Raw genomic sequence first — 57,671 nt, 5'->3', positions numbered from 1 at the left:
AAGTCCAAAAGTAGTTAAGGCAGTAGCTAGAGCTAGAAGAGATTTGATGAAATGAGCATAATACAGTAATAAAAGCACAACTTCCAGATCATGATAATCAATTAAGTGCAGAAATATACATAGGATTGTCTAAATTTTGTTATATTAGTTGTGATTTAATTATAAATAAAGAAAAATATAGATTTGCATTTTACTGATAAGAGTAAACAAAAACACTTAATACCGCTTAATATTACTACTAGCGGAGGAAATGGAGTAGGATATGAATGGGCTTTAATAGATGCTATAAGAAAAAATCCTGACTGGTTAGAAGATTTTCTAGGTAAAACAGCATATGAAAAATATAACGCTTTATCAGAACAGGAGAAGAAAATAGCAATTAACGGTATAGTAAGATATATAGGAAAAGAGGGGAATTCAAGATTAAGGACGCCCCGCTTAAAATAAACCCGGAGAAAGAACATAGCAAAGATAAAGAAAATGAACCTTTGAAAAAACAAAAAGAAATTGACTGCTGACACTTCTTCTAGTGAAGCTGAAGCACAAAATGAACCTAGAAAAAGAGAATAACAGCGACGAAGAACTCAGTATAATCCGTAAACCTATAAATTTTTATGATAACATTACGGCAGTCCCTTCAAAAAGCCTAAATCCTACTTCTTCCCGTTTTCAACCACTTGGCAGCTCACCTCAAGATACTCCAAGCTCTGTTGCTACTGATGATGTAGAAAGTGATGAAATGAGCTCTACACCTCACAGTATTGAGGAGTTGCACAGTAAAAGCTCTAGCGCTTCTCAAGACTTATTATCTAGCAGCAGTAGTGAGGAAGAACTAATATTTAATAGGAACATATTACCTACCGATAATGAGTCGCCACGTAAAAGTTCTAGCATAAATACAAATAAACGCAAACATAGTGCCAGTGAGAATGAAGAGTTAACGCTAAGTGTAGCGAAGATGAGGCACTTAATAGCAGTGTTAAGAAGCAGTTAAGTAAAAAACTTAAAGTAAGCAACTTTGATGAGGTGATGCCCATACTTTTTGATCTAGTCAAAAACTTGAAGTTTAGTAATCTTACTCGCGTCGAAAAAGAAAACCTTACTAATTTATTATTACAAGAAGAGCTAAATGTAAATGGAAAATATAATTGAACCGAGCGTTTAGCGGCTGTAAATGATAATAAAGAGTTACTGAATAAGTTTGATAGGGAAGCGGTAATTACGGCAAATATAGATTTTAAAGCAATTGATACAAAAGCAGCTGCAAAAACAGGCTCAGTAGAAAGTAGAGCAGAACATAATCATTTAACTGATCATACTAATAACACTAAAGCACTAATCGCTGAAATTCAAGCAGGTACTATTAATAAAAATACGGTAATAGCTATTGAACGTAAGCAATATGGTGAAAATCTCGGTATGCAAGACGTAATTAAAATAACAACTATATTAGAGTATAATGAAAAAAATCCTGATACTCCTATAACACTACCTGCAGAACTAGAAAATACACCTATATTACAAGATGCTCTTTTATATAAGATAGCTAAAGAAAATACAATTAAAATTATCAGTTTAGAAGGTAAAAATCTAAAACACTTAAAAGATACACCGCTTTATAATGAGAATCGTGAACAATATATGACGAGCGTAATTAATGAGATGCGTGGTAAAGGATATAATGTAATTGCAAGTGTCGGCTCTAGTCATCTGGTTAATTTAGAGAAAAACTTAGAAAACAGTAAAAACATGATATAGGATTTAGTCACATACCTAGAAAAATACTACAGACAGCTTTAAATATTGAAAGTGCCATTTCAACAGGAATGGTTAACATAAGAGCAAGCACTAAAGGTAATAGTATGGTACAACGGAAAGCTTTAAACGATCAGTCAAAAAGAAATATCTCAACTGGGAGATAACTCTATATAGAAGAAAAATCTTTATTTCCCGGGAATAAATGTGTTTCTTTCTTGCTTAAATCTCACTTGGTAAAGCTAAATCCACCTCGCTCAAAATATAGCCCGTTCCAGCTTACGGCATTTCACTAAGCCTTTAAGTTCTTTATCCTTTACATAGGTAATTGTGTTTAATTAAGAAGTCAAGATAAGAGCTAACTTTTTGGCTTTTCCTTTTTCTACAAGTCTTTTATAAAAAGGTTTAACTGCAGAATTTATATCTTACAGACGTAACAGCTGCCATATATAATGCTGCCCGCATCGTTTTTCTACCACCTTTATTAGTTTTTGCTAACCTAACACTTAAACCTGAAAAGCTTGATTTTATGCTACGTCCGCCGTTTGATTTATTCATAAAAGTGAAAGAAATTGAAGAATGGCGCACCCGAGAGGAGTCGAACCCCTAACCTTATGATCCGTAGTCATATACTCTATCCAATTGAGCTACGGGTGCTAAGTTTGAAGTACTTATTTCTAAGCCTTATTTCTTGTTGCTAACATACGAAGAAGCATATATGAAAGCATAGCATTTGTCAAGAAACATAGAGTGTTCTTTTATGTTTCTCTGAATAATAAAATATCAATTAATAATTGAATTATCATGTTACATATTGTATATAGAGGTTCATAAATTGATATGAGAAAAAAATGAATAAAATAAAATTAATCATAATTTACTTACTTTGGATTAATATGACTGTACAAGCAGACAATATATCGGAAAGAAAAAATTTAGCGGTAATTAACTCTTTAAATGTTGAGGAAAAGTGGCAGAAAGGTAATGTAATAAATTGTAAGTTGGGAGAAACTTTATTAGAAGAAACAGCAAAATATAACTCTCCTAAGTTAAAAAGCGTTTGACTCATTGTAGTTGTTTTGCGTATGCTGCTAGTGCAGCCTTGGGGCTTCCAAATCAGTCTGGACTTCCTCATCCTGAAAGCGATAAAGAATTTATACCTACTTTATCAAATAAGCAAGCTGAGTGGCTTGAAACAGACGGAATAAAGAACGGATGGAATTTTGTTAAAGCAGGAAATCGTGATGATAGTTTTATTCCAGCACAAAAATTTGCTAATCAAGGATATTGTGTTGTATCCGTATATAAAAATGCTAATCCAAAATAATGGTATGGACCTATCCTATATACAGAATGAGAAGCAGAAGCTAATCTTCTAGGATAGGAAATGAATCCTAAACAACAATAAGGAGGTCCATATGGAAGTTACCACAATTGGTATAGATATTGCAAAAAGAATTTTTCAAATTCACGGTGTAGATAAAAATGGTAAGACAATATTAAAGAAAAAATTAATGAGAGAGCAGGTTATAACTTTTATGGCTAATTTACCAAGAAGATGTCTAGTAGGCATGGAAGCTTGCGGTGGTTCTAGCTATTGGGCAAGAGAATTAACAAAATTAGGTCATAATGTAAAACTAATGGCTCCACAATTTGTTAAGCCTTATGTTAAAACTAATAAAAATGATCAAGCTTGATGCAGAAGCAATATGTGAGGCAGTAGCAAGACCTAATATGAGGTTTGTGCCTATCAAAACTGTAGAGCAACAAGATATTTTATTTATTCATAGGGTAAGACAGAGATTGGTAAAAAATCGTACAGCTCTTGCTAATGAGATCAGGGGATTATTACATGAATTTGGTTTTGTTATTCCGCAAGGAATCAATAAGATTATGACAAAATTAACCGAAATTTTAGATGAAGGGGATTTAAGTCAGCTAAGCTATCGAACGTTTAGTGAGTTAAAAGCAGAATTTCTAGAGAATGATAAAAAAATAAAAGAATTAAAACAAAGATTAAAAATTATAGCTAGCCAGTATAGTAATCACCAACAACTAATGACGATACCAGGTATAGATTTAATAACTGCTACAGCCTTAATAGCATCAATAGGTAATGCTAGTTGTTTTAAAAATGGCAGGCAATTATCAGCATGGCTAGGATTAGTGCCAAGGCAACATTCTAGTGGTGGCAAAGATAAGTTGCTTGGTATTAGTAAAAGAGGTGATATCTATTTACGCACTTTGTTGATTCAAGGAGCAAGAGCAGTACTGAATAGTAAGATAAGATTTACCACGGAAGAGCAAAAATCTAAAAAAGATTATAGCAAGTTTACCAAGTGGATGTTTAATTTATCTGAACGAAATGGGCATAATAAAACAACTGTTGCAGTAGCTAATAAACTAGCAAGAGTGGTGTTTACAGTACACAGTTCAGGTAATGATTATACTGAGAGTAAAGTTTGTAGCTAAAGAATTGGTACAAATAGTTGACGAGATAATATTATAGGTAAGTAGAAATTTAATAGATTCTAATCCGGAATATGCGAAAGAATGATAATATTGATGGTAAATAAGACGAACCTTAGCTTACAAAAAAACTGAACTGGACAATGACTCTTTAGAAGTCGACAAAATGATAAGTAATATAGTTTGTAAGCCAGCGAATTCCATCAGGGCTATAGGGTAAATTTAAAGTGATTTATTAACTATAAGCCGGATACATGACTGCATTCGATTTTTTTGCTGTTATATATTATTTTTTTCTTGCATTATCGGGTAGGTCCATACAAGAGCAGGGCATATTGCCGTTGTAGTACCAAGTAGTAAGGATATAGAGAAAATAAAAAATGCAGGACCGGACACGGCTCAAGTCGGTAATATTACTGTAGCTCTTTGAAAAAGGGTTTTAGGAATAAAAAAGACGCATTTAAAAACAACGAAATAAAATTTTATTATTATAAAATATAACAGATATCAGTAAGGTAACCGGACAGTTTTTATTCTATGTCATTCCCGTGGAGCATTGCCTGTGTGGATCGATTTCCTGTTGTCATACCGCGTGGCTTGACCACGGGATCCATAAGTATGATAAAACAATACTAGTATTTTTAACTGGACCCAGTAGGTACGGGGTGACAATGGTGGAATCGATCCTCCACACAGGCAATGTTTTCCTGCAGTAGCGAGAACCCCCAGTGTTTTAAGTTATGTTTTTTGGATACCGTGGTCAAACCACGGTATGACACAGTGGATTTTACTGATTCACGCAACAATGTCTTGCGGGAATGACGCCGATTTATGTAACAACGTCCCTGGTTTGCAGGAATGACATAATCAGCTTTTTTAGTTATTGGCTATTTTAGAGATTTATGCAACAGCATCTACCCATGAAATTTCTATGCTACCGGTTAGATCCACTTGAGGAGTTTCGCTGTATCTTGGTAAGTGATCATATACAAGATGAGCTAAGCCAGCTATTCCGTTTACACTATCCCTGCTGTATTTGCATAAGCAAATTTTGCTGCTTCTATTCCTGTATAAGTCGTATTTTTTAATAACTCAAATGTGTTCTCCGGCGAATATGCAAGAGCTGCTCCAACACAAATCCCCATGGCAACTGTAGGATGAGCATAAAATCTCCATGCAGCCGTTGATATTGCTGCTTTTACAAATGTAGACATAGCCCATCCAAAAGCGTGTCCTGTCATTACTTTACCGGCTACTACTTTATAAGCACAAGCACCCATAAAAGCACTACCAAGTACTTTATAACCGTAACCGGCTACTGTAGCAGCAGACGTTGCACAACCTACAGCAGCTTCTGTAGCATTTGCAAAATACTCAAATGTTGCTTCAGACACTTTTACTCCTGCATATGTAGTCGAATTATTTACTACTTTTTCAGGTGATATGTTATTAGAAACTGTATTTAAATAGATAGCTAAACATAATTTTTCCCCTTTAAAAATTTTGATTAAATTTAATTTTGACCTAAAAAAGTAACAATCAGTTAATATATTCTAACTGAATATTATAATGCGTTATTGATAAGTTCCTTTTTTGTCTTAAGTGCATTACGCGCTAATAGACTGTCGCATGTCAAGAGAGAATATTAATTATTTCTTAAAAAATAAATTTTTTATTACAATACCTAACAACCATATTCTATCATTGACCGTCTATCTCATATGTGGTTATGTCTATACTATTCTAAAAAATATTATATGTAATGATTATATGTAATGATGTTATTTAAAATAAATCCTGAATGGATATTGAATTTTAGAAGTGAAATGTTAAAACTAGCTGGTTTAAAATATTTCCCTTTTTCGCTAGTGATTATTTTTACATTACAATTATTGCGATTGCTTACTGGTTAAATCCAAGAAAGAGATTATTTTTGGATTTAGGCTGGCTTATATCATTTGCAACATTATTGAATGTTATTATTAAAAAGGCTTTTTCTATTCCTCGTCCGCCTAGCCTAGTATATTACATATGTTACCTATTAATGATGGAGTATTTGGTTTCTCTAGTGGAGATGTACAAGTGGCTACTATTTTCTTTATGATAATATTTTTATCATTTAATTTAAAAACGTTAAAAATAATATCTATCACAATGATTATTAATATTATGCTTTCACGCCTATATCTTGGAGTACATAGTATATATGATGTTATAAGGCGGTATGATTTTTGGAGTGTTAATTGTTTTAGTTTATAGAAGTAATTTTATGCAATCACAAATAAGTAGATGGGAAAATAGTGCTAAATCTTATTATTGTATATTGGCTTTTGTGATAGGTATATGTTTCTTTTTATGGAAAGACAGTCCTTTTCCTTTACTGCTTTTATTACCAATAGGAACTTTATTGGGTTATATGGTATCGTATATATTTGTTTTAAATACTGATTTGATCTTAAATAATGCTCAAAAAACTATAGGTATAATTATTAGTTTCATTCTGTTATTCTTTTTTATAAAACTTTTCCTATAATAAAAAATTCAACAATATTATTTAATTTTACACTTTTGCTTAAATTTGCTTTATTACCTGTTTTGATTTATATTTTACTTCCATGATGCAAAGAGAACTACAAATAGATTAAATTTCTTTCACCAAATCCAATGTACAGATTTACAACTATTCGCATGATAATCTAATATATCAAGTATTGACAAAGTACATACATTTTTTATTATAAATATAACATTGAAAATGGTTGTATTATGAGTATCAAACTAGATTCTTACGAACAAGATATTGAAGATAATTTTGAAAAGCAGCAAAAAATTGATGATAGAAGTGAAATAGCTTTGCTTCAAAAATTTGCAAAAGCACATCTTAGTAAAAAAAGATCTGTTACTATTAGGATTGCAGAACATGACATAGAAGCAATAAAAATTAAAGCTTCTAAGCATGGTTTGCCTTATCAGACCTATCTTAATATGCTAATTCATTCAGACGCTACTAAACTCTAAATATTATGACCAAGTATAGATATAATCATGAAAAGAACGTTAAGTTATTGCATGAGCGTGGTATAGGCTTTGAAGAAATAATACAGTCGATTGCTGATGGTAATTTATTAGATATTAAATTACATCATAATCAAGAGAAATATAAAGGTCAAAAAATTTTATATGTTCGAATGATTGCGCAAGTATATGCAGTACTTTATATAAAAGGTGATAAAGATGCTATTTTCCTTAACACTTTATTTCCTAGCAGAAAAGCCAAAAAGGAATTTTTAAAAAATAAGAAATAATATATGCGTTTTATAGAAGAATTTATAAATAAAGGATATTTTCATCAATGTACCGATTTGGATCGGTTAACTGCTATAACGAAAGAGACAAAAATAGCTGCGTATATAGGCTTTGATTGTACTGCTACATCACTCCACATCGGTAGTTTAATGCAGATAATGATTCTGCGATTGCTTCAGCAGCACGGGCATAAGCCTATTGTAATTATCGGCGGCGGTACGAGTAAAATCGGTGATCCTACTTGGAAAGACGAAGTGCGCAAAATTTTAAGCAAAGAAGATATAGCTAAAAATGCCGAAGGTATTAAAAAATCTTTGTCGAAGTTTATCAAATTCGGTGACGGTAAAAGTGATGCTATTATGCTGGATAACGCAGAGTGGTTAGATTCGTTCAATTATCTAGATTTTCTACGGGATTTCGGTAGCTATTTCTCGGTAAACCGTATGCTGACTATGGATTCGGTAAAACTAAGGCTTGAGCGTGAGCAGCATTTAAGCTTCTTAGAATTTAACTATATGTTATTGCAAGCCTATGATTTTTACTATTTAAGCAAGCATTACAATTGTAGCTTGCAGCTTGGCGGTAGTGATCAGTGGGGCAATATCGTAATGGGAGCGGATTTAATTCGTAAAATAAGCGGCAAAGAAGTATTCGGTATGACGACACCGCTACTTACGACTAGCTCCGGTGCTAAGATGGGCAAGACTGCTGCGGGAGCGGTATGGCTTAATGAAGATTTGCTAAGCCCGTATGATTATTACCAATATTGGCGTAACTGCGAAGATGCCGACATAGTTAGATTTGCCAAATTATATAGCGAGTTCACTCAAGAAGAGCTTAATAGGTTTGAGATTTTAGCGGCAGAAGATATTAATGCAGCTAAAAAACAGCTTGCTTATGAGCTAACTAAGCTTTGTCACTCGGAGCAGGCAGCAAAATCAGCTCTAGAAACTGCAGTAAAGATATTTGAAGAAGGACAAATCGATGAGAATTTACCTACCGTTGTTTTAGAGCAGGAAGTATTACAAGCAGGTATTAGTGCATATGAATTATTTCATGAAGCAGGGCTTGCTACTTCTAAATCGGAAGCACGCAAGCTTATAAGAGGGAATGGTGCTAAGATAAATGATAGATTAGTCGAAGATGAAAATATGATAATTAATACTAATTTCTTACTCGATAAAAATGTGATAAAGCTCTCTGCCGGTAAGAAAAGACATATATTGGTTAGGGTTTGAATATTTGTCTAGATTACCATGCTCCCTTCAGTTGCAGCATTATTGTATGGCTCAAATATATTATGTCTAATTGAAACTGCAACTTTCAATTAGACAAATTGTATATTTTCTATCTCATGAGCCCTTATAACATAAGTTAAATTCAAATTGAAACAGTAATGACTAAAATAAGGCTTGATGAATATTTGCTGCAAAAAGGTTTTGTAACAGATATTACCATAGCACGCAGCTTGATTATCCAAGGTAAAGTACATAATAGGCATGAGCAGTTAATTAAGCCTGGGATACAGGTTAATATAAATGACACTGACATTAAGGTAAAGCGACCGAAGCATAATTATGTTTCAAGAGGGGCATTAAAATTAATTGCCGCTTTGGATTATTTTAAAATTGATCCCGAAAATTTAGTTTGTATTGATATCGGTAGTAGCACCGGCGGTTTTACGGAAGTGTTACTTGAGCGTAAAGCAACATTAATTTTTGCCGTAGATGTTGGTTATGGCGAACTTCATCCTAAATTACGCGACAATCCACACATTAAGGTGCTTGAGAAGACTAATGCACGATATTTAACCGATAAACAAATAATAACGAAGCCTGATTTAATTGTTTGCGATGCCAGCTTTATTAGTTTAACTACTATATTACCGACTGCACTAAATTTAGTTAAAGAAGATTGCATGCTTATTGCTTTAATAAAACCGCAGTTTGAGGTCGAAAAGCATGAAGTAGAGCAGGGAGGAATTATTAAAAATCCTCTCTTACATCAAAAAGTATGCGATAAAATCAAAGATTGGCTTGAGAAAGAGCATAATTTTAAAATATTCGGTATAATAGCAAGTCCAATACTAGGAGCTAAGGGGAATCAAGAGTTTTTAATATGCGGAAAAAGAAAAACGGTTATTTTTCTATAGTTTATCCTTAATTTGAATTGTTTTAGTAATCCTTGCATCTTCTAATGTATAATTATTCAATGTTTTTATAAATGCTTCACTTGCTTCTTTAATAAAATGTTTAAATTGGCATGAATTTGTAATTCTGCAGCTATTAGTATTTTTATTGAAACATTCTACTATATCCATATTAGGTTCTAATTTTTCTATTATATCTCCCAACTTCATGGCAGAAGGGCTAAATGCTAGCTTAATTCCTCCTCCTTTTCCTTTACTACTATATATATCCTACTATTAATATATCCTAATTGTGCTAATCTATGAATCACTTTTATCAAATGATTAAGGGAAATATTATAGTACTCTGATATCTCTTTTACGCTACAAATTCTTTCCGGTTTTGAAGCAAGATATATAAGGCTACGTAACCCGTAGTCGGTAAAACTTGTTAACTGCATAAAAATTTTATTTATTTTTACTTTGAATATATAAAAACACGTCTATATAAGTCTAGTTACTATAATATGTATTTTAAATGCATATTTTAGTAAAAGTTATATTATTAAAAAAGGAGTAATCATGTCTAGAATAACTATAGTGAGAGAAATAAGAAAAGCTGCTGAGCTATTTAAGAATTTTGATATTACTAAATCTTTAAATTTTTATGGAAATTTAGCAACTAAATATGAAGCAATGGTAAATGAATTTTTTAATAGTAATAGTTTTATACTGAAAAACCTGAGAAAGGAATACAGCCAAATCAAATGCAATGAAAAATTTTTTAAATCTTACCGGCAGTAGTATTCTAAAGGTTTTAAGTTCATATAGCGCAACAGATGAAGTAGATCTTTTAGAAGTGATCCAATCAGCATTAGAGAATGATCATAAGTTTAAAAGGGCGGTATCAAAAATTGTTGGTATACATGTAGGGCGTAATATTCCTTCAGCGTTATATCAACCTGTTGCTGAAGAGCTTATATCAAATGTAGATGAGGGTAACAAGCTGGTAACGGAAATATTAAATATAGTAGGAAAGCATTTTGTAAGTGCTGAAAAGAAGCAATATGATGAATTAAAAGCAAAGTATAATATAGAGAGTTTTGAAAGTCATAAAATAAAAATCGAAATAGAAAGTGCTGATAAAAATACGGCAAAAATAAAATTTTATAGACAAAATGAACAAAAAGTAATACCACACAAACATGGGCAAATTATTACTGTTAAAGTAGGAGAAAAATACAGTAAATTTACAGTTATAAAAACCGGTCATGATGAAGAAGGTCATTATTATGAATGCTTAATAAAGAAAAATCCTAATGGAACTGTAACAAATTATCTATTTGATTCTGAAAATCAGCTGGTAAAAGTACACCCTTCATATATTGAATCGGATATAGAAAACAATAAAGATCTCGTTCTTATCAGCAGCGGGTCGGGAGAAAGCCATTCTATTTCTAGAATTAATAGTATAACAAATGAAGAAAATGTTAAGCTTCCTGCCGTTATGCACATTATTCACTCTACTAGAAATAAAAACAGTGATACATTATCATACCGGTAGAATAGCTGAAGAATTTTTATTAGGCCTTTTAAAAGGTGAAACTGATGAAATTTGTGGTCCTCATTCTTTTAACGATCATGTGTAGCATATATTAGAAGCGAAAGTGGGGATTATGTGTATACTCAGATTCATGTAGAAGCATTTTGTTTATCAGGAGGAGACTATGATCCATCTCTAAGCGGACAAGAGGGATTATCGAGTATTTACCCATTTATGAATATGTAGTTTTACAAAAATATAAAGTTAAATATTGCTTATATATTCTAATTAGTGTATTTTTGCTACGGATAAGCATTATAAAAATTATAGATTAGGTGGGTTTATCCCACCTTTTTTGTTATAAATATCAAATATGCAAACTATTGAACAACAAATAACAAACGTAATAGAAGAATCCTTGACGGATATGGGGTTTGAGTTAGTGCTTGTTAAGGTTAAAGGTGTTAACCCTAAAGTAGTCGAGATATTGATTGATAGCTTAAACGGCGAAAGAATATCTGTGGAAGATTGTACTAAAGCAAGTAGGACTATCTCCGCTATTCTAGATGTTGAAGATTTAATAGAAGCTGCATATTCTTTAGAGGTAGCATCAAGCGGTCTTGAACGTCCGTTAGTAAAGTTTGAAAATTATAATAGATTTTTAGAAAGAGAAGTTAAAATCAAACTTAAAGAATTATTGAACGGCAAAACTCGTTATCAGGGTAAAATAATTAAAGCCGAAAATAATAAAATATATTTAAAATGTGAAGAACAAGAAGTACTAATTGATTATGATTTAATTAAAAATGCTAATCTAGTTTTAACTGAAGAAGTATTTAAAAAATTGCTAAAGCAATAAGAGATAATGTATGTCTAATATAGGTAATGTAGAAATTTTACAAATTATAGATTCTGTAGCCCGTGAGAAAGGAATATCAAAAGAAATTTTGATTTCAACGGTTGAACAAGCGGTACAAGCAGCAGGACGAAAAAAATACGGTAATGAATATAATATTAAAGCTCAGATAAATAGGAAAACCGGTGAGATAAATCTTTTAAGGATCTTAAAAATAGTAGAAGATGTAGAAGATTACTTAACGCAAATTTCACTTGAAGAAGCTTTAATAAAGAATCCGGAAGCTAAAATCGGTGATGAGATATATGAATATTTACCGCCGATTGATCATGCTAGAGTATCGGCTCAAGCTGCAAAACAAGTTATAACTCAACGTGTTATAGAAGCTGAACGTGAAAAACAATATCATGACTTTAAAGATAGAAAAGGCGAAATTATAAACGGGATAGTTAAGAGAATAGAATACGGTGATATAATAGTTGACTTGAGTCGTGCTGAAGCAATAATAAAAAAGGATCAATTAATTAAGGGTGAGAATTTTAAACCTAATGATCGTATAAAAGCATATGTGCAGGATGTAAGGCAAGAAACCAAAGGACCGCAGATTTTCTTGTCTAGAGTAGATAACCAGATGCTAGTTAAACTATTTAAGCTAGAAGTACCTGAAATTCTTGAAGCTATTATTCAAATAAAATCAGTAGCACGTGATCCCGGTTCAAAAGCAAAAATAGCGGTATTTGCTTCGGATAGTAGTATAGATCCCGTAGGCTCATGCGTAGGTATTAGAGGTAATAGAGTAAAAGCCGTAACAAATGAATTAAACGGAGAGAAAATTGATATAGTATTATGGAGTAATGATCTTGCACAGTTTATAGTGAATGCGCTTGCACCGCTTGCACCTGGGGAAATCACAAAAATTTTGATTGATGAGGATAGGCATAAGGTAGAAGTAGTAGTTTCGCAAGAAAATCAAAGTATTGCAATAGGTAGAAGAGGGCAGAATGTTCGTTTAGCTTCTCAGCTTACAGGTTGGAATATCGATATAATGACCGAAGAGCAAGAATCAAAAAGAAGAAATGAAGAGTTCTTAACTTCTACGGAATTATTTATGGAAGCTTTAGATGTTGAAGAAGTTATAGGTCAGCTTTTATCGGTAACGGGATTTAATTCAGTAGAACAAATTGCTAGTAGTGAGATTAGTACTTTAACAAGAATCGAAGGCTTTGAGGAAGAACTTGCCGTAGAGATTAAAAATCGAGCTATTAATTACGTCGACCTTAAGAATGAAAAGATTATCAAAAAGCTAGAGGATCTAGGAGTTGAGCAAGAATTAATAGATATATTAGAATTATCGCTTGAATTAATATTAAAATTTGCCGAATATGGTATAAAGACCATAGAAGATTTAGGAGAGATGAGCGTAAATGAATTTAAAAATTTAGCTCCAAATTCTAATATAACGGACGAAAATATTAAATTGCTGATTAAAACTGCTAAACAGCATGGTGCATTGAAGGATAGTTAGTGGGTTGAATGTAGGGTGTATGTCATTCCTGCGAAAGCAGGCATCCAGAATAAATAGCTTAGTAATTAGGGCGTCCTTGATAAAATAAACCTATAAAAACAAGTTTTTTTATAGATTTTAGTGGATTCCCGCTTTCACGGGAATGACATAAACGCGCCATGCGAGCAGCACCGCTTTTAGCTAGGAATGACATAATCAAGTAGTAGACGGAAAAAACAGAAACACAAAGGTTTTAAATATGACGGATAACCAGGAAATCAAACCCAAAAAGTTGACACTTGGCAATTCAAAATTATCGCTTAATAAGTCTTTTGACTCTCTTACAGGAGCTCAAAGCTTTGTTAATGCTAACTCTAAAACGCTAGTAGAAGTTAGAAAAAGCTCTACCGGTAGTGCTACTACCCTTTCATTAAATAAAGAAAGGAATAGCTTAGATCAAACTGTTATTGATGCTAATAAGGAAGAATTTAACAGACGTTTATCTATTCTTAAAAAAGCTGCTGAGCAATCTAAATTAAATGACCCTTCAAAAATAAGCACTTTAAGTAAACTTGCAAGTATTAACCAGTCTGCTAACTCAAGAATAGAACCGCTAGAAACTGATAAAGAAGTTGAACCAAAACAGCAAAATACCGAAGAAAATAAAGTAGAAGTTAGTGCTAAAATCGTTCAAGATGATGAAGATATACCGTCACAAATACCTAAAAAGAAAGAAGACATTTTTGTAAAGTCTCCTTTAGTAGGAATGCGAACACGTTACGGTATAGAATCAGAGAAAGAATTAGATAAAACAGCAGATAGGAAAATAGTCGCACCAAAAATTAAGCTAGAAGAGCCAAAAAAATTCAAAAAAGCCGATCTTTTCAATATGCTTAGCGACGACGAAAGCGGCAGCGGTAGAACTAGAAGTCTTGCTTCTATAAAAAGAGCTAGAGAAAAAGAAAAGCGTAAATTAGTATCACAAGCACCTGAGAAAGTATATAGAGAAGTGACGATCCCGGAAGTTATCGGAGTCGGCGATCTTGCAAATGCTATGTCTGAAAGAGTGGCTGATGTAATTAAAGAATTAATGAAACTCGGTATTCTTGCAAATGCTAGCCAAACAATAGATGCCGATACGGCAGAACTAGTTGCAACAAATTTAGGGCATACGGTAAAAAGAGTACAAGAGTCAGATGTGGAAAATGTTTTAATTAGTGATGATAAGGTTGAGGATTTAAGAACGCGTGCTCCGGTTGTGACGGTAATGGGTCATGTCGATCATGGTAAAACCTCATTGCTTGACGCTCTTAAGTCTACAGATATTGCTGCAGGTGAGCTAGGCGGAATTACACAACATATTGGAGCTTATAGAGTAACTCTTGCAGACGGTAGAGCAATTACTTTTATTGATACTCCGGGGCATGAAGCTTTTTCGGAAATGCGGTCAAGAGGTGCTAAAGTAACGGATATAGTTATTATAGTGGTCGCAGCAGATGATGGAATCAAAACGCAAACTGTTGAGGCAATTAATCATGCGAAAGCAGCGGGCGTTCCTATAATTGTAGCTATTAATAAGATTGATAAGCCTGATATTGATATTGAGCGTGTAAAGAACGAATTATATGTCCACGAAATTATCGGCGAAGAGGCAGGTGGTGACGTTATGGTGATTCCTATCTCGGCACTAAAGAAAATTAACTTAGATAAACTTGAAGAAGCAATTTTATTAATTGCAGAAATGCAGGATTTAAAGGCAAATCCTTTCGGTGCAGCTGCCGGTGTTGTAATCGAGTCAAAAATTGAACAAGGAAGAGGAACGCTAACCACTATATTAGTTCAGCGAGGTACTTTAAGAAACAGTGATATTATAATAGCTGGTACTTCTTACGGTAAAGTTAAAAAGATGATTAATGATAAGGGACTAGAAATATTAGAAGCAACTCCGTCTGTTCCTGTAGAAATTCAGGGTTTAAATGAAGTTCCTTTTGCCGGCGATAAATTTAACGTAGTACAAAATGAGAAACAAGCAAAAGATATAGCCGAATATAGAATGCGTCTTGCTAAAGAAAAAAAAATATCTATTGCACCGCGATCAAGTTTAGAAGATTTGTTTTTAAAAGCTTCCGGTAATAGTAAAATTAAGGAATTACCTTTAATTATTAAAGGTGATGTTCAAGGGTCGGTTGAAGCTATTTCAGGTAGCTTATTAAAATTACCGAGTGATGAGATAAAGCTTCGTATACTTCATAGCGGCGTAGGTCCGATAACGGAATCCGATTTATCTCTTGCACATGCTTCTTCGGCTATTATTGTCGGCTTTAACGTTAGAGCAGGGGCAAATGCCTTAACTGCTGCAGAAAAAGAAAAAGTCGATATTCGATATTATAGTATAATATATCATTTAATTGATGATATAAAAGCCATTATGAGCGGTATGCTTGATCCGATTGTTAGAGAGCAGTATATCGGAAGCGCAGAAATTAGACAAATATTTAATATTATCAAAGTCGGCAAAATCGCCGGTAGCTATGTAACTAAAGGAATTATTAAGAAAAGAGCGGGCGTACGCTTATTACGTGATAATGTAGTCATTCATGAAGGAAAATTCAAAACTTTAAAACGCTTTAAAGATGAAGTTAAAGAAGTTAGAGAAGGATATGAATGTGGTATAGCATTTGAAAATTACGAAGATATTAGAGAAGGAGACACAGTTGAAGTTTTTGAGCTAATTCAAGAACAAAGACAATTATAATATACTCGTTGAACTTCAAAAATTGGCTACATTATAATACAAGTACTGCGGCGTTGTTGCATGGATACTACTAAATCGTCATTGCGAGTAGTCGTAGACTGCATGGCAATCTCATGAAATAATAACAAAATCCTGAGATTGCTTCGTCAATTACTTCGTAATTTCCTCGCAATGACGAAAAGTTAGAACCACGCAACAACGCCCTGCTTTCGCGGGCATGACATTTAGTAGAATATCCCTTTTTGATAAATTAATCAATTTTAAGTAAAATATAATAAAAAGTTAATAATTATTAGCTTTTATCTTGACCTCCTCATAATTTCTATTACGATTCTAATTCAACGCTGATTATTATAATCAGAAATGAGGAAGAATTATGGCAATAACATCAATTTTTAATAAGTTACAAAATTTAATCCCACATAATACTGCTCCAAAGTCAGCCTCCTATCTTGCTAACGATGAATTTGAGTTTATCACTTCTCCAAAGCAAACTACTAATCAAGAAGAAAATAATGATTTTTTAGCAGCGTTAGATAATTCAATTAAGCAGTATGACGAAAAAAGTGCAAGATGTAATAAAAAAATAGTAGAAGCTCAAGCTAAATATCCTTTTTTAAATTCTAAAATAATCTTTCAAGAAGCAGTAAAAGGTCAGCCAGATACTCTAGGTATCTCTCAAATCAGATTTACAGATATTTTAAATGAGCTTGATGGTAGTGAAAAAGTAACTAACACACCTAAAAGTAAAGGTTTTTTCAGTACATTTAGTTCATCATTAAAAATAGTTTATGATTTTGGATTAAAGAGTTTTAATATTATAAAAAATACATCTAGTATTCTTTCTTCTAAAGTTGCTGAAACTTTTAATTTTGTGAGTAATAAAGTTTTTTCTTGTTTAAATAATAACGCTGAAGAAACATTTAATCTCTTATTAGATCGACTTGAAACTCTTTCTGATAATGAGTTAGTAGAAGAAATTTTAAACACGTCTGAAAATGAATTAGATGAAGTTTTTGAAAAGATGACATATAAAAAATTGGTAGAATTAATTAATAATATTTCCGATGAACAAGCACAAAAATTAGTTAATTATATTTTACCGGAGCATTTTGAAAATGTATTTAATTTATCTAAATTAATGAAATTTATTCCATTAGATAAATTAAATACATATATAGATACTACCCTCTCTTTAGAAGAGCTTACCGAGCAGGAACTAAAAAAATTATCAGATGAGGATATTTCTGATGAACAGCTTGAAAATATAATTATTTTAGTAGGAGAAGAAACACTTGTAGAAAATTTTGATATTATTCCAAATAAAAATTTAGTAAGAATCATGAGTAATATTTCAAATGATAAGCTAGCAACAATAATTTCTCATGCCTCAGATGAAAGTCTAGTAAGAATCATTGATATTATTGAATCGGATAATCATGATTTATCGAAATCATTAGTTGGGCAAATAATAGCCTTAATACACGACAAGAAGTGTGTAAAGCAAGAATCAGGTGCAGTATCTGATAGTGATTCCGGATTCTCTGATTGTGAAGATGAAATAGAAGTATCAGACAATCAAGTAGAACACTCTAATAGTGATTTTACTATAAGTGATCAGGTGGAATTATCTTACAATTATTTTGGAGTCTTTAATTATGAAGATGATGTAGTATACGTATAATAAAGCTCTTATGTCATTTCGTTGATTACAGAAATCCAGTAAGTGGATTCCTACTTTTTTTAACTAGGAATGGCATAATTGATTGCGATTTTAGCATCAGGAGGGCGGATGTATAGTGGTTCGATAGAGCTATTTAATTTTATATCGCTCGACAATCTACTAGCAATATATCTACAGGTAACCCAAGCTTTAACTCGTGCAAAACGTGGCAAGGTTATTATATTCGGCAAATGCATAATTTGGTGATATATAAATTCAAGTCCGCTACCGCAACAAACTATATTCCCTTTCTCATTTGTAAGCAGTTTTATAGCATATTTGAAATCTATCAATAACGGCTCTTCTATTTTTCCTAATTTATGAAAAACTTGCATATAAAGCTGTGAGCGATAAGCGTTTAAAAAGACATATATTTTATCATAATCTTTAACTTGAGTTATAGCTCTAAAATAAGCATATTCAAAATTGCTAACCGCTACTGCGTTAATATGCTCCTTGGAAAATAATATACCTTTAGCACTAGCAAGTCCTATTCTAATGCCGGTAAAGCTACCGGGTCCGTTAGTTACCGCTAAATAATCTAAATCATCATATGAACATTTAGCTGATTTCATCACGTCTTCTATCATCGGCATTAGATTTTCTGCTTGCATAGAAGGACGTAATTCTTCTATACATGCAAGGATATTCTCATTTTCGGATATTGCTACCGATGCAGTATTATTGGCTGTGTCAAATGCTAGTATTTTCATAGATTATTATTTGAATAAGTCACTATGTGTACCGGTATGTATATAGTGTACCGGGAAATTTTGAAAAGCCCTTATGTCATTTCCCGCGAAAGCGGGAATGACATGGAATAAAATAGTAGAGGTTTGCAGAATCATATTAAATTAAGCTTTTTATACATTTCTTTATACGAAGAATATTTATTAATATTTAAACCTTTTGCTGATTCTTCTAATATTTTTATTGATTCTGCATTTAATTCTTTTTCCTGTTCTATTTTATGATATATCGCTTCTCTTACAAAATGCATAATAGTATCATTTTTATGTGCAGTGTAAACTTTAAGAAAATGATGTAATTCGTTTGGTATATCTATGCTTAGTCTAGTCATATTACTTAAGTAAGTATATCATAAAATAAGAAAAATAAAATATAATAGTCTCTAAAAATTATTTAAAGTATATTCAATAAAAGTTTGGCGTGCTTCAACCTGTCTATTATTATGAAATAAATATCTATTAAAAAAATAGTTTGTTAGAGCTAAAGCTTGCCGTTTTTCTTCTAATGTAATCTCAATATTATCTGAAAGTAAAAATCTTGGTAACATCAATAATTTATCTTTATAAGGTTTTCCTACTTCATATGATAATGCTCTAGCTGATTTAGGTGATACATAGATTAAATCAGTTGTCACATGGCTCACGCCGCACTTGGTAAGATCAAGCTTATAACCCGTCTCGGCAAGTAAAGCTAGCTCAAAATTAATATAATCACGAAAACAAAAATTCTTTGATAAATTATCTAAATAGTTAATTAGAAATGAACAAAATTTAGAATGTTCTTCTCTTTCATGAAATAACTCTTTGATTAAAGATATAACGGAATTAAAGGCATATAATTTAGCTTTATTTGTGATAAAATAACCGGTGTAAGATTTAATGAGTTCACATTTAGCCATGCCAAGATGTTCATGTAATCTTGCCTGCCAAAGAAAATCTACAATATTCCCTTCCTGATATGTAAATTTACTTTTTCTAGAAAATTCTTTTACAACTCCCGAATATAAACCATGATTTTTAGTAAAAACCGTAATAATAAATGTATTTTCTTTCAAAGGTTTTTTAGCAATTATTACTCCTATATCTTTGATATTCATGGTTTTTATTATTAAATTTTCGTCATTGCGAGGAAATGTAGGCTTTGTTGCATGGATAGGTTTATCCGTCATTGCGAGGAAAATTACGGAGTAATTGACGAAGCAATCCAGTTAAAAATGCTCATTTTTAGCATTTTTTTAATTATTTTCTGGATTGCCGTGCTCCTTTCAGTCGCTCGCAATGACGGTTTGATATCCGTACAACAATCCCCTAGCTTCCTCAGAATTCCCTGTATATGATATATTCTTATACCCTAGTTTGATTGCAGTAAATAAAGCGGCGTGATCCTCTCCTACATTTACGGTAAGATCTAAAACTTTTTCCGGAAATTCTTTACCTAGAGTTTTAAACATGTAATCAATTGCTAGTATACCGTAATATTTTACGCTAGAGGCATGATTTGTTAATATCAGCTGCTCTTCTACACTAGATAAAAAATTACGTGCTTCTTCCAAATTTCTTATTTCATAAACTATACTCATTTAATTATCTCTTTTAGGTCCTTTAAATGTGAGACGGAAGATATAAAGTCATACGTTAAATTTTCAAATTTAGAGCAGATAATCTTATTAAATCCAAGTTTTACGGCTTCTTTTATTCTTGTTTCTGCTTTTGCGGTTTTTCTTATTTCACCCGATAAGCTTATTTCGCCGAAAAAGACGCTATGTTCGGGTACAGGTTTGCTGGTTGCAGCAGATATTAAGCTTGCAGCTACTGCTAAATCAGAAGCAGGATCGGCAATTTTAAGTCCCCCCGCAATGCTTAAATATACCTCATAATTAGCAAGATTAAGTCCTATCCTACTACTAAGCACGGCAAGTATCATTGATAACCTATTAGCATCCCAGCCCACCGCAGAGCGTCTAGGAGTTACCATATTTGAGGGTACTATAAGGGCTTGTACTTCCGTAAGTAACGGTCTTGAACCTTCGATTCCTGCAAAAATAGACGTACCTATAACGTTTTGTTCTCGCTTTATTAAAAATAGTTTAGACGGATTTGTTACTTCAATAAGCCCGCTGCCGCTCATCTCAAATACTCCTATTTCACCCACACCGCCAAAACGATTTTTATATGAGCGTAAAATACGGAAATGATTATTATGATCTCCCTCAAAATATAGCACGGTATCAACTAAATGTTCAAGTATCTTAGGACCTGCTAGTTGTCCGTCTTTAGTGACGTGACAGCTTAATAAAATCATTATATTATTTTGCTTAGTATAATTAACAAGCTCATTTGCACATGTACGAATTTGCGCAACAGTGCCTGGAGGCGATGATAATTCTTTTGTGGTAATTGTTTGAATAGAATCAATCACTATTAAATCAATATTATTTTTATTAGCTTCTATACTCGCAATAATATCTTCCAAATTAGTAGCTGCTAAAATATCGGTATTATAGTTAGTTAGGTTTAGCCTTATGGCCCTTAATTTTATTTGGTCTAACGATTCTTCGCCCGTTATATATAAGCAATTCATCTTTGATGCAAAGTTACTTGCTGCGAGCTGTAGTAACAAAGTAGATTTGCCTATACCAGGGTCTCCTCCTATTAATATAGCAGAACCAAGCACTAAACCGCCGCCTAGTACTCTATTTAATTCACCTATAGGGGTAGGGATGCGTAACTGCTCGGTTACATGCCCTGAAAGCTTATCGAAGTCTTGCTTGCTACCGCCTTTAACAATTGCTTGATTTGCACTTACTATCTCTTCGACAATACTACCCCATACACCGCAATCAAAGCACTGCCCTGACCATTTAGGACTGATATTTCCACAGTTAGAACATATGTAATGCTTTTTGGTCATGTTTGTTTTTTAATGTCTTGTTACGCGATTCTATGTCCATTCCCACGAAAGCGGGAATGACGGTAAAGCTCAAAACCAACAGCTTACTCTTACCATATAGTTTTTCACGTATAATTTCAATATTTTCATCTAAAACATAATTATCTGTTTTAGCCATCTCAATAACTATAATAGCACCGTCTTTGAGCCAATTATTTTTTATCAGCAGTTTCATTACTTTAGGCACTATATTTTTATGATAAGGGGGGTCTATAAAGACAAGATCAAATGATTTATTAGACATCTTCCCAAACTTCGCTTCTAGAGGTAATTTAGACGTCGATCCGGTACTCGCATCCTCACGTACTAGTGTGTATGCTGCGGTGCTGCGTTCCGTGTCTCCTTTAGATCCCTCTCTATAAGCTGGTTTAAAAAGATGTCTAGTAGTTTTCGGTAGATTTAAAGCATTAATATTAACGAAATTAACATTATTTTCAATGTTTAGAGATTTAGCAAATCTTTCTGCTATTTTTAATGAGGATGTATCAATATCAATTAAGGTAGCAAAACCTGCTCCTCTTGATAGGCTTTCAAAAGCAAGGCTACCGCTACCGGCAAATAAATCGAGAATGTGAGTATTTTCGTTAAATAATTTATTACCGGTAAACTCACCGGAGGTTAATATACTAAATATTGCCTCTTTGAGCTTACCGGTGGAAGGTCGATATTTGATATTTTTAGCAGTAGGTATAATTTGGTTTCTATATTTACCGGATATTATTTTTAACACTTATTTAGTTATATGCTGCTTTTGTTAAGCTTGATTTTTTTTCGTCTTTTATTTTTGTGGCAAATCCTTTGCCTTTAGTGTTAGGCTTAAATTTTACTGCGAATGTATTAGATTTTGCTTGTTGTTTTTCTACAGTTTTATCTTTCTTTTCTTTTATTTCTACTTTTGGCGTTTCTTGGTTTAAATTATTTTGTGCTTGTTTTAAAAGATCTTGTTCTTTAGCTTTATCAATATTATTATTTACATTATTTAAATTTTCTTCCCTTTCTTTAGATTTTTCTGTCTCAGCTTTTTGTCTTGCTTGTTGTTTTTCTGTTACTAATTCATCAATATTTTCAGGAGGCGGTGAGATATATTTATCTATACTACTAGTTAAGTTTTCACATGACTTCTGAAGATTGCGTAAAGGTTTTTGAGTAAGTTTATAAGTTCCGGCAGTGACTAGCCCTCCGGCCAAAATACCTGCTCCTAGAATGACAGCTTTAGTAGTAAGGGCTGTGCCGGTGACCAATAACACAGGCATTGCTACGAAAGGTGTAGCTGCTACTGCAAGACCCGCTACTACGGCAAGTCCTACTAAAAATTTTTTACTTGCTAAAAAATTTGTTACGCGGCTAATTCCTGATGTAGTACTTTTAGCAAGTTTTGTACAAAGCTGTCCTACTCCGGTTTTCAGAAACCAACCGCTTTTCTCTCTTGCATGAATTTTATCTTGTAATTTAGCATGTTCGTTAACATTGACAGATGTTTTTTTACCGTCTTTATCTTGATGATCTAAATTCCCTTTAGCCTCACCTTTAGTATCATGCATCTTTGTAGCATTGTTGATTTCTGCTTTATCAAAATCTGCTCCTTCTTTATTAATTCCAGCTAGATTTGCTGCTTTTAGATTCGCTTGTTTTAGATTTGCTTCTTTAACTATAGCCTCGGCTGCTTCCACTGCTTGCATATCGGCATTTTCCAACACTGCTTTAGTGAAATTGGCTTTAGTAAGATCGGCACGCTGCATAATTGCATTTTTAAAGTTAGCTTCCTTAGCATTAATATTTTTAGCAATAGCATCCGAAATATTTAATCCTTCGGCTTCTGCTTTTTTTAAAGTAGCATTACTTAACTTAGCAAATTGGGCTGTTGCATTAGTAAGTGTAGCGTTTGTAAGATCGGCATATTCAAGATTTGCTTTATCAAGCTGTGCTTTTGTTAAATCAGCGTTCTTAAGTTTAACACGCTGCATTATAGTTTCTCTTAAGTCAGCTTCTTTTAAAGATAGTATATTTTCAAATTCAGCATCGCTAAAATAGGCATTTCTTGCAGTTATGCCTTGCATGTTACATTGCTCTTTAAATTTTGCTTCTAATGCATGTGTTTTATTCATAAAAACATTTTCAAGATCAGTGGAAACGATATTTGCTTGATCTAGAAGTGCATTATTTAAAACTACCCCCTGCATTTGAACTCTTTGCATATCTGCATAAGCAAGCGATATACCGGTAAGATTAGAATTTTTCCATTCTGAATCTTTAATAATTAACTTTTCGGCATCGGCATTAACCATCATAACCGCATTAAATTTGCTATTTGTTACCTCTACTTCAGATAAATCTACTTTAGGCATGTAAGCTCTCGACATATCACTATTTTCAATTTTGCTCTTTTGAAGATCAGCAAAAAGAAATCCTGCGTTACGAGCCGTAACATTTTGAAAAACGGCATTTTGTAAATTAGCTCCTTCAAAATTAGTAAAATCTAAATTACAATTTGAGATTTTGATATTCTCTAAGTTGGCTGAAGCAAATAATGTATTCTTCAGGTTAAGATTAGTAAGAATTTTACCTGATAAATTAGTCGCTGAAAGATCAGGAACTATATTTAAATCTTCTGAAAGATTTTTTTGCTTTCTAACAAATTCGGTAAGAGATAATTTTGTATTGGATTGTTTTGCTGCTTCAGCTAAATATAGATCAAATTCGGCGGAAGTTAATTTTATATATTCTTTCGGTATATCTCGCTCTTTTGCAGTCGAACCTATAATATATGATGGGTCTAGTTTTATTTGTATTTCTTCGTCTTTTAACTGCTCAAAAATACCATCTAAACCCTTACCGCAGAACATTCTAAGATTATCTAAAGCATATACTTCAGTTTCTAATTTGTTTACTTCATGCTGTAACTTGTTGATTTTTTCTAGTTCGTTTTGTCGGTTTCTAGCAATAGTTTCTGCACTATTCCAAAAAGCATTTAAAAGATTGGTAGCAATCCCAGGATTATCTAAATTTTGCTTTAGAGTTTCTAACTCTTCTTGCTTAGTCTTTAGCTCTTTTGATTTGATTTCCCATAAAGTTTTTTCGTCTTCTCCAGCCAAAATATATTTCTTTTTCTTCGTAGCTTCATCTATCACTATTTCTTTGATATGTTCTTTTTCTAAATCTTTATCTATATATTGATTTAATCTTTCAAGATCTGAAAAAGATAGTTTTATATCTCGTATTTTATCTTTGAGATTGGGGATTTTATAGTTATCATAATCTTTATAATTAAAATCTGTATAATGAAGATTTGCTCCTCTAAAGTCGGTACCGATAAATGTACAATCATTAAATTTTACATTTGTTAAATCTGAATCACATAATATGGTATTTGTTAAGTCACAATTATTAAATACGGTATCTGTTAGTATTGTACCTTGGAAATTAGCATTGGCTAAATCTGCGTTAATTTCCATATTTTCTAAACTAGTAATGATAATTTTATCATTATCTTCAGCGCAATATTTATTTTTGATAAAATCATTTAGCGAGACACTAGGGTTATCTTTTATATAACCAAGGTAATCGTTTAGGTCTTTTTCTTCACATTTATATATATTAAGATTTGTCATATGTGTTCTATTAGTTAAAATGCATTAATAACACATTACTAATTATTTTTCCAATATTTTATTATTTATTTCTTTATAATCTCCGGGTTTTAGATTATCTATTGTAAAACTACCATATTGAATCCTAATTAATTTGTTAACTTTTAGTCCGAAATACTCGAATATTCTTCTAATTTCACGATTTTTTCCTTCAAATAAAACTACTTCAAACCAAGAATTACTCTTATTTTGCTTAAGTAATTTTATCGAATGAGGGTTATAAAATATCCCGTCAATTTCTAAATTTTTATAATGGCTTTTTAGTAGAATATCAGACTTCCCATACGCCCTAACATGATATACTCGCTTTAACCTACTTGAGGGGAGCTCAAACTGACGAGCTAAATCACCGCTATTAGTTAGTAATAACAAACCTTCGCTATTTAAATCCAGCCTACCTATTGAAATAACATGAGGTAAACCGGTTAGCTGTTCAAACACCGTTTTACGAGATAAAGGATCTTTATGAGTGGTAATTAAACCAACAGGTTTGTAATAAATCCAAAGCCTTGGTTTGTGTATATTATTGATTAATGTGCCTGATACTTCAATTTGATTACTAATATCAACATTTGTAGCCGGTGATAAAATTGTAATGCCGTCTACTTTTACCTGTCCTTCAACTATCAGCTTTTCAGCATCACGCCTAGAACAAACTCCTGCATTACTAATTATTTTAGCTAATCTATGCATTTTTAAATATAGTAAATTTCAATAGACCTCTTCCCAAGCGTCGCTTCTAGAGGTAATTTATACGTCGATCCGGTACTCGCATCTTCACGTATTTCTATATATGCTGTGGTGCTGTGTTCCGTGTCTCCTTTAAATTCCTCTCTAGAAGCGACGCTTGGGAAGAGGTCTAATAAGAATATATAAAAATACCCTTAAAAAGCAATATTAATAATTTTATATAAATTATTAATATAATTATTACTATACCGCTACATATGTTTTAACAAAATTATACGAATGTTCATTTTACTTATCAAAACTTTTTATTCTTTAAAATTCTTATCTTCTTTTTTTAGCTGATTTTCTTTTTAGCAAAAATTAAGTCCTTTGCTTTAATCTAAACTTCATTAAATTATGCAAAAACTTATTGGTTTAATCCTGTTAATTTCAGGTACTTGTGTATATAGGTAGTGGTATGATATAGCACTACCCATGGTATTAGCAAAATTAGGTATAATACCTAGTATAATATTGATGTTTATAATTTGGTTTATAATGTATTATACTTCTTTAATTAACCTAGAGCTTAATCTTCAAGCGGGTAAAGGCTTAACACTTGGGCATTGGGAAAATATTTTTCAGGATATACTGCTCAAATCATCGGTACGGTAAGCCTTAAGTTCCTTTCATATGCTTTACTTGCAGTATTTATATACGGAGGCTCTTCAATATTACAGAAGTTATTAGCTTTAAATACAAGTATAACTTATAGAGGAGCATGGTGTATTATTATTAGTATTCTAATATTATTATTACCTCTAAAGTTAGTAGATTATATAAATCGGATACTATTTAATCGGATTGCTTATAATAATTGCAATTTTAGTTATTGGACTTGGTTCTATGATTCAGTGGGATAATTTACCGTTATTCTCACCAAATTATAAAGAAATATCTATATATGGGGTGTAAGTAACTCCGGTAGTTTTTACTTCATTTGGTTTCCAAGTAATCTTCCATATCTTAACTAATTATTGTAATAAAAATGCTAAAGACGGCGTTTTTATTTGGAAGCTTAATTCCTGCAATAGTATATATAATTTGGACTTGTAGTATTCTTATTGTAGCATATCATAATAATCCAACATTTTATCAACAAATGATTACCAGTAATATAGAAGTCGGAGATTTAATTAAGTAATATAGCAAAATGGTCGTCCGTACAATTATTAGTTTGGATAATTTCAGCTCTTGCTATCGTTACATCAATACTCGGAGTAGGAGTAGGGCTATGTGATTCCCTTAAAACTATGTTTATGAATTCGATACCGAATGTAGTAATGCGTAATATGACCGCTTCTATTACTATATTACCAGCTTATATTGTAGCAGTAGTAGTACCTAATGTTTTTATTACAATTTTAGGATTTGCTGGTATGATTCTTGTAATTATTACAATTTTATTACCGGTTTATCTTTTATATAAAGCAAAGATAAATAATTTATTATCTTGAATTACAAAAACAATATCTAATTATTATATGCGTAATTGTCGAAATGCTTATAATGGGCTATGCACTTGTTAATATAGTAACTAAGTCATTGCGAGGAAGGTACGCGAAGTAACTGACGAAGCAATCTCAGGAAAATGCCTGAGATTGCCATGCTCACTAACGTTCGCTCGCAATGACGATTTGGTATCCACGCAATAATGACGTAAAGCAATTCTGATTTAATGAGAGTTAAAAGTTCTTGTCTCCAAATTACCAAATTTAGAAAATTGACTATCATAATAAAGCGGAACATTTCCAACTGGTCCGTTACGATGTTTTGCAACAATTATATCGGCAATATTATATACTTTGTTGAGCTTATCTAACCATTCGGCATGTTTAGCATCGCCTGCTGCTGGTTCTTTTCTAGTTAAATAATATTCTTCACGATAAATAAACATTACTATATCAGCATCCTGTTCTATAGTTCCCGATTCTCGCAGATCGGATAGCATAGGTTTTTTATCCTCACGTAGTTCTACCGCTCTTGAAAGCTGAGATAACGCAATAACCGGAATATTTAACTCTTTTGCTATTGCTTTTAAACCTTGGGTTATTTCTGAAATCTCGCTAACTCTATTTTCAGATTTACTTACTCCTCTAATTAATTGTAAATAATCAATAAATAATATACCGAGATTATGCTTGCGTTTCATTCTTCTAGCTCTTGTTCTTATAGCGGAAATAGATAGAGCAGGGGTATCATCGATAAAAAATTGTAATTCCGATAAAGTATTTGCTTCCTTGCGAAGACGGTTATATTTTTCTTCACCTAGAATCCCCGTACGAAGAGAAGTAGAATCAATTTCTGCACACATTGAAAGTAGACGTGTGGTTAGCTGTTCTGAGGACATTTCTAAAGAGAAAAAACCTACTGACTGAATTTCTTGATTATCTCTAATATTTTTAAAACGCATATTATTACAGGCATTAAGTGCAAGATTTATAGCAAATGCCGTTTTACCCATCGACGGACGTCCTGCAAGAATTATAAGATCGGAATTATGAAAGCCGCATAATTTATTATCTAGATCAATCAAACCGGTAGATATACCAATTACATGATCATTATTTTTCATAGCCCTATTGATACTAGCTAGTGACTCTGAAATAGATATACCGATTTTGGTAAAACTTTTTTCATTCAAGCCTTCGCTAGCTAAATCGTAAAGTTTAGCTTCGGCATGTTCAATCTGTTCCTTTGCTTCAACTTCTAATGAAGAATTATAGGCATTATTTACTACTTCTTCACCGATATTTATTAAATTACGCTTTATTGCTAAATCATATATTATTTTACCATAATCAACCGGATTTATTACCATCATTGACATAGTTATCAATTTTGCTAAATACTCCGCTCCTTCTACTTCTTGAAATAGTTCATCTTGAGTTAACATACTACGTAAAGTAATAGGTGTAGCTGTCAGCCCTTTTTCAGTAATTTTCTCAATTGCCTTATAGATTTTTTGATGAATAGATTCAAAAAAATGTTCATCACGTAAAAATTCCGATACGTAATTTAGTAATTCGTTATTGGTTAAAATCGCCCCAAGTAGCATTTGCTCTGCTTGAACATTTGAAGGTAAAACCCTTGGTATAGGTAAATTATCTTCGTTATCAGCTAATATATTATTTGTTTCGTTATTTATTTTATTACGTGCCATTGTTGTTTGTTAAATTATTATATGGTTTGAAAAAAGAATTCCTTTATGCATTCCCACGAGGTATTGTTTCGTGGATACCGAGTCGTCATTGCAAGCAGCCGTAGGCTGCGTGGCAATCTAGGAGAATGATAAAAAAATTCTGTAAATCAGAATTTTTACTGGATTGCTTCGTCAATTACTTATGTAATTTCCTTGCAATGACGTTAAAACCGATCCATACAACAAAGCCCAAGACAGAACGTTTTACATTATTCATTCTTTGCTTCATTTCTACGTTCAGCGATTAATTTATCTACTAAACTTTCTTCCGGTGAAAAATATTTATTAATGATATTACGGGCTTTTTTAAATGCAAGTTTTAATAGTAAAGTTGATACTTTATTGTTCATAACTATCCCAGCGTTTAATTAAATTAGTTTCGATATCGAAAAAATCTAAAACTCTAGTAATAGAATGATTCACTATATCGTCTATACTTACAGGGTTATTATAAAAAGCCGGCACGGGCGGCGATATAATGCCGCCGTAACTCGCTACTTTTAACATATTTTCTAAATGTCCGATATGCAAAGGAGTTTCACGGGTCATTAAAATAAGTTTTCTTCTGTCTTTAAGTATAACACCTGCCGCTCTACTAATTAAATTATCTTCCATTGAGTGAGCAATACTTGCTAAGGTCTTCATACTACAAGGGGCTATTATCATGCCTGAAGTTTTAAAAGAGCCGCTTGAAATAGTAGCACCTAAATCTTTATCGTCATAATAATAATTAGCTAGTAGCTTAACTTCATTTATAGAATATTTAGTTTCGAGCTTTATAGTAAGAGCTGCTCCCTCTGAAATAACCAAATGAGTTTCGATATTTTGTTGCTTTAGTACTTCAAGCAAACGAATACCGTATATTGCCCCTGAAGCTCCAGAAATTGCTATAACAATTTTTGTTTCTTTATTCATCTAGGTTTCTATAATTTATCAGTTTAGTATATAATAAAAAAAAAATTATAAAATACATTATATATGCGAATAGCAAAAATATTATTACCGGTAACAAAATTATTTCCGCTAGATTATTTAATACCTGAAGATTTAGAGCTAAACATAGGTGATCTTGTTGTAGTGCCTTTTAGAAATAAGGAATTAACCGGCATAGTATGGAAGCTTGTTTCAAATTCCGAGGCAAAAAAAATAAAAACTATTAGAGCGAAAGTACCGTTAAATTTAAATATTACTTCAGAAGTTTTAGAATTAATTAAATGGATGAGTAGCTACTATATGTCAGAGCTTGGGAGCATAGCCAAGTTAGTATTACCTATAGATATTGCTGAAAAACCGATTAAAGTTAAAGAGCAGAAAGTCAATAATAACGTTGTGCTACCTAATTTATCAGAAGAGCAGAAACAAGCAGTAACAATTTTAAATGAAAGTAATAAGCCAACACTTGTTAAAGGTGTTACGGGATCAGGTAAAACAGAAATATATTTTCATCTAATAGCAGATTACTTAGCAAAAGGCAAACAAGTGCTTGTTATGTTGCCTGAAATTGCTTTAAGTACACAAATTATTAATCGTTTTATAGAGCGATTCGGTTTTGAGCCTATCATATGGAACTCAAGCGTTACCAAAGCTCACAAGAAAATGATTTTAAGAGGTATATTAAGCGATAAAGTTAAAGTAGTAATTGGGGCTAGAAGTAGTTTGTTTTTACCTTTTAAAAATCTCGGTTTAATAGTTATAGATGAGGAGCATGACGATTCCTATAAACAAGATGACGGTATATTATATAATGCTAGGGATACGGCTATCGTAAGAGGTACATTTGATAAAGCACAAATTGTTTTGTGTTCGGCAACACCGTCTATTGAAACGATACATAATATAGAAAGGGATAAATATCAATTGGTTACATTGGTTAATAGATACAAAAATGTCGATGTGCCAAATATAGAAATAATCGACATGACTAAAGAAAAGCTATCTAAGAATTCCTATTTATCCAAGCTTCTTATAGAAGCTATCAAAGGTAATTTAGATAATAAAAAGCAAGTCTTATTATTTCTTAATAGGCGTGGTTATGCGCCGCTCATGCTATGCAAAGCTTGCGGTCACAGATTTACCTGTAAATTCTGCTCTTCTTGGATGGTAGTACATAAAGCGACTAAAAAACTTGAATGTCACCATTGCGGTTATCAAAGTAAAATTTTTAGTTCTTGTCCTGAATGTCTAGAGGATGAAACATTAACTATCTGTGGTCCAGGTATAGAGAGAATAGAGGAAGAAGCAAAGGCACTTTTTCCTGAGAGTAAAATTGCAGTGATAAGTAAAGATCATGCTAAAAGCCCAGAAAAAATAGCACAGCTTCTACATCAAATGGAAAATTTAGAAATTGATATTTTAATAGGTACACAAATAATAACAAAAGGTTATCACTTTCCGAATCTTACTTTAGTTGGAGTAATAGATGCCGATCTTGGAAGCAATAATGCCGATCTTAGAGCATCTGAGCGAACTTTTCAGCTACTACATCAAGTAGGTGGTAGAGCGGGTAGAGGAGATAGTAAAGGTGTAGTATATTTACAAAGCTATTATCCTGATAATACAATTTTTAGTTATGTTAAAGCCGGTGATGAAGATAGTTTTTTTGCAAATGAACTTAAAATAAGAAAATCAGCAAATATGCCGCCATTTTCCAAAACAGCATCGGTAATTTTATCAGGTTCCAGTGAGGCTAAAATTCTAGAAATTGCTAGGGATATGGTCCGAATTGCACCAAAAGCAAACGTGAAAATTTTAGGACCAGCAAGCTCATTAATGTCAAAGCTCGCTGGTAAATATCGTTACCGGATACTTATTATAGCCGATAAGAAATTTAGTTTGCAGCAATATTTAAAATTTTGGCTAAGCCTTATAAAAATTCCTTCTTTTTGCCATCTAAAAATAGATATCGATCCTAAAAGTTTTTATTAGCTTCTATATCTTTCTCCTTTATTCTTCGACGGTGGAACATTAGATGAATGAGGCGAAGGATTGGTAAGAGCTTTTTGTATTTCTGCTATAGCCTTTTTAGTATTTTGAGTAGAATTTTTTATAGCATCTTTATAAAAAGCAGCTTTAGCTTTATCTCCGGTAAAAGAATATTTTATAAAATTACCAATATTTTTCCAAATAGGATTATTATCCATTTTTGTAGTTTCTTCACACCATTTACCTATCTCTTTCAGTTTTGCTTCAACTTTAGCTATAGCAGCTGGATTATGTTTATTATCATCATAAATCTGAATAATATTATTTACTTTTTCTTTAAATTCAAGGTGTTTTCTACTTTGTTTCAAATGAGCTACTATATCATCATTGTTTACTAATTCTCTAAGATTATCAATGATATCAGATAATTTAGGTGGTTCAGGTAATTTATAATGTTGATTGATTTTTTCAAATTTATCTTTGTGTGGATGATTCTTTATTAGATCATCTTCTATAAAAGAAACAAACTCTTTTTGAGGTACTCCTACTTGTTTTATTAGCCGTCCTAATGATTGTTCATAAGCTTTAATAGTAACATCAAGACGCTTCCCTGCCATAGAACCGCTTAATTCTATATAGCGGCTAAATTCCGGAATCAAAGCATCTTTGGTATCAATATTATGATCTTGAAAAAATTTCTCTATTTTCTCTTTTACGGTTAAATTAGATTGTTTTTTAGGTGTTTCTTCCGGTACTGTTGTTTGTTCCGGAGCCGGTTTTGAAAAAATAATAGGCTTTTGGGTTTCAACTTGCGGAGATGGGGTGTCAACAAATATATCATCATCAAGTGCTTGGGCATGTGTAGTGAAGTCAGTCTGTTTTTTATGTGCCTTGTTCCATGCCTTTATTTGCTCAGAAGTAGGTTTTGGAGGAACAGCCGGTTTTGTATTTTTTGGTGAGTTATTTGACATATTTTTTGATTTTTGTTCCCACTCTTGTATTCTATCTTTTACTGATTTTGGAATATTATCTTGTGCCATATTAATAAGCTCCTATGTTTATTTACATAATTAAACAGTTTGCTTAAATTTTGTATAAATTGCAAGCAAAATTTCTTTTTGTAATGCAATATTTTTACTATAAAAGATAGTTAGGTTATATATTTATATATTTTATATATTAGAATCCAAGTTATTAACTAAAATGAGATATGAATTTTATGTACCCCCATATTAGACTTAGAAGAAATAGAAAAGCTTTTTGGCTTAGAGAGTTAATATCCGAAAGTAATTTATCGGTTAGTGATTTAGTGTTGCCTTTATTTGTTGTTGAAGGACATAATGAAAGGCAAGAAATTAAAACTATGCCTGGTATATATCGTTTATCGATTGATCAAATAGTAGAAACGGCAAAAGAAGCAGCAGAGCTTGGTATTAATGTTATTGCATTATTTCCGAGTATTGATCACAGTCTAAAAAGTGAAAATGCCGATGAGGCTTATAATTTAGATAATTTAATATGTAGAACTATTAGAAGCATCAAAAACGCTAATATCGATATTGGTATAATATGCGATGTAGCACTTGATCCTTATACTACACATGGTCATGACGGTATTGTGCATAATGGGGAAGTTGATAATGATAGATCAGTAAGAGCTTTGTGTAATCAAGCATTAGTGCTAGCAAAAGCTGGAGTAGATATTGTTGCACCTTCCGATATGATGGATGGAAGAATCGGGGCTATAAGGGAATATCTTGACAAAAAGGGATTTATAAATGTTGGAATTCTTGCTTATGCCGCTAAATATGCTTCAAGTTTTTACGGTCCGTTTCGCGATGCTGTTAAGAGTAATAAAAAGAATTATTTAGATAAATCAAGCTATCAAATGGATGTACGTAATATTAAGGAAGCAATGCTTGAGATTGAGCATGATATAGTAGAGGGAGCTGATATGGTAATGGTGAAGCCTGGTATGTCGTTTTTGGATGTTATTCGTGAAGCGGCAAAAAATTTTAATGCTAAAATTTTTGCATATCAGGTTAGTGGAGAATATGCAATGTTAAAATTTGCAGCAGAAGCAGGGGCAATTGATTGGGAGAGAGCTTTGATGGAGTCATTAATTAGTTTTAAACGTGCCGGTGCCACAGGTATATTTACCTATGCCGCTCTTGAAGTAGCTGAAATATTAAAGAACAATAAAATTAAGTAGAAACCGGCTTCTGTCCTTGATATAAAATAAATAATATATTGTATAATTATATCAAAATTATCAATTTGATGTAAATCATTATAAAGAGGCGAAGATGATGCAAAATAAGAAATCAGTATTTAAAGGTTGGAATTTTTTAAAGCCTAAAGGAGGCGGAGCTAATGAGGCAGGAGAGCATGGTGGAGTATATCAAAGCTTAGACGGTAAAATTACGGCGATGATAAAAAAAGAGGCTTTAAGCTCAAAAAATATAGCCGAGTTTTTAGGATCTCAAATTTTTGAAGCTATAAGTCCTGGAAATGGAGCAAAGGTTAATTTAATTGCTCCTGATGATTTTAATAAATCTAAAGCCGTTGATTCGCAAATATATGTCAAATCTGAATTTTTTGAAAATTATAGTAGCGATATGTATGTGGACATGGATAAACATATGTCTGCTAAAACTAAACCAAGTTCTTGGTTTAGAAAGGACGGCGGTAGACCACTTTTTATGGGGACTAGAAATAAATTATTTAGAACCTTAGAAAATGCTTTTAAGGAAATTAAGTATCAGAACTTTGAAAACATTATGCCGGCAAGTTTATTGATCGGCGATTTTGATATACATGTTGGAAATATAGGAGTTATCAGAGATCAAAAAAATCCAAAAACTTTACCTAAATTAGTAAGAATTGATTTTGCTGGTAGTTTTGATAATTTAACAAATAATATATATCCGCATTCAAGAGCTAAACATTTGCCTGGATTCGGTCCCACTAACCATTTTAGAGAATTTCCTTCTAATTTAAGAACAAAAAATCCTAATTTTGCCGATAGCTTACTTGCAGTTTCTAAAATTGATTTAAGCAAAACTATTGATAAAAGTTTTGATGAATTAACTAAATATTATAGTAATAAAGCAATTGCAGAATTTGCAAAACAAGCGATGCCAAAGCAATTTAATAATAAACAATCTAAAGAAATAACGCCTGAAGAAATTAAGGCTAGTTTAATAGATACAATGAAAAAAAGGCAAGAATCCTTAAAGGAATACGGCTTAGAAATTAAACTAAGTAGTTTAATTTCTAAAAAATATAGTTTTCCTTATTACGAAGTGAAAGAGCAAGGATTAAAAACATTAATGAAAGAGTATCCTAATTATTTTGAGAAAATTCTTAATTATGAAGAAAGAAAAAAAGGAGGACAAAAACTTAAATTAAGAAATAAAATTACTACTAATTTTGCAAGAATTTTAGAAATACTTGGTATTAGAGATAGTGCGAAAAAACATTTAATAAAGACAATAAAAAGTTTAAATGAAGATATTAAAGATGAAAGAAGTGTAGCTGGTTCTTCTGATAAAATAAAGAAAGAACCAAAACAAAAATCGGTAAAGACAAATATATATGCAAACAGAGAATATGTAGTAGATGCTCTAGAAAAATTTAAGAAAGAAGTTGGAACGGATGATATTGTTAGTGTTATTTCAAGTCAATTAGGTCTAGCTAAAAAAGCTAAACAAAAAGACCAAGATTTATTAAAATTAGATGAAGAAAATCTAAAACATATAAAGAATCTAAAAGAAAAGCTTAGGAAGCCTACTAAAACTACTGCAGCTAGTGTTGTTAATAAAAAGTCTACACCGGCTAAAACGAGATAATAAATGAACCAAGCAACAAGAAGCCTACAACTAAGTAATTAATCAGTAAAAGCCCATATTGCATCGGCAGCTTAATTATCTCAATCTTTTTAGAAAAATACATGGCTTTTACTACTTTAAGATAATAAAACGCAGCAACTATGCTGGTAAAAATACCACAATAAGCTAATGCGAATTCTTCTTGATTAATTGCTTGGTAAAAAAGGTAATATTTACCGAAAAATCCTGTAAGAGGAGGGATTCCAATCATTGAAAACATAACTATGCTAATTACGGCAGCTATAGTTTTATGGTGCTCTGCAATTCCTTGTATAGTTTTAAAACTAGCTTTATCGGCGTCTTTACCGAGCAGTATAATTAAGCAAGTAAAAAATCCTATACTCCCTACCGCATATATTAGAATATATAGTAGAGCTGCTTTATATCCTTCTTGATTATGCAGAAGCACGCCGATTAATACATAACCGATATTTAAAATAGTACTATAAGCCATTAATCTTTTTAGAGAAGTTTGACGAATGGCTCCAAAAGCTCCAAACAGCATAGATAATATAGCAATTATCTTTATTAAATTATAATTAATAGGGTAGTAATTACCTATAATTAATTTGCTGATATTTAATAAAACAATAACCATACCTATTTTTGAGGCAGCGGTGAAATAAGTAACCGAAGTAATCGGTGATCCTTCATATACGTCAGGGACCCAAAAATGGAGTGGAACACTTGAGAGTTTAGAGAAAATACTACTTAAAAATAGTACAATACCGATTATTAAACCAAGATTCATTCCGGAATTATCATTTAGTTTATATAAGATATCCTCAAATTGTAGGCTTCCGCCGAATCCGTATATAAAAGAAATACCGAATAATGATAAACAACTAACTAAACTACCTAAGATAAAATATTTTAAAGCACCTTCCGATGATTTCATATCATTTAATTTGAATCCTGCAAGTGCATATGAAGTTAAAGCAGTAAGCTCCATACCGCAGAATAATAATAGAAAATTCCGTGATGAAATTGCAACAAAAATACCTACGACCGATGATAACATTAAAGTAATAAATTCAAACTTTAATTCCTCAGCAACAAGAATAGAGTAATCACGGTATATAATCATGGAGATAATAGTGAATAGTAGCGCTATGCTTTTACTAATACCGATATTTATTCCGGTAGCAAATGAGTACCATACTCCTTCATAACTTGAGTACTTCAAGGTAAGAAAAATTGATAATATGCATAGTAAAATAATAATATTAGAAATAATTCTATTTTTATTTGGGATCATTACGGCAAAAAACTGCCCTAAAAGTGCTATTAAAGTCAAAGTTATTTCAGGAAGTAGCAGTAGCATATAAAACTAATATTATTTATGGAAATATAGATATTAGTAAATAAATCATTTTTTATCAACAAACTTATATATAATATTGAACTTTAATACTACCTCTAATTAAAATTATTTTCTTCGTAAAGTTATATTATACAAAAAAAGCCTAAACATGATGAGATTGTACGTAGTGCATTTGAAAACCCTATAGTTGCTAAAGCCCTCTACAGCTTAGTTCTAATAATCCTTCTTTGTCCTTATTATTTAGCAGACTTCGTATCCTGTGCAAATATATTATTACCGGCTATTAAAATTCCTATGGCTAATATTTTAGATGTTCGTTTCATATTTTTATATTTCATAACTATAAGTGCTAATTTTGTTGAGTGTATAATTTCTTATACATTAATAATTAATAGTTGTAATAAATATAAAAATAAATTATTTTGGTTAATCAATTTTAAATTGCTTAAATAAAATTAAATTCTTAAACTCACACCTATAATTGTTTTAATCTAATTAGGTTTTCTAATAAAAATATACTTTCTACCATTAAGTAAAAATATGAAGCCTTCTACTTCAAAATCATTAACTGACAAGTTAAGAATCTTATTATATAGTTCTCACGATACTTTACCAAAGCTAATAGAAGATACGAAAATCAAAGCTCAGTCTTTAGATGAATATTACGTAAAATTACAGATATTATTGAGTGAAGACGATGAAGCAGCTAAAGCAGCATTACGCGATAAAGTTGTCGGAGAAAAGAGATCGATAAGACATAGAGAATATTTTTAAAGCCATAGATAAGATACGGAAAGATAAGAGAGCTGTTTAATAAAAATTATCAAGTTCAAGAAGAAAAAATTGATAATATAGTTAAGTAAGTCACTAAATGAAGAACATAAGTTTGAGATATTTCGCAGAACTCTACCTAATAAAAGTGAATCAGAAATAAAAAATATCATTGAGCAAGTAAACAGAATAAAAGCAGATGTCGGTAAAGTACTGTTTTATTCGGTAGTGCAGGAATAGGTAAATTAATGCATTATATATTTGGGGAAAAGGGGAGTTATGGAGCGATAAGTTTGATTATGTTTTTAGAGTTAGGTTAAAAAAATTATTAAATGAAAGTTGGAAAGACGGTTATAGTGGGTATTTTGATATTAATAATTTATCTCAAAGTAAGCTTAATTGTTTTATCCATTATTGTTTAGGCAGTAGTGAAAGTACCTTAAGTGTTAAGGAAATAATGGATATCCAAAATAAAGATAAGATGTTGTTATTACTTGACAGGTATGACGAAGTAGCACATCTAAATACTCGAGATGAATTTAAAAAGTTAATTTAGAATATAAAAACGTAATAATGAGTTCTAGACCTAATGCGGTTGTAGAAGAAATGCGTAACAGGTTTGCGCGGAAAGTAGACAATACAGGCTGGGATAGTGAGGGAATAGAGCAGCAATATGTACATAAAATTTTGAGTATGATAAAGAGCTAGGAGTGGCAATTAAAAAGCTTTTTGAATACTCATAGCCAAATAAAAGAAATATGTGAAGTTCCTATCAATACTGCATTAATATGTTTGGTTTGGAGTGATCAAGATATAAGGGATCAGTTTCACAAAAACAGCGATGAAGATTTTAATATAAGTCGTTTATATAGTGAAATAATAAACTGGCTTAATAATAGGCATCTAGAAAAAAACCAAAATAAATATAAAAATAAAGATGAAGTTATAGAACAAGGATGATTAAAAAGAGAAGGAAGTAATTATCAATTTATTCACTTAACTATTCAAGAATTTTTAGCCGCATGTTATTTAAAAAATCAGTTAACAGATAATAATACAAAACACAAAGCAGCGAGCTTTATAGGTAAGCATAGAAACGAACCGAAATATCTAATGACTGAAGGTTTTAGCTGGAATAGTTAGTAATGATAACAAACAAGAGTTAACAGAAATATTTTGGGAAGCTGTAACATGTAATGTTGATAATGTAATGTTGATAGGATATTAGAATTAGGGATTGCAAGAAAGATTATACTCTTAATGCATTTATTAGCTCAAAGCAAAATTAATGGGAAATTTGATAGTAGAATACCGAATTTAAAACAAATACAAAATTTAATAGATGAAGTTGTGCTAAAAGATATTACGGGTTGGGAACAACATATAATAGACAGCGGTTATTTATCGGAAGCGATTGTTAAAACAGTAAATGAAAAATTACAAAACAAAAAACCTGAGCCTCAAGAATTTAAAACAGTTATAGGAATCATCACAGGATTAGCCAATAGAAATGAATGGGGCAGTAAAACAAAAATTTATAAGAAGTTAACAAGCCTATTAGAAATTAAAGATGAACAGTTACAAAAATTAGCCCCAATATTAGATGAGACGATAGATCAGACAGTATTACAGGAAAGCTTAAAAAAATAATACCGTTATTAAATAAAAAGGTATTAAATGAATATGTAAATATAATATTGATTGAAATAATTAATATTATGCCTAATTTAGATATAAAAATATTAAATCAGTATTAAATCAGGTAAAAAAATTATACAACAAATACTTTTAGTTACTAAAAGCTTAGTTAAGATAGTAAATACAACACCTCATTATAGCACCCAAGGCATTTAATGCACTGCAAGAATTATTTAATGATCCTATAGAAAATTTCAAGTGCGAGGTAGTTTCAGTTTTAGTTGAAATAGTAAAAGCAAAGCCTAGTTGAGTAAAAGAAGCATTGAACATATTAAAAACACTAATCCATAATGCTAATTATGTCAAATTTGATACTGTGCAATGTTTAAAATCAGAATAACTATTTGGTAACCCTAATAATGAAATTTTATATCAAGCTACTCGAAGCTTAACTGAAATGCTAAGTGTAGTGCATGAACAAAAAGCTTTAAATACACTGCAAGATCTACTAAATGATTCTAATATTTATATTAAGGCTACGGCTGTTTTAAGCTTAGATTTAATATATATTGTACCAAGTTTAACATTAGCAATATTTAGTATATTGAAAGAAGTATTAAACGATTCCAGCAACGAAGTCAAAATTGTAGTTATTTGGAGCTTAACTGAAACAGTACGTATAAAATCCTAGTTTAGCCCAAGAGACATTAAAAATATTGAATACACTACTTAATAATCCTAGTAATTATATTGAATTCACAATCGCCAAAATCCTAGGTTGGATAATACAAATAAAACCCAATGTATCACATGACGCATCTAAAATACTGAAAAATCTATTTAGTAATTCTGACTATCTTATTAAATCCGAGTCTGCTTTAAGTTTAGTTGAATTAGGCAAGGTAAAACCGGCAGAAGAAGCATTTAAAGTGTTCAAAGATATACTCAGTGACCCTTATGTTGACAGATATGCTAAGTATGAAGCTGCTTGGAATTTAATTAATATAATAAATATAAGATCATTTGATAAAGCTAGTTATAAACAATTTAATGAATTATTAAAAATAATTTACTTAATTAAAATTGAAGCATTCCAATTTTGAAGCATTCCAATTTGATGAAGATTTACACACAAAGGCAAACACCATCCTACACACAATAACCGATTACATCACTCAAGAATATGCAAAAATAAGGTTAAAAACCAGTAATTTTAAATTACTAGATGCCGGGGCAAATATAAAGATTAGATGCCTATGAAATTTAAGATAGATAGCCACAATAAAACACTAAAAGCTAGTGGAACAATACAAAAAGCAGAAATCTTTAGAGAAATTGAAAGTTTAGCACAAGAAAGCCTATTATTATACGATTACTGTAATGCATTTTATTGGAATATAAAAAATATCATAAATGTTTGCTGTATTGCTGAAACTAAAATATTTAAAAATAATATTAATGAGCAAGAGGGTATAATAAAAATATTAGCAAAAGGTATAGATTTAATAACGCAAAGTTTCTTAATAGATATATTAACAGATTTGGCTTGCAGTATAAGTAGCAGCAAGGCGTGAGAGAAAGCATGGAAATAAAGTAATTAGTATAAACGATATTATTCGCAATAAAATTGGAATGGAAGATTTAGACGATAACTTAAAGAAAATAGCTATTATTAAAACACAAGAACGTAGAAACGAAATAATAAATCAAAAACACCTATATCAAATTCTTATTCCACTAAATTTCGAGCTAATATAAAAGCATTAGGTAATGTAGTTAAAGAATTTGGGCTTCCTAAAGCTATAGAAAGACATGATAAGGACAATATAGCTGTGCAACTAGCTTTAAAGGACTCTATTTTATTTATTGAATCTTTATATACAAACCGTGATGATATATTGCAATGAAAAAAAACGATTTTTACGTGCAGGATGAAAAGGGTGAAAATAGTAATATTGTCTAATGTTAATCTCTTCTGACACCTTAATAAATGTAAAATCAGATAAGTAGCAATTGCCACTCTCCTCAGAATCGTGTATGCTGGTTTTCCCGCACACAGCCCAAACCTTGTTAGACCCCCAGAGCTATTTGGTTGTGTGTCACCTTACTCCCATTCAATGGAGCGTTTTATTATGAAACTAATGCACATGTGATGAGTTTCTTTTGAGTCGGCTCACGCTTTTCAAAATATTTCTTATATGCCGGATCATATATTGTAGTATCCATTTTAACTTTCACATGTCTTACAATCGGTAAATATTTCATTTTGAGTCTCTTTATTCATACTCTTGGTTTCATCTAGTGACATAGATGGTTGCCTAGCGGAAACAACTCTTTGATACAACCTCGTGTCACACACTATTATATGGCTTTTTGGTTATTTAGGTATATGTGTTAAATATTGCTGGATATCATAGAAAGTACTAAAAAACACAAAATTTCTTTTCATATATCCGTTAGTGTTTTATAATGGCATACAAAAATATACTGCTCCTTTAAATTTATGGGAATTATTTGAAAATAGTGAATTAGTAAAAGCTACTTGGATTAATGATTATCAGCTAATTAATGTTCATGAAATTCCTGATGAAAAATTGACAAAAAATACTTGGTCCGGAATTTTATAATTTTTTATGAAGCACATTCATACACGAGATTTGTTAAAGAGATGGTAAGAAATAGCGGACCTTTTACCTATATGTGCTGAGGTTAATATAGGGATTGATTATATAGAGTGAATTTTATTCTAAACTTTGACCAAACTTGGTCAAAAAAATAGAAAAAATACTTAAATCACAATTAATATAGCCAAAAATTTAATCAAAGCCGGTGTAAAAACTGATTTAATAGCTACCTCAACCGGATTAAAGAAGGAAGAGGTTGAAAAACTTAAATAAATTACTTATACATGTATTTATTATCATTTATATTAGGAGGATTAAATGCATTACTCCGTCAATTACGTTTATCAATTAGCTCTATAGAGTTTTATAAAGACGTATATAAAAACTATCAAGGGTATGGAATAAGATATGTATTTACCTTATCTTTTATCCCATCAATAATTTATTGTATTTTTATATTAAATTACATAATAACTTTAAAAGATTATTTTAACGGAATACAATCATCAAAAGTTACAGCCAACATTGAATATATTATCAATCAATTACCGGAAATTAAATATAATAATTCAAACATTTCAGTTGAAGAAGTAGAGCCTATATATTTATATAGCAAGAATAACAATAAAATAGTCGTCATTGATACAAAAAATCAAGTTTCTAACAAAGAAAAAAGCAAAATACCGTTTGTACTTGAAGAGAATAAGCTGAAGATAAATTTAATTGTAGCCAATACTAAGAAAAATTTCCCAAGTACTGTTAACTATTCTGAGATATTCAAGCAAAATGAAGTAATTTTAACTCCTGAAATAATAAAAAAATATTTTGCCGATAATTTATTATATGCACCAAATTTATTTATTTATTTCGGTATGCCGGCTATTATATTATTTTGGTTTGTAACATTCTTATTAGAGAGAAGTATTATAGTTTTGTTAGTATATAGCTTAGCTAATTTACTTACTACTAAAACTTCAATACAAACTTCTATAAGGCTAGTAATGTTTTCAAGCGGAGTCTCGATAATATTACAACCGATTATTATTATATTAATACCGGAATTAAGCATATTATTACAGCTACTACAAATGTTTACAACTTGTTTAGTATTTGTCGCTATTTGGCAAATTAACAAGAACCTATCGCACTATATATAAGAAAAATCAGTTATCATATAATATGTGATTTTAAATCCTCAATTTACTAAAAAAACAGCCTATTATTAAAAAAATAAAAGTTTTTATTGTTAAAATGAAGCCTAAAGTTATTTATTTATAAATTTAGGTAATTTAAATGGGTAAGGAAAAAAAGAAAGTAAGGTTTGCAGAAGAGCCGCCAGTTAAGGAATTTTCACAAGATAAAGAAGCAACAGCAGTAGACCTTATAAGAGGAAGAGTAATTAATATTTATGATAAAGGTGGCTACTTAAATCCGGATCAATTGGTAATTCATGAACGAGAAGCTATTGGAGTAAAAAATGTTGAAGTAAAGAGAAATCTAAATGTCTTTCAACAAATTTTCGCTGCAGTAGGTCTTATAAAGGACACAAAAACAATCAAAGAAGATTTTACTTATACTACCGGCGATATACAAGGAATATTAAAGGATAATGGTCAATTTATGAATAATTCTGAAGAAATTAGAAAATTTGTTGATAAAAATAGAGATATTCAAATTGCAGATATTGACGGTATCGGTATTGGTAATTTAAATCATCAGGGTAAAATACAAATTAATGCAAAGTTTGGACTAAGTAATGAAAAAATTATTCTTTATAAGGATGGTCAATTAGCGGCTATTGAAAGAAAAGGTCCACTTATAAATCAAGAAGGAGCGCCTTTATACAAAGATAACTGAGTCCAAAACGATAATAAAGTTTATCTAGTGGGAGATGCCGGAAGAAATATTGATACACCTTTTAGAGATCCAAAAACTAGAGTTAGAGATAATTGGAATAGATTAATAAAGAAATTTAAGCATGCTTTAATACCGGAACATGAGTTAGGAAAATTAAACGATGCTATAGTAGATTCTGTAAGAGTTAAAGTAGTTAATCCAAATCCAAAACTTGCAGAACATCATCTTCAAGAAATAGCTCAAGGTAAACAAATATGGGATGGGCATGGATTTGAAATATTACGTATGGGACCAGAGGAAAAAATCACCAATTATTCTATGATACCTCCTCTCAAAGATTACTTGATGCTAACGGTAAAGTAGCTTCTACTATCGGTAAAGAAAGTAAAAGCATGAATAATGTTCAAGCATTTGTAATGGGAGAGGATGGAACAAATTTATATGGGTACTCATAAAAATCAATATTTGCCAAATACTAAAAATCTTGTTTACGGTTCATTTTTAAGTGGAAAGCCTGCGGAAGCAGCAGGAGTTATAGGTATAAATGATAGGGGAAAAATTGATTACCTTCGTAATAATAGCGGTCATTATCAACCTGAAGTTTTAGATATGTACCGTGCTGTAAAAAAAATACAAGAAACTATGCCCGGTGCTTTAGATAAAAATTGTCAAATCGATATTCAAGGGCATCCACGAATAATTGTTACTGATTTTGTAAAAAATATGGAAACCAAAGTAGGTTTCGGAAAAAATGCTAAAACTCATTATGAAACACTAAGAGAGGAAAGAATAGAGAAAATTAAAAACTATCAAGCTAATTTAGAAAATATTGCTGCTTCTTCAAAACCTAAAGCTAGAAATAGGACAAAACAGAGGGCGTGTAATTAACTATTTATAATTAAATTTCATTCCTGCGAAAGCAGGAATCCAGCTAAATTTCATACTCCGGCATTGTTGCGTGGATTGGTAAAACCCACTATGTCACCTAGTTCGCTTGACCACTGGGACCATAAAAATAATTTAAAGTACTAATATTTAAGTTGGGTCCAGCTACAAGCTTGCGGGATGATAACAAAGCAATTTTGGATTCCCGCTTCTAGCTAGGAATGACATCGAAGGTATTTTTTGCACCATGCAACAACGTTCCTATGTAATGTTGGATTAATCACTTAATTTATAATAATATTCTCTCCTTCTTTTCTACTTCTTGCTACACAATTAAATTTTAGTTTATATTAACAAGCTAATTTTTTATTAAATAATATAATTATATACTTGACTAAATTACTTGGGTATTGTAGATATTAAACAATTTGAAGTTTTAATAGGTTGGTTATATGATGCTGACGACGAAAGGCAGATATGCCGTAATGGCAATACTTGAAATGGCTTCAAAATCAAGTGCCGAACCGGTCACTTTGAATGAAATGTCCGTAAAACAAAATATATCGCTTAACTATTTAGAGCAGATATTTTCTAAACTTAAAAACGCTGATCTAGTTAAGGCTATTAGAGGATCGAAAGGTGGGTATATTTTAATAGGTAACCTAGAAGAAATAAAAATTGCCGATATTATGGACGCCGTTAACGAAAATTTTATAATGACTACCTGCTATAAGAAGTCAGTTAAAACTTGCGTGCCTGATACAATAAAATGTAATTCGCATAAATTATGGCAAGGTCTTGGTAAGCATATTAGAGATTATTTTGAAAATATCTCAATTAAAGATGCTTTAAACTCAAATTTAAATATATGATATATTTAGACCATAATGCTACTACTTTTATCGACCCTAGAGTTAAGGAATTCATAATAAGTTTAATGGACAAGGAGCTTAACCCTTCATCAACACATAGCTCAGGTAGATTTGCTAAGAATCTCATAGAAACGGCACGCGCACAAATAGCGGCGGCTCTTGGTATAACCTTATCATCTAGAGAATATGATATTACTTTTACTTCATCAGGGACTGAAGGTAATAATTTAATAATGAAAAATTTTTATGACGGCGATATTTTTATTTCAGCTATTGAACATTTATCGATCTATAACCATATAAACTACGCTCCAAATATTAAAGTTATAAGAGTTAATATGCAAGGGTTAGTTGATTTAGAACATTTAGAAGAGTTGTTAGCTCAAAGTAATACTAGTAAAAAACTTGTTTCCGTAATAATGGCTAATAATGAAAGCGGAGTTTTACAAGATATAGCTGAGATAGGTAAAATAACTAAAAAATATGAGGCAAAATTTCATAGCGATTTAGTGCAAGGTTTTGGCAGAATACCAATAAATATCAAAGCATTAGGATTAGATTTTGCTACAATTTCAGGGCATAAAATAGGAGGGGGGCAGGGTGGTGCTGCTTTAATTTCTAGCTGTAATTTTCAAGTTACTCCAATGATTATAGGAGGAGGGCAGGAAAAATCAGTACGCTCAGGCACTGAAAATGTTTTAGCAATTGCAGGATTTGGTTTAGCTTCTGCATTGAGGACAGACAATATCTCAGAAAATTATATAAAAATCAAAAAGTTACAAGAAAATTTAGAGAGAAAATTAAAAAAATATCCTAATGTAAATATTGTTAGTAATAACGTAGCTAGGTTGCCTAATACTACCTTAATTACTATACCAAATACGGATGCACAAGCGAAATTAATCGGGTTTGATTTACATAATATTTGCGTAAGTTCCGGTTCTGCTTGTTCATCGGGAAAAATATCTAAATCGTATGTATTAACCAATATGGGTGTAGGGGAAGAAGAAGCAAAATCTTCGATTAGGATATCTTTAAGCCATACTAATACGGTAAGTGATATAGAGGCTTTTATAGAGGCTTTTGAGGAGATTTACGATGTCATTCCTAGCTAAAAGCGACGTTGTTGCACGGCTCCGTTTATGTCATTCCCGCTTCCGCGGGAATGACATCGATGACTGTTTAAACTATACCAAAACATGAATTAATTTAACCATATGAACCCACAATTAAACAAATTAACCTTACCGATATATATGGATTATCAGGCGACGACTCCAATAGATCCAAGAGTAATGGAGGCAATGTTGCCTTATTTTACTACCAAGTTCGGCAATCCTCATTCACGCAGCCATTCTTTCGGTTGGGAGGCAGAAAACGCCGTTGAAGAGGCAAGGAGTATGGTAGCAAAGTTAATAGGAGCGGATACTAAAGAAATTATTTTCACTTCCGGTGCAACTGAGTCTAACAACCTTGCAATAAAGGGAATAGCAAAATTTTACAGCAATAAAAAGAATCATATTATTACCGTAGTCAGTGAACATAAATGCGTACTTGATGCTTGCAGGCATTTAGAGCAAGAAGGTATAAAAATCACATACTTACCGATTAAGCCAAATGGAATAATCGATTTAGAAACTCTAAAAAATGCCATTACCGATCAGACTATGTTAGTTTCAGTTATGGTGGTTAATAATGAAATAGGTGTTGTTCAGCCTTTAAAGGAAATCGGGAAAATTTGCCGTGAAAAGGGCGTTTTTTTTCATTCCGATATTGCTCAAGGTTTTGGTAAAATTCCAATTGATGTTAACGAGTTTAATATTGATCTTGCCAGTATCTCAGGGCATAAAATTTACGGTCCGAAAGGAATAGGGGCATTATATGTAAGGAAAAAACCTCGTGTGCGTGTTACACCGCTCATAAACGGTGGCGGGCAGGAGAGAGGTATGCGTTCAGGTACGCTACCGACTCCTTTAATCGTAGGGCTTGGCATGGCTGCTGAAATAGCGTATAGTGAGATGGAAAAAGATACTAAGCATGTAAATTACTTATTCGACAGATTTTTAAATAATATACATAAGCGAATTTCAGAAGTGTATTTGAACGGCGATAAAAATCAAAGATATAAAGGTAATGTAAATTTAAGCTTTGCCGGAGTTGAAGGAGAATCCATTATCCTTGCCATTAAAGATTTAGCGGTTTCCTCCGGTTCTGCTTGTACTTCTGCCTCTTTAGAGCCATCATATGTTTTACGTTCTATGGGAATCGGTGAAGAGCTTGCCCATACTGCAATTAGGTTCGGCATAGGTAGATTTACTACCGAGCAGGAAGTTGACTACGCAGTAAATTTAATATGCTCAAAAATCGATAAACTAAGGGAATTAAGTCCTCTTTGGGAAATGATGCAAGAGGGAATTGATTTGAAAAAGATTAAATGGGCTGTACATTGAGAATATCGTCATTGCGAGCAGCCGTAGGCTGCGTGGCAATCTTGTCAAATATCCTGAGATTGCTTCGTCAAAACTTGCAGTTTTTTCTCGCAATGACGGCTCAGGTATTCACGCAAGTATAACATACAAAACCAAATTTTAGAGAATAACAATGGCTTATAGCAAAAAAGTGATAGATCATTATGAAAATCCTCGTAATGTTGGATCGCTTGATAAAGAAAATAAAAATGTTGGTACAGGACTAGTTGGAGCTCCTGCTTGCGGTGACGTTATGAAGTTACAAATCGCAGTTGATGATGACGGGATTATTACAGATGCTAAATTTAAAACATTCGGCTGCGGTTCAGCTATTGCTTCAAGTTCTTTAGTAACGGAGTGGGTTAAAGGAAGATCGGTAGAAGATGCTGAGACTATTAAAAATACCGAAATAGCAAAAGAATTGTCACTTCCACCGGTAAAATTACATTGCTCATTACTTGCTGAAGATGCAATAAAAGCAGCTATAGCCGATTACAAACAGAAAAAAGAAAGCAAAAAAGACTCTTAAAACATGAAAAATGTTATTTCATTAACCGCTTCTGCTGCAAAGCAAGTAAAATTGCTAATAGCAAAACGTGCCAAGCCTACATTTGGTATTAGGGTAGGGGTTAAGTCAGGCGGTTGTGCCGGTCAGACTTATTATGTGGAATATGCCGATAGTAAAAATCAATTCGATGAAGTAGTTGAAGAAAAGGGCGTACGGATACTAATCGACCCAAAGGCATTAATGTATATTCTAGGTTCTAAAATGGACTATGTAGAGACTAAATTCAAATCCCAATTCACTTTCACCAATCCCAACGAAAAAGCTAATTGCGGCTGCGGCAAATCTTTTAGCATGTCACACTTTAAAATCAATAATTGATTTCTTTTCTCCGCTTAATACAGAAGAAAAGGAAAGAGGGGCTGAAATTAGACTTATGAGAGATGCTGATATCGAAAATGATAAAAGTCTATTCTAGAAGCAATAGTAAAATCACTGCACGATATTAAACCAAATGATCATTACATTCTGCTTGATCTTCAGTATTATAAACAGATCCATTTGGGTAATATGATGTTTTCTAACTTTTCTTCTGATTCGGCACTGTGGATGTTTTGAATCTTATCCAAATTTCACCAAGAACAGTTTATATTATTTAATAAAATGAGCATGGAATCAAAATAATTCAAGGTAATAAAGTACATGACCGTGATAATATAGAGGGGATAAAGATTGAGCAAGAGTATGGATATTCGGTTTATAATATTAAAGTTGATGGTTTAGAATCTGCTGAATATGTTTTAAATGTCAGTAATATTAAAAGTTTGGATTCTGATAAACAATTGCTGTTGTTGGAGGAAATCTTAAATTTAATAATCAAGGCGTCCCTTTCTCTATTATTGCAGAGAAGGTAGAAAATATAGGTTTTGATTTAAGAGCAGCCTCTACTTTTCAAGAGATATTCGCAAAAATGTTTTCGTACTTTTGTTTTTCTATGAAAATATATGATTTGAAAAACAGTCATATTGTAGGAGGAAAAGATACTAGTGGGCATTATGAATATGTTAATAATACAAATACAACCGGACATTTAGACAAGTTTCAGGATAATGAAATTGTATTCTATGAAAACCCTAATGGTAATTGTTTTTTAGGTAATCAGTTGGATATATTAGGTCAATTGATGGATTCATGATAGGGGGAGATTACAAATCCCACTTGGTTAATTACCCACTATGTATTATTCTATAAGCTATGATATAAAATATGATATAAAAAGTAATTTGTATGACTCAAGCATGTATATTAAAACCGGATACGAAAGAAGCATAACACTTGGTAAATTAGCTAAAGGAGTAAGTAGCTTTCACGTTATTGTTAATAGTAAAAAAGCTATCAATCTTTTGTTTAGAAATCAAGAGTAAAATAATTATAGTAGTTTTAACTATTGCTAAAAATCATTATTTCAGCTATTTTAAAGCTGTTGCTTTAAATTAGATTAATATGTCACAAAAATTAGGTTTCTGGGAGGTTTTTGCCTTAGTAACCGGCAGTCAAATCGGTACTAGCGTTTTTATATTGCCGTTAAGTTTAGCACCGTTCGGTATATACAGTATTTGGGGCTGGGTACTTTCATTATTCGGTGCTATGAGTATAGCACTTGTATTTTCTACCCTTTGTGCAAAATTTCCTAAAACAGGAGGTCCGCACGTTTATGTACGGGAAAATTTCGGGGATAAAATAGCTTTTTTTACCGGTTGGACTTACTGGGTTATATCCTTTGTCAGTACAAGTATAGTAGTCATTTCGGCAATAGGTTATCTAACGCCTTTTTTTAAATCACAAGCGATTTTAGACTTAATATTACAGATCATATTATTAGGTGCTATTATGGTTTTAAATTTAAAAGGTCCTGAAGTAGCAGGAAAAGCAGAGTTTTATTTAACTCTCTTAAAATTTGTTCCATTGCTTGTAGTAGGTTTATGTGCTTTATCACATTTTAATATAGATAATATAACTATTGCCGAGGAAGTAGAGAATTTAAGCATTCCGAGTATTATGGGAAGAGTTGCACTTCTTACTTTTTGGGGATTTATCGGCGTAGAATGTGCAACTACCACGGCAGGTGCAGTAAAAGATCCGGCAAAAACCATTCCACGAGCCATAATAGTTGGAACTTTTTGCGTAGCAGTGTTATATATTATTAATAGCATAGGTATAATGGGCTTAATCCCTGCTTCTGAACTTATTAGTGCTAAAGCTCCTTATGCCAATGCCGCTGCATTATTATTCGGAGGTAAATGGTCAATCGTAATTACGGTTATAGCCTCGATTATATGTATAGGTACGCTCAATGCTTGGGTTCTAACTAGCGGACAGATAGCTCTTGGGCTTGCAGAAGACGGTTTATTACCGAAATTTTTTGCTAAGAAAAATAGCAATAATGCTCCAACTCACGGAATTATTGTAAGCTGCCTTGGCATTGTGCCGTTATTAGTCTTTACGGTAAATGATAATTTTGCCAAACAGATTACACAAATAATAGATTTCTCGGCAATAACATTCTTATTCATCTATTTAATTTGTAGCTTAGCTTTCTTAAAGGTGATTTTTAGCTCAAAAAAAAATTTTTCTTATTATTATTTACTTATAGCTATAATATCGATTATCTTTTGTGCATGGGTTATCTATGAAACACCTGTTAAAACTCTGATTATAGCTAGTTCTTTTACTATCTTTGGTATTCCTTTGTATTATGGATGGTATAAATGTCATTCCCGTCTATGAGCGTTGCCTAGCTGGATGCTGAGCCGTCATTGCGAGCGGCTGCAAGGAGCGTGGCAATCCAGAAAAAATAATAAAAAAATTCTGTAAATCAGAATTTTTTAACTGGATTGCTTCGTCAATTACTTAAGTAATTTCCTCGCAATGACGGTTCAGTCTCCAAGCAGGCAAGAGCACGACATAAGAGATATAAACATGACAAAAATCCGCATTAATCTGCTTAGAAATTTATTCACAGAATATGATATAGACGGTTATATAATTCCGTCTAACGATAAATATATGAGTGAATATGTTCCAAGCTATGCAAAGAGACTTGAATATATAACAGGTTTTACTGGTTCAAACGGTATAGCGATTATATATAAAGATACAGCATTATTCTTTACCGATGGACGTTATTTAGAGCAAGCAAATAAAGAGCTGGATTTAGAGCTTTTTAAGCTTTTTGACTTAAAAGATATATCTAAGTTTGGTAAAGATGCAAAAATAGGATACGATTCTGAATTATTTACTTATCCCACTATATCAAATTTAAAGTTCAATTTTCAGAAGATTAATGGAAATTTAGTTGATAAGATTTGGCAAAATCAGCCGCTAGAGCCAAACTCTAAAGTTTATTTGCATGATATTAAGTTTGCGGGCGTTAGTCATACTGATAAAATAAGTAAATGTCGTGAAATTTTTTTGGATTCCCGCTTTCACGGGAATGACACCGAGCAATCTGCCTTAGTCATTCTCGATAGCTCCTCCATATGTTGGTTACTAAATTTGCGGGCTAGTGATGTTGCTTATACGCCTTTAATGTTTGCAAAAGTTATACTCACTTCTACACAATTATATTTGTTTATAAATCCTACAAGAATCAATGCCGAAATTATTAATGCTCGTCCTGAAATAACGATTTTACCGGAAGAAGAATTTGAAAATATTTTAAGAGATAGTGAGAATAAACATCTTTCCAAACCAGCTTATAGAGAGGAACTTAAAGGAGATACGAAACGCAGCACCGCAGCGTACACAAGCGTACGTGAGGATGCGCGTATCGGATCGATGTCTAAATTACCTCTAGAAGCGACATGTGGGCAGATGTCTAATATTTTTATTGATGATACTATAGCATCTGTTCATATAATGGACTTAGTAGCTGATAAAAAAGTACAAAAAATTACCGATCCATGCTTAATGCTTAAAGCTTGTAAGAACGATGTAGAAATTAAGCATGCAATCGATTTGCATATTAAAGATGCAGTAGCTTTATGTGAATTTTTTGCTGATTTTTCTCAATGTCATCCCCGTGAAAACGGGGATCCAGAAAAACATAATATGGATTCCCGCCTTCACGGGAATGACATAGGAAATAACGAATTGACCGAGTATTCCCTCGGTTTAAAGCTTACAGAGCAACGAGCTAAACAAGAGGGATATGTTTCGGATAGTTTTCCTGCTATTTGCGGATTTCAGGAAAATAGTGCTATTATTCATTATAGAGCTGACCAAAAAACTGCTAAAAAAATTGAAGGGCAGGGGATATTACTGATAGATTCCGGCGGTCAGTATCAAGGTGCTACTACCGATATAACTAGAACAATAGTAATAGGTACGCCGACAGATGAGCAGAAAAAGCGTTATACGCAAGTACTTAAAGGACATATTGCTTTAGCTAAAGCCAAATTCCCAAAAAATATCATCGCAGGAGCTAATCTTGATATACTCGCTCGGCAATATTTATGGCAAGAAATGCTAGATTATCCACACGGTACAGGGCATGGGGTAGGGAGCTTCTTAAGTGTTCACGAAGGACCGCAAAGCATAAATCTTCGTAATAAAACAATACTTAAAGCAGGTATGATCTTATCTAATGAACCGGGTTTTTATATTCCTGGAAAATATGGTATTAGAATTGAGAATTTGATGTATGTAAAAGAAAATAATGGATGGCTTGAGTTTGAGACCTTAAGCCTAGTGCCTTATGCTAGTAAATTGACTGATATGAAACTACTTAATATTGATGAAATAAACTATATCAAGGAATATTATAACAAAATTAGAGCTAAAATTTATGATTTATTATCCACGCAAGCGAGGAATTGGCTTAATAAGGAAATAAATTTATTTTTACAATCATTATTGTAATTGACGTTTCCGCTATTTATTGGTATAAGGTCTATACATTATTGGGACGTCGCCAAGTGGTAAGGCAACGGTTTTTGGTATCGTCATCCGGAGGTTCGAATCCTCCCGTCCCAGCCATTCGTCAATTTTATTAGAAGCATTGTTCTATAATCTATATTATGGAAAATAAAAGTTAATTTAGTGAATTTAGTGATGGTGCATTCGATTGGATTTGAACCAACGACCTTTGCCTTCGGAGGGCAACGCTCTATCCAGCTGAGCTACGAATGCAAATGCTTTCACGCAATAACTATTAATAAGAGCGATCCAAAATAAATTTAATCATCGAAAACAAATAGTCTTTATAAATATTCTGAACCGGAATTTTATTTAATAACTTACTTGCTTCATTTTCTAAGTTACTCAAATAATTAACTGTTTCATTGTAAATTTCATGCTTTACCATTAAGTCATGTATTTTTACAAAGTCATCTTTAGTACGCTTATCACATTTAATTATATTTTCGAGCCAAAGCTGCTTATCTTGCTCTAACTTATTATATAAAAAAATCAGTGGTAACGTAACTTTTCCTTCTAAGAAATCATCGCCAATATTTTTGCCTATCTGTTTATCATTACCCAAATAATCAAGCAAGTCATCTATAACCTGAAATATCGTACCGAGTAATTTCCCAAAGTCCTGCATATCTTTAGAAATATGGTCTACCTGCTCTGCTATAATAGCTCCAACTTCACAAGCAGCTCCAAATAGTTCGGCGGTTTTAGATTTAACTATTTGCTGATATTCGTCTATAGTTATAATACGTCGTTCATTTAACTTCACTAGCTGTACTACCTCCCCTTCGGAAATAATTGCCGAAGCTTTAGCTAGAACATTCATAGCTTTAATAGAGCCGGAAGCTACCATTAGCTTAAAAGACTGACTAAAGAGGAAATCACCCACTAAAATACTTGTTTTACTTCCCCAAATAACGTTAGCCGTAGGTTTGAATCTTCTTAAAGTGCTGTCGTCTACCACATCATCATGAAGCAATGTGGCGGTGTGAATGAATTCAACGGCACTTGCGAGCTTTATATGATTATCGCCTTTATAATCAAACATTTTAGCAGTTATTATAGTTAAAAGCGGACGAATTCTTTTACCTCCTGCTTCTAGTAAATATTTACCGACCTTTTCTATTAACTCTTCATCACTTTTTAAACAGCTAATGATTAAATTGTTTAACTTAGTTACTGCATCTTTTAAATCTTGCTGTATTTTTACTATAATATTCATGGTATTTTTATAAATTTTTCCGTCATTGCGAGAAAAAATTGAAAATTTTGACGCAGCAATCTCGTGCCAAAATCCTGAGATTGCCACGCTCCTTTCAGTCGCTCGCAATGATGATTAACGAAGTTCATCGAGTATACATTCCTCGAATATTTTGTGATTAACATTAGGAATTAACTCCATAATTTTTTCTTTTACATTTTCACCGGGTTGCACTTTTTTTACTGCTGCTTGATATAAAGATAAATAATATAAAGGTATAAGTTTATTTATATCATCTATATTACCTATTTTAGCTTTGTTTAAATCGGACAAATCAAACATATACTCAATGCTAGCATCAATTAAATTAGATGAATTCGGGTGATCGGAAATAGTTTTTAAAAATGATTTCAAAGCATTCCCGTATACTTCCTTACTCTCTTCCGAAAAATTTTTAAAATCCCCTACTTCGTGTACATATGCACTTAAAACATCTATTATTCTAGAGTAATCATTAATTACTATCGTACCTTTACTGTAAGAATCTTTAAGAGCATTTACTATAGTTTCATTTGTTATATTAAATCCCGATGCGTTTGAATAGAGACTTAAAGCATTTATCTGTGCTCTAGTTAATTTGTTTAATTCAGTCACTAAATTAATATTTAAATTAAAATTATATTCCCTATCTTCAAAAATACTAAAATTATATTGTTTATTATTATTTAAAATATAGCTTAGTTCATTATTAAAATCTTTATATAGCTTATTATCAGAAAGTTTAAATAAATAGGTTTGCTTATCGTAATATTTCTTTATAAATTCTAATGAACCTATTATAAAACCAGGTTTTAGCTTAAATTGCGAATCTACCAAAAGATCAATATTATTATTGCCGAAATCGTTTAACTTACCTTTATATAATAAATTAATATTATTTTCAAAGTTATTACTATTGAGTTTTGCATTAGTAACTTCAATTGTTAAATCTTTAGCAATATCTTTAAAATGCACACTACTAGTACTAATCAAGAAATTACCGGAAAATTTGAAATTATTATTCCAAGCGGGTCTATATAATAATAAACCGGCAGGTATTATTCTATCTTCAAGGTTACTTTGTACTATTTCGGTTTCATAATAAATTTCTAATTTTTGCGGTATGTTATCAAGGAAATCCTGTTTACTTGTATAATATTTACTTTTGTCAAATAACATAGTAAGTATAGTATGATCTTCTTCATATAATTTTTGATTATCGACTAAGTCAAAAATTTCTGTTTTACCGGAAGTAAATTTAATATTTTCTATTAAATTTATAACTTCAAATAAATTTTTTTTAAATCGTACTATTTTAAATAATTTAAAATTTAACGGTATTTTTGTTGATAATATACAGTTCTCATTATAAAATCTTACTCCAAAGCCTCTTTGAACTGGCTTAAATTTTCCGAATGCTTCTCCGGAAAAATGTATAAATAATTTCTGCTTAAGTAAATCATAACCGATATTTATCGGTGTGGTAAATTCAGTTGCTCTATTAATACTCTCTTCTTGCCAATTAATTACTGAAATACCTAATTTGAAAGGAAAACCATATGGCTGAACTTTAGAAAACTTAATAAGATATTGCTGATTAGGATTATTATCAGCCTCTTCTATATTAAGGTTGGTACCGGCATATTTTTGATTTATAGAGTGTGATAAAGAGAACATAATAGTAAACCACAGCCCACTATATGCGAGTATAATAAAGATAGTTATAAATAATATTATTTTAAGAATTTTTTTCATCTTTAAATCGGTATTATAGTGTGATTTTCTGTTGTTGTATGGATAAGTTCTACGACTGCTCGCAATGATTGGGTGGTATCCACGCAACAATGTCCGCTCGCAATGACGTTTACTTACACAGCTCTATATATTCCTTATTCAATTTTATAACGTTCCAAATCCATAAACTCATCATAACTATAAAAGTTACTAATAGATATATTATAATAGAATCAAAGGTAGCAGTCGGAATAATAATAAATATCAAAGACTGTATAAATGCTCCAAGCGATTTACCGAATTTAGTACCTATTATCTCTACGGCAGCTTTTCCCTTAGTTCTAAGCTCTAAAGATAAAGGAATATACGCCATTTCTTTTGTTGAATCGAATAATGAATATTTGGACGATTTACTCAGTATGTTCTGAATTGCTCCAACAATAATCGCTGCATATAGAAGATTAAAATCACCGCAACATGCTCCTATTTCTTCAATAAAAATTATAAAGATAAAAAACATCAAGCCGGTAATAGACAACATAATAGGAGTTAATAATGCAGAAATGAGCCAACCGAGTCTTCTAAGAATATTACTGCCTATTATCATGAAAGTAACGCATGATATCCCCATCCAAATATTAAACCTGCCCA

At 31.9% G+C, this 57,671-nt stretch carries 60 protein-coding genes, 3 tRNA genes and 6 pseudogenes (1 of these 69 cut by a window edge); 45 read left to right on the top strand and 24 right to left on the bottom strand.

Annotated features, from left to right (window positions below; translation table 11 throughout):
• Positions 1 to 125: 125 nt before the first annotated feature.
• From RMA_RS04680 to RMA_RS04670, 3 genes and pseudogenes are all read left to right on the top strand, one after another.
• Positions 126 to 570, top strand: a pseudogene (locus RMA_RS04680) (hypothetical protein).
• Positions 548 to 994 carry a hypothetical protein gene (locus RMA_RS11030; RefSeq protein ID WP_238375400.1) on the top strand — a complete coding sequence of 149 codons (447 nt, stop codon included), beginning with the start codon at positions 548 to 550 and terminating at the stop codon, positions 992 to 994. Before RMA_RS04680 ends, RMA_RS11030 begins: the two are co-directional and overlap by 23 nt.
• Before the next feature lie 425 nt (positions 995 to 1,419).
• A complete protein-coding gene (locus tag RMA_RS04670; RefSeq protein ID WP_238375399.1) occupies positions 1,420 to 1,758 on the top strand; it encodes a hypothetical protein in 339 nt (112 codons plus the stop codon).
• 402 nt (positions 1,759 to 2,160) lie between these two features.
• Here the strand turns inward: RMA_RS04670 and RMA_RS04665 are convergent, their stop codons facing one another.
• Together RMA_RS04665 and RMA_RS04660 are read right to left on the bottom strand one after the other, a co-directional pair.
• On the bottom strand, positions 2,161 to 2,313 hold the full coding sequence (locus RMA_RS04665) for a transposase (RefSeq protein ID WP_014365665.1): 153 nt from the start codon (positions 2,311 to 2,313) through the stop codon (positions 2,161 to 2,163).
• A 22-nt stretch (positions 2,314 to 2,335) separates the two neighbouring features.
• Positions 2,336 to 2,412, bottom strand: a tRNA-Arg gene (locus RMA_RS04660).
• Positions 2,413 to 2,606: 194 nt separating this feature from the next.
• On the opposite strand from RMA_RS04660, the gene RMA_RS09930 reads away from it, so the two are divergent.
• The 3 genes and pseudogenes from RMA_RS09930 to RMA_RS04650 all read left to right on the top strand — a co-directional run bounded on the left by RMA_RS09930 (position 2,607) and on the right by RMA_RS04650 (position 4,227).
• Positions 2,607 to 2,819: a hypothetical protein gene (locus RMA_RS09930; protein WP_238375398.1), complete on the top strand. Its 213-nt coding sequence runs from the start codon at positions 2,607 to 2,609 to the stop codon at positions 2,817 to 2,819.
• A complete protein-coding gene (locus tag RMA_RS09925) occupies positions 2,816 to 3,082 on the top strand; it encodes a hypothetical protein (protein ID WP_187145875.1) in 267 nt (88 codons plus the stop codon). Before RMA_RS09930 ends, RMA_RS09925 begins: the two co-directional genes overlap by 4 nt.
• Before the next feature lie 91 nt (positions 3,083 to 3,173).
• Positions 3,174 to 4,227, top strand: a pseudogene (locus RMA_RS04650) (IS110 family transposase).
• Between the two features lie 897 nt (positions 4,228 to 5,124).
• On the opposite strand, the pseudogene RMA_RS04645 reads toward RMA_RS04650, so the two are convergent.
• Positions 5,125 to 5,438 (bottom strand): annotated as a pseudogene (locus RMA_RS04645) (hypothetical protein).
• Positions 5,439 to 6,255: 817 nt separating this feature from the next.
• Here RMA_RS04645 and RMA_RS11020 point away from each other — a divergent pair.
• From RMA_RS11020 to RMA_RS04615, 5 genes are all read left to right on the top strand, one after another.
• Complete coding sequence (locus RMA_RS11020) at positions 6,256 to 6,483, top strand: phosphatase PAP2 family protein (RefSeq protein ID WP_238375397.1); 228 nt, start codon at positions 6,256 to 6,258, stop codon at positions 6,481 to 6,483.
• A 507-nt stretch (positions 6,484 to 6,990) separates the two neighbouring features.
• Complete coding sequence (locus RMA_RS04630; protein WP_014365670.1) at positions 6,991 to 7,242, top strand: CopG family antitoxin; 252 nt, start codon at positions 6,991 to 6,993, stop codon at positions 7,240 to 7,242.
• A gap of 5 nt (positions 7,243 to 7,247) precedes the next feature.
• The gene (locus RMA_RS04625) at positions 7,248 to 7,529 is read left to right on the top strand and encodes a hypothetical protein (RefSeq protein WP_014365671.1); all 282 of its coding nucleotides are present in this window, start codon (positions 7,248 to 7,250) and stop codon (positions 7,527 to 7,529) included.
• Positions 7,530 to 7,532: 3 nt separating this feature from the next.
• Positions 7,533 to 8,768, top strand: coding sequence for a tyrosine--tRNA ligase (gene tyrS / locus RMA_RS04620; protein ID WP_012152937.1), 1,236 nt, complete (start codon positions 7,533 to 7,535; stop codon positions 8,766 to 8,768).
• Between the two features lie 158 nt (positions 8,769 to 8,926).
• The gene (locus tag RMA_RS04615; RefSeq protein WP_041404762.1) at positions 8,927 to 9,682 is read left to right on the top strand and encodes a TlyA family RNA methyltransferase; all 756 of its coding nucleotides are present in this window, start codon (positions 8,927 to 8,929) and stop codon (positions 9,680 to 9,682) included.
• Here the strand turns inward: RMA_RS04615 and RMA_RS04610 are convergent.
• Positions 9,677 to 10,119 (bottom strand): annotated as a pseudogene (locus RMA_RS04610) (Rrf2 family transcriptional regulator). The gene RMA_RS04615 and the pseudogene RMA_RS04610 sit on opposite strands and share 6 nt — an antisense overlap.
• A 311-nt stretch (positions 10,120 to 10,430) precedes the next feature.
• On the opposite strand from RMA_RS04610, the gene RMA_RS12290 reads away from it, so the two are divergent.
• From RMA_RS12290 to nusA, 3 genes are all read left to right on the top strand, one after another.
• Positions 10,431 to 11,222: a hypothetical protein gene (locus RMA_RS12290; protein ID WP_012152935.1), complete on the top strand. Its 792-nt coding sequence runs from the start codon at positions 10,431 to 10,433 to the stop codon at positions 11,220 to 11,222.
• A 352-nt stretch (positions 11,223 to 11,574) separates the two neighbouring features.
• Complete coding sequence (rimP, locus tag RMA_RS04600; protein WP_014365676.1) at positions 11,575 to 12,060, top strand: ribosome maturation factor RimP; 486 nt, start codon at positions 11,575 to 11,577, stop codon at positions 12,058 to 12,060.
• Positions 12,061 to 12,070: 10 nt separating this feature from the next.
• Positions 12,071 to 13,582, top strand: a complete 1,512-nt coding sequence (nusA, locus tag RMA_RS04595; protein ID WP_012152933.1) for a transcription termination factor NusA — start codon at positions 12,071 to 12,073, stop codon at positions 13,580 to 13,582.
• A 58-nt stretch (positions 13,583 to 13,640) separates the two neighbouring features.
• On the opposite strand, the gene RMA_RS11755 is transcribed toward nusA, so the two are convergent.
• Complete coding sequence (locus RMA_RS11755) at positions 13,641 to 13,775, bottom strand: hypothetical protein (protein WP_274377900.1); 135 nt, start codon at positions 13,773 to 13,775, stop codon at positions 13,641 to 13,643.
• A gap of 45 nt (positions 13,776 to 13,820) precedes the next feature.
• Between RMA_RS11755 and infB the strand changes: the two genes are divergently transcribed.
• Together infB and RMA_RS04585 are read left to right on the top strand one after the other, a co-directional pair.
• Positions 13,821 to 16,316, top strand: a complete 2,496-nt coding sequence (gene infB / locus RMA_RS04590) for a translation initiation factor IF-2 (protein WP_012152932.1) — start codon at positions 13,821 to 13,823, stop codon at positions 16,314 to 16,316.
• Positions 16,317 to 16,692: 376 nt separating this feature from the next.
• Positions 16,693 to 18,000, top strand: a complete 1,308-nt coding sequence (locus RMA_RS04585; protein WP_041404761.1) for a hypothetical protein — start codon at positions 16,693 to 16,695, stop codon at positions 17,998 to 18,000.
• Positions 18,001 to 18,059: 59 nt separating this feature from the next.
• On the opposite strand, the gene tsaB is transcribed toward RMA_RS04585, so the two are convergent.
• From tsaB to RMA_RS04545, 9 genes and pseudogenes are all read right to left on the bottom strand, one after another.
• The gene (gene tsaB / locus RMA_RS04580) at positions 18,060 to 18,752 is read right to left on the bottom strand and encodes a tRNA (adenosine(37)-N6)-threonylcarbamoyltransferase complex dimerization subunit type 1 TsaB (protein ID WP_012152930.1); all 693 of its coding nucleotides are present in this window, start codon (positions 18,750 to 18,752) and stop codon (positions 18,060 to 18,062) included.
• Positions 18,753 to 18,883: 131 nt separating this feature from the next.
• The gene (locus RMA_RS04575; protein WP_041404760.1) at positions 18,884 to 19,120 is read right to left on the bottom strand and encodes a hypothetical protein; all 237 of its coding nucleotides are present in this window, start codon (positions 19,118 to 19,120) and stop codon (positions 18,884 to 18,886) included.
• A gap of 51 nt (positions 19,121 to 19,171) precedes the next feature.
• Positions 19,172 to 19,885, bottom strand: a complete 714-nt coding sequence (gene recO, locus RMA_RS04570; protein ID WP_041405016.1) for a DNA repair protein RecO — start codon at positions 19,883 to 19,885, stop codon at positions 19,172 to 19,174.
• Between the two features lie 67 nt (positions 19,886 to 19,952).
• Positions 19,953 to 20,093: pseudogene (locus tag RMA_RS12025) on the bottom strand (zinc ABC transporter substrate-binding protein); the annotation flags it as partial.
• A complete protein-coding gene (locus RMA_RS04565; protein ID WP_012152928.1) occupies positions 20,054 to 20,368 on the bottom strand; it encodes a hypothetical protein in 315 nt (104 codons plus the stop codon). The gene RMA_RS04565 and the pseudogene RMA_RS12025, both read right to left, overlap by 40 nt.
• A complete protein-coding gene (gene radA / locus RMA_RS04560) occupies positions 20,365 to 21,699 on the bottom strand; it encodes a DNA repair protein RadA (protein WP_012152927.1) in 1,335 nt (444 codons plus the stop codon). Before radA ends, RMA_RS04565 begins: the two co-directional genes overlap by 4 nt.
• Positions 21,671 to 22,468, bottom strand: coding sequence for an RsmD family RNA methyltransferase (locus tag RMA_RS04555; protein WP_012152926.1), 798 nt, complete (start codon positions 22,466 to 22,468; stop codon positions 21,671 to 21,673). The genes radA and RMA_RS04555 overlap by 29 nt, the downstream gene beginning before the upstream one ends.
• Before the next feature lie 4 nt (positions 22,469 to 22,472).
• Positions 22,473 to 25,346: a pentapeptide repeat-containing protein gene (locus RMA_RS04550; RefSeq protein ID WP_041404759.1), complete on the bottom strand. Its 2,874-nt coding sequence runs from the start codon at positions 25,344 to 25,346 to the stop codon at positions 22,473 to 22,475.
• A 42-nt stretch (positions 25,347 to 25,388) separates the two neighbouring features.
• Positions 25,389 to 26,078 (bottom strand): pseudouridine synthase, encoded by a 690-nt coding sequence (locus tag RMA_RS04545; protein ID WP_012152924.1) that lies wholly within the window; start codon positions 26,076 to 26,078, stop codon positions 25,389 to 25,391.
• 471 nt (positions 26,079 to 26,549) lie between these two features.
• Between RMA_RS04545 and RMA_RS11745 the strand changes: the two genes are divergently transcribed.
• From RMA_RS11745 to RMA_RS04535, 3 genes are all read left to right on the top strand, one after another.
• Positions 26,550 to 26,729, top strand: coding sequence for an aromatic amino acid transport family protein (locus RMA_RS11745; RefSeq protein ID WP_231288486.1), 180 nt, complete (start codon positions 26,550 to 26,552; stop codon positions 26,727 to 26,729).
• On the top strand, positions 26,681 to 26,977 hold the full coding sequence (locus tag RMA_RS08545; protein WP_081427892.1) for an aromatic amino acid transport family protein: 297 nt from the start codon (positions 26,681 to 26,683) through the stop codon (positions 26,975 to 26,977). The genes RMA_RS11745 and RMA_RS08545 overlap by 49 nt, the downstream gene beginning before the upstream one ends.
• A 336-nt stretch (positions 26,978 to 27,313) precedes the next feature.
• Positions 27,314 to 27,571: an aromatic amino acid transport family protein gene (locus RMA_RS04535; protein WP_238375581.1), complete on the top strand. Its 258-nt coding sequence runs from the start codon at positions 27,314 to 27,316 to the stop codon at positions 27,569 to 27,571.
• A 218-nt stretch (positions 27,572 to 27,789) separates the two neighbouring features.
• Here RMA_RS04535 and RMA_RS04530 read toward each other — a convergent pair whose 3' ends face one another.
• The 3 genes from RMA_RS04530 to RMA_RS04525 form a co-directional block, all read right to left on the bottom strand.
• Complete coding sequence (locus tag RMA_RS04530) at positions 27,790 to 29,277, bottom strand: replicative DNA helicase (protein WP_012152923.1); 1,488 nt, start codon at positions 29,275 to 29,277, stop codon at positions 27,790 to 27,792.
• A 248-nt stretch (positions 29,278 to 29,525) separates the two neighbouring features.
• Positions 29,526 to 29,666 carry a hypothetical protein gene (locus tag RMA_RS09920; protein ID WP_014365688.1) on the bottom strand — a complete coding sequence of 47 codons (141 nt, stop codon included), beginning with the start codon at positions 29,664 to 29,666 and terminating at the stop codon, positions 29,526 to 29,528.
• The gene (locus RMA_RS04525; RefSeq protein WP_012152922.1) at positions 29,656 to 30,231 is read right to left on the bottom strand and encodes a UbiX family flavin prenyltransferase; all 576 of its coding nucleotides are present in this window, start codon (positions 30,229 to 30,231) and stop codon (positions 29,656 to 29,658) included. Before RMA_RS04525 ends, RMA_RS09920 begins: the two co-directional genes overlap by 11 nt.
• Positions 30,232 to 30,294: 63 nt before the next feature.
• On the opposite strand from RMA_RS04525, the gene RMA_RS04520 reads away from it, so the two are divergent.
• The gene (locus RMA_RS04520) at positions 30,295 to 32,241 is read left to right on the top strand and encodes a primosomal protein N' (RefSeq protein ID WP_012152921.1); all 1,947 of its coding nucleotides are present in this window, start codon (positions 30,295 to 30,297) and stop codon (positions 32,239 to 32,241) included.
• On the opposite strand, the gene RMA_RS04515 is transcribed toward RMA_RS04520, so the two are convergent.
• On the bottom strand, positions 32,238 to 33,278 hold the full coding sequence (locus RMA_RS04515) for a hypothetical protein (RefSeq protein WP_041404757.1): 1,041 nt from the start codon (positions 33,276 to 33,278) through the stop codon (positions 32,238 to 32,240). The genes RMA_RS04520 and RMA_RS04515 overlap by 4 nt on opposite strands.
• Positions 33,279 to 33,457: 179 nt before the next feature.
• Between RMA_RS04515 and hemB the strand changes: the two genes are divergently transcribed.
• On the top strand, positions 33,458 to 34,450 hold the full coding sequence (gene hemB, locus RMA_RS04510; protein WP_014365691.1) for a porphobilinogen synthase: 993 nt from the start codon (positions 33,458 to 33,460) through the stop codon (positions 34,448 to 34,450).
• Positions 34,451 to 34,544: 94 nt separating this feature from the next.
• The gene (locus RMA_RS04505; protein WP_012152918.1) at positions 34,545 to 36,089 is read left to right on the top strand and encodes a hypothetical protein; all 1,545 of its coding nucleotides are present in this window, start codon (positions 34,545 to 34,547) and stop codon (positions 36,087 to 36,089) included.
• Here RMA_RS04505 and nuoN read toward each other — a convergent pair.
• The gene (nuoN, locus tag RMA_RS04500) at positions 36,076 to 37,452 is read right to left on the bottom strand and encodes an NADH-quinone oxidoreductase subunit NuoN (RefSeq protein ID WP_012152917.1); all 1,377 of its coding nucleotides are present in this window, start codon (positions 37,450 to 37,452) and stop codon (positions 36,076 to 36,078) included. The genes RMA_RS04505 and nuoN overlap by 14 nt on opposite strands.
• Positions 37,453 to 37,992: 540 nt before the next feature.
• Here nuoN and RMA_RS04495 point away from each other — a divergent pair.
• From RMA_RS04495 to RMA_RS11735, 8 genes are all read left to right on the top strand, one after another.
• Positions 37,993 to 38,226 carry a hypothetical protein gene (locus RMA_RS04495; protein ID WP_041404756.1) on the top strand — a complete coding sequence of 78 codons (234 nt, stop codon included), beginning with the start codon at positions 37,993 to 37,995 and terminating at the stop codon, positions 38,224 to 38,226.
• A 570-nt stretch (positions 38,227 to 38,796) separates the two neighbouring features.
• Positions 38,797 to 38,931 (top strand): hypothetical protein, encoded by a 135-nt coding sequence (locus RMA_RS11740; protein ID WP_274377899.1) that lies wholly within the window; start codon positions 38,797 to 38,799, stop codon positions 38,929 to 38,931.
• 21 nt (positions 38,932 to 38,952) lie between these two features.
• On the top strand, positions 38,953 to 39,183 hold the full coding sequence (locus tag RMA_RS10205; protein ID WP_041405015.1) for a hypothetical protein: 231 nt from the start codon (positions 38,953 to 38,955) through the stop codon (positions 39,181 to 39,183).
• A gap of 300 nt (positions 39,184 to 39,483) precedes the next feature.
• A complete protein-coding gene (locus RMA_RS07615) occupies positions 39,484 to 39,873 on the top strand; it encodes a hypothetical protein (protein ID WP_049749365.1) in 390 nt (129 codons plus the stop codon).
• 445 nt (positions 39,874 to 40,318) lie between these two features.
• A complete protein-coding gene (locus RMA_RS11010; protein WP_041404755.1) occupies positions 40,319 to 40,552 on the top strand; it encodes a hypothetical protein in 234 nt (77 codons plus the stop codon).
• 25 nt (positions 40,553 to 40,577) lie between these two features.
• Positions 40,578 to 40,964, top strand: coding sequence for a hypothetical protein (locus RMA_RS04470; RefSeq protein ID WP_238375396.1), 387 nt, complete (start codon positions 40,578 to 40,580; stop codon positions 40,962 to 40,964).
• A gap of 147 nt (positions 40,965 to 41,111) precedes the next feature.
• Entirely contained in the window at positions 41,112 to 41,435 is a 324-nt protein-coding gene (locus tag RMA_RS11005; protein ID WP_012152605.1) for a hypothetical protein, read from the top strand.
• Between the two features lie 58 nt (positions 41,436 to 41,493).
• Positions 41,494 to 41,619, top strand: a complete 126-nt coding sequence (locus tag RMA_RS11735; RefSeq protein ID WP_274377898.1) for a hypothetical protein — start codon at positions 41,494 to 41,496, stop codon at positions 41,617 to 41,619.
• Between the two features lie 372 nt (positions 41,620 to 41,991).
• On the opposite strand, the gene RMA_RS11730 is transcribed toward RMA_RS11735, so the two are convergent.
• Positions 41,992 to 42,126 (bottom strand): hypothetical protein, encoded by a 135-nt coding sequence (locus RMA_RS11730; protein WP_266234749.1) that lies wholly within the window; start codon positions 42,124 to 42,126, stop codon positions 41,992 to 41,994.
• Between the two features lie 94 nt (positions 42,127 to 42,220).
• Between RMA_RS11730 and RMA_RS12285 the strand changes: the two are divergent.
• The 15 genes and pseudogenes from RMA_RS12285 to RMA_RS04380 all read left to right on the top strand — a co-directional run.
• Positions 42,221 to 42,596, top strand: a pseudogene (locus tag RMA_RS12285) (Rpn family recombination-promoting nuclease/putative transposase); the annotation flags it as partial.
• A gap of 173 nt (positions 42,597 to 42,769) precedes the next feature.
• Complete coding sequence (locus RMA_RS04450) at positions 42,770 to 43,642, top strand: DUF1189 family protein (RefSeq protein ID WP_041404753.1); 873 nt, start codon at positions 42,770 to 42,772, stop codon at positions 43,640 to 43,642.
• A 136-nt stretch (positions 43,643 to 43,778) separates the two neighbouring features.
• Positions 43,779 to 44,342, top strand: a complete 564-nt coding sequence (locus RMA_RS04445) for a hypothetical protein (protein WP_238375395.1) — start codon at positions 43,779 to 43,781, stop codon at positions 44,340 to 44,342.
• A 27-nt stretch (positions 44,343 to 44,369) separates the two neighbouring features.
• Positions 44,370 to 44,705 carry a hypothetical protein gene (locus tag RMA_RS04440; RefSeq protein WP_041404752.1) on the top strand — a complete coding sequence of 112 codons (336 nt, stop codon included), beginning with the start codon at positions 44,370 to 44,372 and terminating at the stop codon, positions 44,703 to 44,705.
• 279 nt (positions 44,706 to 44,984) lie between these two features.
• Positions 44,985 to 45,230, top strand: coding sequence for a hypothetical protein (locus tag RMA_RS12020; protein WP_041404751.1), 246 nt, complete (start codon positions 44,985 to 44,987; stop codon positions 45,228 to 45,230).
• A 449-nt stretch (positions 45,231 to 45,679) separates the two neighbouring features.
• Positions 45,680 to 46,099 (top strand): Fe-S cluster assembly transcription factor, encoded by a 420-nt coding sequence (locus RMA_RS04425; protein WP_012152915.1) that lies wholly within the window; start codon positions 45,680 to 45,682, stop codon positions 46,097 to 46,099.
• On the top strand, positions 46,096 to 47,214 hold the full coding sequence (locus RMA_RS04420) for a cysteine desulfurase family protein (protein WP_012152914.1): 1,119 nt from the start codon (positions 46,096 to 46,098) through the stop codon (positions 47,212 to 47,214). The genes RMA_RS04425 and RMA_RS04420 overlap by 4 nt, the downstream gene beginning before the upstream one ends.
• Before the next feature lie 102 nt (positions 47,215 to 47,316).
• A complete protein-coding gene (locus tag RMA_RS04415; protein WP_012152913.1) occupies positions 47,317 to 48,549 on the top strand; it encodes an IscS subfamily cysteine desulfurase in 1,233 nt (410 codons plus the stop codon).
• Between the two features lie 151 nt (positions 48,550 to 48,700).
• Positions 48,701 to 49,096 carry a Fe-S cluster assembly scaffold IscU gene (iscU, locus tag RMA_RS04410; RefSeq protein ID WP_010977348.1) on the top strand — a complete coding sequence of 132 codons (396 nt, stop codon included), beginning with the start codon at positions 48,701 to 48,703 and terminating at the stop codon, positions 49,094 to 49,096.
• Positions 49,097 to 49,099: 3 nt separating this feature from the next.
• Entirely contained in the window at positions 49,100 to 49,453 is a 354-nt protein-coding gene (locus RMA_RS04405) for an iron-sulfur cluster assembly accessory protein (protein ID WP_012152911.1), read from the top strand.
• Between the two features lie 613 nt (positions 49,454 to 50,066).
• Positions 50,067 to 50,267, top strand: a complete 201-nt coding sequence (locus RMA_RS10990) for a hypothetical protein (RefSeq protein WP_041404750.1) — start codon at positions 50,067 to 50,069, stop codon at positions 50,265 to 50,267.
• Between the two features lie 40 nt (positions 50,268 to 50,307).
• The gene (locus tag RMA_RS09915) at positions 50,308 to 50,496 is read left to right on the top strand and encodes a hypothetical protein (protein ID WP_041404749.1); all 189 of its coding nucleotides are present in this window, start codon (positions 50,308 to 50,310) and stop codon (positions 50,494 to 50,496) included.
• Between the two features lie 79 nt (positions 50,497 to 50,575).
• Complete coding sequence (locus RMA_RS04390) at positions 50,576 to 51,859, top strand: APC family permease (RefSeq protein WP_041404748.1); 1,284 nt, start codon at positions 50,576 to 50,578, stop codon at positions 51,857 to 51,859.
• 192 nt (positions 51,860 to 52,051) lie between these two features.
• The gene (locus tag RMA_RS04385; RefSeq protein WP_041404747.1) at positions 52,052 to 53,992 is read left to right on the top strand and encodes an aminopeptidase P family protein; all 1,941 of its coding nucleotides are present in this window, start codon (positions 52,052 to 52,054) and stop codon (positions 53,990 to 53,992) included.
• A gap of 42 nt (positions 53,993 to 54,034) precedes the next feature.
• Positions 54,035 to 54,109 (top strand) — tRNA-Gln (locus RMA_RS04380).
• A 76-nt stretch (positions 54,110 to 54,185) separates the two neighbouring features.
• Here the strand turns inward: RMA_RS04380 and RMA_RS04375 are convergent.
• From RMA_RS04375 to tlc3, 4 genes are all read right to left on the bottom strand, one after another.
• Positions 54,186 to 54,262, bottom strand: a tRNA-Arg gene (locus RMA_RS04375).
• A gap of 22 nt (positions 54,263 to 54,284) precedes the next feature.
• Positions 54,285 to 55,268 (bottom strand): polyprenyl synthetase family protein, encoded by a 984-nt coding sequence (locus RMA_RS04370; protein ID WP_041404746.1) that lies wholly within the window; start codon positions 55,266 to 55,268, stop codon positions 54,285 to 54,287.
• Positions 55,269 to 55,382: 114 nt separating this feature from the next.
• The gene (locus tag RMA_RS04360) at positions 55,383 to 57,041 is read right to left on the bottom strand and encodes a hypothetical protein (RefSeq protein ID WP_041404744.1); all 1,659 of its coding nucleotides are present in this window, start codon (positions 57,039 to 57,041) and stop codon (positions 55,383 to 55,385) included.
• Positions 57,042 to 57,150: 109 nt separating this feature from the next.
• A protein-coding gene (tlc3, locus tag RMA_RS04355; protein ID WP_014365712.1) for a nucleotide exchange transporter Tlc3 crosses the window boundary here: on the bottom strand, positions 57,151 to 57,671 show its 3' portion. 985 nt of this gene lie beyond the right edge of the window; 521 of the gene's 1,506 nt are visible here — the last part of the coding sequence; the start codon falls outside the window, past its right edge; it ends in the stop codon at positions 57,151 to 57,153.

Origin of the sequence: Rickettsia massiliae MTU5 (assembly GCF_000016625.1) — a bacterium.
In the GTDB taxonomy this organism is placed as follows: domain Bacteria; phylum Pseudomonadota; class Alphaproteobacteria; order Rickettsiales; family Rickettsiaceae; genus Rickettsia; species Rickettsia rickettsii.
Note: the sequence above shows the minus strand (reverse complement) of the source record. Positions and strands in the feature narration are given on the sequence as shown.

Excerpts from the sequence above, each read along its gene's own strand:
- RMA_RS11030 (WP_238375400.1), top strand. The coding sequence starts at position 548 with ATGAACCTAGAAAAAGAGAATAACAGCGACGAAGAACTCAGTATAATC.
- RMA_RS04670 (WP_238375399.1), top strand. The coding sequence starts at position 1,420 with ATGCAAGACGTAATTAAAATAACAACTATATTAGAGTATAATGAAAAA.
- RMA_RS04665 (WP_014365665.1), bottom strand. The coding sequence starts at position 2,313 with ATGAATAAATCAAACGGCGGACGTAGCATAAAATCAAGCTTTTCAGGT.
- RMA_RS09930 (WP_238375398.1), top strand. The coding sequence starts at position 2,607 with ATGAATAAAATAAAATTAATCATAATTTACTTACTTTGGATTAATATG.
- RMA_RS11020 (WP_238375397.1), top strand. The coding sequence starts at position 6,256 with ATGTTACCTATTAATGATGGAGTATTTGGTTTCTCTAGTGGAGATGTA.
- RMA_RS04630 (WP_014365670.1), top strand. The coding sequence starts at position 6,991 with ATGAGTATCAAACTAGATTCTTACGAACAAGATATTGAAGATAATTTT.
- RMA_RS04625 (WP_014365671.1), top strand. The coding sequence starts at position 7,248 with ATGACCAAGTATAGATATAATCATGAAAAGAACGTTAAGTTATTGCAT.
- tyrS (WP_012152937.1), top strand. The coding sequence starts at position 7,533 with ATGCGTTTTATAGAAGAATTTATAAATAAAGGATATTTTCATCAATGT.
- RMA_RS04615 (WP_041404762.1), top strand. The coding sequence starts at position 8,927 with ATGACTAAAATAAGGCTTGATGAATATTTGCTGCAAAAAGGTTTTGTA.
- RMA_RS12290 (WP_012152935.1), top strand. The coding sequence starts at position 10,431 with ATGAAAAATTTTTTAAATCTTACCGGCAGTAGTATTCTAAAGGTTTTA.
- rimP (WP_014365676.1), top strand. The coding sequence starts at position 11,575 with ATGCAAACTATTGAACAACAAATAACAAACGTAATAGAAGAATCCTTG.
- nusA (WP_012152933.1), top strand. The coding sequence starts at position 12,071 with ATGTCTAATATAGGTAATGTAGAAATTTTACAAATTATAGATTCTGTA.
- RMA_RS11755 (WP_274377900.1), bottom strand. The coding sequence starts at position 13,775 with ATGTCATTCCTAGCTAAAAGCGGTGCTGCTCGCATGGCGCGTTTATGT.
- infB (WP_012152932.1), top strand. The coding sequence starts at position 13,821 with ATGACGGATAACCAGGAAATCAAACCCAAAAAGTTGACACTTGGCAAT.
- RMA_RS04585 (WP_041404761.1), top strand. The coding sequence starts at position 16,693 with ATGGCAATAACATCAATTTTTAATAAGTTACAAAATTTAATCCCACAT.
- tsaB (WP_012152930.1), bottom strand. The coding sequence starts at position 18,752 with ATGAAAATACTAGCATTTGACACAGCCAATAATACTGCATCGGTAGCA.
- RMA_RS04575 (WP_041404760.1), bottom strand. The coding sequence starts at position 19,120 with ATGACTAGACTAAGCATAGATATACCAAACGAATTACATCATTTTCTT.
- recO (WP_041405016.1), bottom strand. The coding sequence starts at position 19,885 with ATGAATATCAAAGATATAGGAGTAATAATTGCTAAAAAACCTTTGAAA.
- RMA_RS04565 (WP_012152928.1), bottom strand. The coding sequence starts at position 20,368 with ATGAGTATAGTTTATGAAATAAGAAATTTGGAAGAAGCACGTAATTTT.
- radA (WP_012152927.1), bottom strand. The coding sequence starts at position 21,699 with ATGACCAAAAAGCATTACATATGTTCTAACTGTGGAAATATCAGTCCT.
- RMA_RS04550 (WP_041404759.1), bottom strand. The coding sequence starts at position 25,346 with ATGACAAATCTTAATATATATAAATGTGAAGAAAAAGACCTAAACGAT.
- RMA_RS04545 (WP_012152924.1), bottom strand. The coding sequence starts at position 26,078 with ATGCATAGATTAGCTAAAATAATTAGTAATGCAGGAGTTTGTTCTAGG.
- RMA_RS11745 (WP_231288486.1), top strand. The coding sequence starts at position 26,550 with ATGGTATTAGCAAAATTAGGTATAATACCTAGTATAATATTGATGTTT.
- RMA_RS04530 (WP_012152923.1), bottom strand. The coding sequence starts at position 29,277 with ATGGCACGTAATAAAATAAATAACGAAACAAATAATATATTAGCTGAT.
- RMA_RS09920 (WP_014365688.1), bottom strand. The coding sequence starts at position 29,666 with ATGAACAATAAAGTATCAACTTTACTATTAAAACTTGCATTTAAAAAA.
- RMA_RS04525 (WP_012152922.1), bottom strand. The coding sequence starts at position 30,231 with ATGAATAAAGAAACAAAAATTGTTATAGCAATTTCTGGAGCTTCAGGG.
- RMA_RS04520 (WP_012152921.1), top strand. The coding sequence starts at position 30,295 with ATGCGAATAGCAAAAATATTATTACCGGTAACAAAATTATTTCCGCTA.
- RMA_RS04515 (WP_041404757.1), bottom strand. The coding sequence starts at position 33,278 with ATGGCACAAGATAATATTCCAAAATCAGTAAAAGATAGAATACAAGAG.
- hemB (WP_014365691.1), top strand. The coding sequence starts at position 33,458 with ATGTACCCCCATATTAGACTTAGAAGAAATAGAAAAGCTTTTTGGCTT.
- RMA_RS04505 (WP_012152918.1), top strand. The coding sequence starts at position 34,545 with ATGATGCAAAATAAGAAATCAGTATTTAAAGGTTGGAATTTTTTAAAG.
- nuoN (WP_012152917.1), bottom strand. The coding sequence starts at position 37,452 with ATGCTACTGCTACTTCCTGAAATAACTTTGACTTTAATAGCACTTTTA.
- RMA_RS04495 (WP_041404756.1), top strand. The coding sequence starts at position 37,993 with ATGAAGCCTTCTACTTCAAAATCATTAACTGACAAGTTAAGAATCTTA.
- RMA_RS11740 (WP_274377899.1), top strand. The coding sequence starts at position 38,797 with ATGAGTTCTAGACCTAATGCGGTTGTAGAAGAAATGCGTAACAGGTTT.
- RMA_RS07615 (WP_049749365.1), top strand. The coding sequence starts at position 39,484 with ATGCATTTATTAGCTCAAAGCAAAATTAATGGGAAATTTGATAGTAGA.
- RMA_RS11010 (WP_041404755.1), top strand. The coding sequence starts at position 40,319 with ATGCTAAGTGTAGTGCATGAACAAAAAGCTTTAAATACACTGCAAGAT.
- RMA_RS11005 (WP_012152605.1), top strand. The coding sequence starts at position 41,112 with ATGCCTATGAAATTTAAGATAGATAGCCACAATAAAACACTAAAAGCT.
- RMA_RS11735 (WP_274377898.1), top strand. The coding sequence starts at position 41,494 with ATGGAAGATTTAGACGATAACTTAAAGAAAATAGCTATTATTAAAACA.
- RMA_RS11730 (WP_266234749.1), bottom strand. The coding sequence starts at position 42,126 with ATGAAATATTTACCGATTGTAAGACATGTGAAAGTTAAAATGGATACT.
- RMA_RS04450 (WP_041404753.1), top strand. The coding sequence starts at position 42,770 with ATGTATTTATTATCATTTATATTAGGAGGATTAAATGCATTACTCCGT.
- RMA_RS04445 (WP_238375395.1), top strand. The coding sequence starts at position 43,779 with ATGGGTAAGGAAAAAAAGAAAGTAAGGTTTGCAGAAGAGCCGCCAGTT.
- RMA_RS12020 (WP_041404751.1), top strand. The coding sequence starts at position 44,985 with ATGCCCGGTGCTTTAGATAAAAATTGTCAAATCGATATTCAAGGGCAT.
- RMA_RS04425 (WP_012152915.1), top strand. The coding sequence starts at position 45,680 with ATGATGCTGACGACGAAAGGCAGATATGCCGTAATGGCAATACTTGAA.
- RMA_RS04420 (WP_012152914.1), top strand. The coding sequence starts at position 46,096 with ATGATATATTTAGACCATAATGCTACTACTTTTATCGACCCTAGAGTT.
- RMA_RS04415 (WP_012152913.1), top strand. The coding sequence starts at position 47,317 with ATGAACCCACAATTAAACAAATTAACCTTACCGATATATATGGATTAT.
- iscU (WP_010977348.1), top strand. The coding sequence starts at position 48,701 with ATGGCTTATAGCAAAAAAGTGATAGATCATTATGAAAATCCTCGTAAT.
- RMA_RS04405 (WP_012152911.1), top strand. The coding sequence starts at position 49,100 with ATGAAAAATGTTATTTCATTAACCGCTTCTGCTGCAAAGCAAGTAAAA.
- RMA_RS10990 (WP_041404750.1), top strand. The coding sequence starts at position 50,067 with ATGAAAATATATGATTTGAAAAACAGTCATATTGTAGGAGGAAAAGAT.
- RMA_RS09915 (WP_041404749.1), top strand. The coding sequence starts at position 50,308 with ATGTATTATTCTATAAGCTATGATATAAAATATGATATAAAAAGTAAT.
- RMA_RS04390 (WP_041404748.1), top strand. The coding sequence starts at position 50,576 with ATGTCACAAAAATTAGGTTTCTGGGAGGTTTTTGCCTTAGTAACCGGC.
- RMA_RS04385 (WP_041404747.1), top strand. The coding sequence starts at position 52,052 with ATGACAAAAATCCGCATTAATCTGCTTAGAAATTTATTCACAGAATAT.
- RMA_RS04370 (WP_041404746.1), bottom strand. The coding sequence starts at position 55,268 with ATGAATATTATAGTAAAAATACAGCAAGATTTAAAAGATGCAGTAACT.
- RMA_RS04360 (WP_041404744.1), bottom strand. The coding sequence starts at position 57,041 with ATGAAAAAAATTCTTAAAATAATATTATTTATAACTATCTTTATTATA.